At 73.6% G+C, this 56,110-nt stretch carries 52 protein-coding genes, 1 tRNA gene and 1 pseudogene; 26 read left to right on the forward strand and 28 right to left on the reverse strand.

Annotated elements, in window-relative coordinates:
* From HNP84_RS30985 to HNP84_RS31000, 4 genes and pseudogenes are all read left to right on the forward strand, one after another.
* A pseudogene (locus HNP84_RS30985) lies at positions 1-198 on the forward strand (ATP-binding cassette domain-containing protein); the annotation flags it as partial.
* Positions 199-418: 220 nt separating this feature from the next.
* Positions 419-727 (forward strand): VOC family protein, encoded by a 309-nt coding sequence (locus HNP84_RS30990; protein ID WP_185053496.1) that lies wholly within the window; start codon positions 419-421, stop codon positions 725-727.
* A gap of 79 nt (positions 728-806) precedes the next feature.
* The gene (locus HNP84_RS30995) at positions 807-2,063 is read left to right on the forward strand and encodes a cytochrome P450 (RefSeq protein WP_185053497.1); all 1,257 of its coding nucleotides are present in this window, start codon (positions 807-809) and stop codon (positions 2,061-2,063) included.
* Positions 2,064-2,085: 22 nt separating this feature from the next.
* Positions 2,086-2,685, forward strand: a complete 600-nt coding sequence (locus tag HNP84_RS31000; RefSeq protein WP_185053498.1) for a TetR/AcrR family transcriptional regulator — start codon at positions 2,086-2,088, stop codon at positions 2,683-2,685.
* Positions 2,686-2,691: 6 nt separating this feature from the next.
* Here HNP84_RS31000 and HNP84_RS31005 read toward each other — a convergent pair whose 3' ends face one another.
* Complete coding sequence (locus HNP84_RS31005; protein WP_185053499.1) at positions 2,692-3,426, reverse strand: hypothetical protein; 735 nt, start codon at positions 3,424-3,426, stop codon at positions 2,692-2,694.
* A 265-nt stretch (positions 3,427-3,691) separates the two neighbouring features.
* A complete protein-coding gene (locus HNP84_RS31010; protein WP_185053500.1) occupies positions 3,692-5,107 on the reverse strand; it encodes an amidase in 1,416 nt (471 codons plus the stop codon).
* 278 nt (positions 5,108-5,385) lie between these two features.
* Between HNP84_RS31010 and HNP84_RS31015 the strand changes: the two genes are divergently transcribed.
* The 5 genes from HNP84_RS31015 (at position 5,386) to HNP84_RS31035 (ending at position 9,224) form a co-directional block, all read left to right on the forward strand.
* Positions 5,386-5,919, forward strand: a complete 534-nt coding sequence (locus HNP84_RS31015; protein ID WP_185053501.1) for a permease-like cell division protein FtsX — start codon at positions 5,386-5,388, stop codon at positions 5,917-5,919.
* A gap of 28 nt (positions 5,920-5,947) precedes the next feature.
* Positions 5,948-6,550 carry a hypothetical protein gene (locus HNP84_RS31020; protein ID WP_185053502.1) on the forward strand — a complete coding sequence of 201 codons (603 nt, stop codon included), beginning with the start codon at positions 5,948-5,950 and terminating at the stop codon, positions 6,548-6,550.
* 201 nt (positions 6,551-6,751) lie between these two features.
* On the forward strand, positions 6,752-7,714 hold the full coding sequence (locus tag HNP84_RS31025) for a methionine ABC transporter ATP-binding protein (protein WP_185053503.1): 963 nt from the start codon (positions 6,752-6,754) through the stop codon (positions 7,712-7,714).
* 53 nt (positions 7,715-7,767) lie between these two features.
* Positions 7,768-8,367, forward strand: a complete 600-nt coding sequence (locus HNP84_RS31030; protein ID WP_185053736.1) for a methionine ABC transporter permease — start codon at positions 7,768-7,770, stop codon at positions 8,365-8,367.
* 11 nt (positions 8,368-8,378) lie between these two features.
* Positions 8,379-9,224, forward strand: coding sequence for a MetQ/NlpA family ABC transporter substrate-binding protein (locus HNP84_RS31035; RefSeq protein WP_185053504.1), 846 nt, complete (start codon positions 8,379-8,381; stop codon positions 9,222-9,224).
* Between the two features lie 78 nt (positions 9,225-9,302).
* Here HNP84_RS31035 and HNP84_RS31040 read toward each other — a convergent pair whose 3' ends face one another.
* From HNP84_RS31040 to HNP84_RS31065, 6 genes are all read right to left on the reverse strand, one after another.
* Complete coding sequence (locus HNP84_RS31040) at positions 9,303-9,752, reverse strand: 50S ribosomal protein L7/L12 (protein WP_185053505.1); 450 nt, start codon at positions 9,750-9,752, stop codon at positions 9,303-9,305.
* Between the two features lie 76 nt (positions 9,753-9,828).
* Positions 9,829-10,497, reverse strand: a complete 669-nt coding sequence (locus HNP84_RS31045; RefSeq protein WP_185053506.1) for a GntR family transcriptional regulator — start codon at positions 10,495-10,497, stop codon at positions 9,829-9,831.
* Between the two features lie 127 nt (positions 10,498-10,624).
* Positions 10,625-11,719, reverse strand: coding sequence for a 4-oxalomesaconate tautomerase (locus HNP84_RS31050; protein WP_312926114.1), 1,095 nt, complete (start codon positions 11,717-11,719; stop codon positions 10,625-10,627).
* Positions 11,720-11,724: 5 nt separating this feature from the next.
* Entirely contained in the window at positions 11,725-12,519 is a 795-nt protein-coding gene (locus tag HNP84_RS31055; protein WP_185053507.1) for a DUF1932 domain-containing protein, read from the reverse strand.
* Positions 12,516-13,217, reverse strand: coding sequence for a 4-carboxy-4-hydroxy-2-oxoadipate aldolase/oxaloacetate decarboxylase (locus HNP84_RS31060; RefSeq protein WP_185053508.1), 702 nt, complete (start codon positions 13,215-13,217; stop codon positions 12,516-12,518). Before HNP84_RS31060 ends, HNP84_RS31055 begins: the two co-directional genes overlap by 4 nt.
* Positions 13,218-13,227: 10 nt before the next feature.
* The gene (locus HNP84_RS31065; protein WP_185053509.1) at positions 13,228-13,959 is read right to left on the reverse strand and encodes a PIG-L deacetylase family protein; all 732 of its coding nucleotides are present in this window, start codon (positions 13,957-13,959) and stop codon (positions 13,228-13,230) included.
* A gap of 299 nt (positions 13,960-14,258) precedes the next feature.
* On the opposite strand from HNP84_RS31065, the gene HNP84_RS31070 reads away from it, so the two are divergent.
* Together HNP84_RS31070 and HNP84_RS31075 are read left to right on the forward strand one after the other, a co-directional pair.
* Positions 14,259-14,351 (forward strand) — tRNA-Sec (locus tag HNP84_RS31070).
* A 107-nt stretch (positions 14,352-14,458) separates the two neighbouring features.
* Positions 14,459-14,920, forward strand: coding sequence for a hypothetical protein (locus tag HNP84_RS31075; protein WP_185053510.1), 462 nt, complete (start codon positions 14,459-14,461; stop codon positions 14,918-14,920).
* A gap of 57 nt (positions 14,921-14,977) precedes the next feature.
* On the opposite strand, the gene HNP84_RS53700 is transcribed toward HNP84_RS31075, so the two are convergent.
* Positions 14,978-15,541 carry a hypothetical protein gene (locus tag HNP84_RS53700; RefSeq protein WP_185053511.1) on the reverse strand — a complete coding sequence of 188 codons (564 nt, stop codon included), beginning with the start codon at positions 15,539-15,541 and terminating at the stop codon, positions 14,978-14,980.
* Positions 15,542-15,719: 178 nt separating this feature from the next.
* Positions 15,720-16,043: a DUF418 domain-containing protein gene (locus HNP84_RS56825; protein WP_185053512.1), complete on the reverse strand. Its 324-nt coding sequence runs from the start codon at positions 16,041-16,043 to the stop codon at positions 15,720-15,722.
* 165 nt (positions 16,044-16,208) lie between these two features.
* Here HNP84_RS56825 and HNP84_RS31090 point away from each other — a divergent pair, with 165 nt between their 5' ends.
* Positions 16,209-17,174 carry a DUF2332 domain-containing protein gene (locus HNP84_RS31090; RefSeq protein ID WP_185053513.1) on the forward strand — a complete coding sequence of 322 codons (966 nt, stop codon included), beginning with the start codon at positions 16,209-16,211 and terminating at the stop codon, positions 17,172-17,174.
* Here the strand turns inward: HNP84_RS31090 and HNP84_RS31095 are convergent.
* Complete coding sequence (locus HNP84_RS31095; protein ID WP_185053514.1) at positions 17,157-17,798, reverse strand: TetR/AcrR family transcriptional regulator; 642 nt, start codon at positions 17,796-17,798, stop codon at positions 17,157-17,159. The genes HNP84_RS31090 and HNP84_RS31095 overlap by 18 nt on opposite strands.
* An 80-nt stretch (positions 17,799-17,878) precedes the next feature.
* Between HNP84_RS31095 and HNP84_RS31100 the strand changes: the two genes are divergently transcribed.
* From HNP84_RS31100 to HNP84_RS31110, 3 genes are all read left to right on the forward strand, one after another.
* Positions 17,879-19,060 carry an acyl-CoA dehydrogenase family protein gene (locus HNP84_RS31100; RefSeq protein ID WP_185053515.1) on the forward strand — a complete coding sequence of 394 codons (1,182 nt, stop codon included), beginning with the start codon at positions 17,879-17,881 and terminating at the stop codon, positions 19,058-19,060.
* A gap of 125 nt (positions 19,061-19,185) precedes the next feature.
* Positions 19,186-22,407 (forward strand): fused isobutyryl-CoA mutase/GTPase IcmF, encoded by a 3,222-nt coding sequence (gene icmF / locus HNP84_RS31105; RefSeq protein ID WP_185053516.1) that lies wholly within the window; start codon positions 19,186-19,188, stop codon positions 22,405-22,407.
* A 15-nt stretch (positions 22,408-22,422) separates the two neighbouring features.
* Positions 22,423-23,199: a helical backbone metal receptor gene (locus HNP84_RS31110; RefSeq protein ID WP_185053517.1), complete on the forward strand. Its 777-nt coding sequence runs from the start codon at positions 22,423-22,425 to the stop codon at positions 23,197-23,199.
* Here HNP84_RS31110 and HNP84_RS31115 read toward each other — a convergent pair.
* Together HNP84_RS31115 and HNP84_RS31120 are read right to left on the reverse strand one after the other, a co-directional pair.
* Positions 23,124-24,428 carry a sensor histidine kinase gene (locus HNP84_RS31115; protein WP_185053518.1) on the reverse strand — a complete coding sequence of 435 codons (1,305 nt, stop codon included), beginning with the start codon at positions 24,426-24,428 and terminating at the stop codon, positions 23,124-23,126. The two genes, HNP84_RS31110 and HNP84_RS31115, sit on opposite strands and share 76 nt — an antisense overlap.
* Before the next feature lie 17 nt (positions 24,429-24,445).
* Positions 24,446-25,102, reverse strand: coding sequence for a response regulator transcription factor (locus HNP84_RS31120; protein ID WP_185053519.1), 657 nt, complete (start codon positions 25,100-25,102; stop codon positions 24,446-24,448).
* 174 nt (positions 25,103-25,276) lie between these two features.
* Here HNP84_RS31120 and HNP84_RS31125 point away from each other — a divergent pair, with 174 nt between their 5' ends.
* From HNP84_RS31125 to HNP84_RS31155, 7 genes are all read left to right on the forward strand, one after another.
* Complete coding sequence (locus tag HNP84_RS31125) at positions 25,277-25,747, forward strand: hypothetical protein (RefSeq protein ID WP_185053520.1); 471 nt, start codon at positions 25,277-25,279, stop codon at positions 25,745-25,747.
* Positions 25,744-26,820 (forward strand): efflux RND transporter periplasmic adaptor subunit, encoded by a 1,077-nt coding sequence (locus HNP84_RS53710; protein ID WP_185053521.1) that lies wholly within the window; start codon positions 25,744-25,746, stop codon positions 26,818-26,820. Before HNP84_RS31125 ends, HNP84_RS53710 begins: the two co-directional genes overlap by 4 nt.
* 2 nt (positions 26,821-26,822) lie before the next feature.
* Positions 26,823-27,563 carry an ABC transporter ATP-binding protein gene (locus HNP84_RS31135; protein WP_185053738.1) on the forward strand — a complete coding sequence of 247 codons (741 nt, stop codon included), beginning with the start codon at positions 26,823-26,825 and terminating at the stop codon, positions 27,561-27,563.
* Complete coding sequence (locus tag HNP84_RS31140) at positions 27,560-28,783, forward strand: ABC transporter permease (protein WP_185053522.1); 1,224 nt, start codon at positions 27,560-27,562, stop codon at positions 28,781-28,783. Before HNP84_RS31135 ends, HNP84_RS31140 begins: the two co-directional genes overlap by 4 nt.
* Before the next feature lie 117 nt (positions 28,784-28,900).
* Positions 28,901-29,347: an Rrf2 family transcriptional regulator gene (locus HNP84_RS31145; protein ID WP_185053523.1), complete on the forward strand. Its 447-nt coding sequence runs from the start codon at positions 28,901-28,903 to the stop codon at positions 29,345-29,347.
* A 95-nt stretch (positions 29,348-29,442) separates the two neighbouring features.
* Positions 29,443-30,897: an MFS transporter gene (locus HNP84_RS31150; protein ID WP_185053524.1), complete on the forward strand. Its 1,455-nt coding sequence runs from the start codon at positions 29,443-29,445 to the stop codon at positions 30,895-30,897.
* A 146-nt stretch (positions 30,898-31,043) separates the two neighbouring features.
* Entirely contained in the window at positions 31,044-32,348 is a 1,305-nt protein-coding gene (locus HNP84_RS31155) for an aspartate aminotransferase family protein (protein ID WP_185053525.1), read from the forward strand.
* Here HNP84_RS31155 and HNP84_RS31160 read toward each other — a convergent pair.
* Together HNP84_RS31160 and HNP84_RS31165 are read right to left on the reverse strand one after the other, a co-directional pair.
* Positions 32,323-35,175, reverse strand: a complete 2,853-nt coding sequence (locus HNP84_RS31160; RefSeq protein WP_185053526.1) for a SpoIIE family protein phosphatase — start codon at positions 35,173-35,175, stop codon at positions 32,323-32,325. The two genes, HNP84_RS31155 and HNP84_RS31160, sit on opposite strands and share 26 nt — an antisense overlap.
* 110 nt (positions 35,176-35,285) lie before the next feature.
* On the reverse strand, positions 35,286-35,906 hold the full coding sequence (locus HNP84_RS31165; protein WP_185053527.1) for a TetR/AcrR family transcriptional regulator: 621 nt from the start codon (positions 35,904-35,906) through the stop codon (positions 35,286-35,288).
* Positions 35,907-35,990: 84 nt separating this feature from the next.
* Here HNP84_RS31165 and HNP84_RS31170 point away from each other — a divergent pair, with 84 nt between their 5' ends.
* Positions 35,991-36,746 carry a glucose 1-dehydrogenase gene (locus tag HNP84_RS31170; RefSeq protein WP_185053528.1) on the forward strand — a complete coding sequence of 252 codons (756 nt, stop codon included), beginning with the start codon at positions 35,991-35,993 and terminating at the stop codon, positions 36,744-36,746.
* A gap of 69 nt (positions 36,747-36,815) precedes the next feature.
* Here the strand turns inward: HNP84_RS31170 and HNP84_RS31175 are convergent, their stop codons facing one another.
* Genes HNP84_RS31175 through HNP84_RS31190 form a run of 4 tightly spaced genes read right to left on the reverse strand, consistent with a single transcriptional unit; the run spans position 36,816 to position 41,678 of the window.
* Entirely contained in the window at positions 36,816-38,318 is a 1,503-nt protein-coding gene (locus tag HNP84_RS31175; protein WP_185053529.1) for an ABC transporter ATP-binding protein, read from the reverse strand.
* Complete coding sequence (locus HNP84_RS31180; RefSeq protein WP_185053530.1) at positions 38,315-39,136, reverse strand: ABC transporter permease subunit; 822 nt, start codon at positions 39,134-39,136, stop codon at positions 38,315-38,317. Before HNP84_RS31180 ends, HNP84_RS31175 begins: the two co-directional genes overlap by 4 nt.
* A complete protein-coding gene (locus HNP84_RS31185) occupies positions 39,133-40,104 on the reverse strand; it encodes an ABC transporter permease (RefSeq protein ID WP_185053531.1) in 972 nt (323 codons plus the stop codon). Before HNP84_RS31185 ends, HNP84_RS31180 begins: the two co-directional genes overlap by 4 nt.
* Positions 40,101-41,678 carry an ABC transporter substrate-binding protein gene (locus HNP84_RS31190; RefSeq protein WP_185053532.1) on the reverse strand — a complete coding sequence of 526 codons (1,578 nt, stop codon included), beginning with the start codon at positions 41,676-41,678 and terminating at the stop codon, positions 40,101-40,103. Before HNP84_RS31190 ends, HNP84_RS31185 begins: the two co-directional genes overlap by 4 nt.
* A 142-nt stretch (positions 41,679-41,820) precedes the next feature.
* Here HNP84_RS31190 and HNP84_RS31195 point away from each other — a divergent pair, with 142 nt between their 5' ends.
* The 3 genes from HNP84_RS31195 to HNP84_RS31205 are packed head-to-tail and all read left to right on the forward strand — an operon-like array spanning position 41,821 to position 46,155.
* Positions 41,821-43,686, forward strand: a complete 1,866-nt coding sequence (locus HNP84_RS31195) for an ABC transporter ATP-binding protein (RefSeq protein ID WP_221336980.1) — start codon at positions 41,821-41,823, stop codon at positions 43,684-43,686.
* Positions 43,683-45,428: an ABC transporter ATP-binding protein gene (locus tag HNP84_RS31200; protein WP_185053533.1), complete on the forward strand. Its 1,746-nt coding sequence runs from the start codon at positions 43,683-43,685 to the stop codon at positions 45,426-45,428. The genes HNP84_RS31195 and HNP84_RS31200 overlap by 4 nt, the downstream gene beginning before the upstream one ends.
* A gap of 40 nt (positions 45,429-45,468) precedes the next feature.
* The gene (locus HNP84_RS31205) at positions 45,469-46,155 is read left to right on the forward strand and encodes a TetR/AcrR family transcriptional regulator (RefSeq protein ID WP_185053534.1); all 687 of its coding nucleotides are present in this window, start codon (positions 45,469-45,471) and stop codon (positions 46,153-46,155) included.
* Positions 46,156-46,165: 10 nt separating this feature from the next.
* Here HNP84_RS31205 and HNP84_RS31210 read toward each other — a convergent pair whose 3' ends face one another.
* The 9 genes from HNP84_RS31210 to HNP84_RS31250 are packed head-to-tail and all read right to left on the reverse strand — an operon-like array spanning position 46,166 to position 56,098.
* Positions 46,166-47,803, reverse strand: coding sequence for a thiamine pyrophosphate-binding protein (locus HNP84_RS31210; RefSeq protein ID WP_185053535.1), 1,638 nt, complete (start codon positions 47,801-47,803; stop codon positions 46,166-46,168).
* On the reverse strand, positions 47,800-49,185 hold the full coding sequence (locus HNP84_RS31215) for an aldehyde dehydrogenase family protein (protein WP_185053536.1): 1,386 nt from the start codon (positions 49,183-49,185) through the stop codon (positions 47,800-47,802). The genes HNP84_RS31210 and HNP84_RS31215 overlap by 4 nt, the downstream gene beginning before the upstream one ends.
* On the reverse strand, positions 49,173-50,285 hold the full coding sequence (locus HNP84_RS31220) for an ABC transporter substrate-binding protein (RefSeq protein ID WP_185053537.1): 1,113 nt from the start codon (positions 50,283-50,285) through the stop codon (positions 49,173-49,175). Before HNP84_RS31220 ends, HNP84_RS31215 begins: the two co-directional genes overlap by 13 nt.
* 19 nt (positions 50,286-50,304) lie before the next feature.
* Positions 50,305-51,156 (reverse strand): ABC transporter permease, encoded by an 852-nt coding sequence (locus HNP84_RS31225; RefSeq protein ID WP_185053538.1) that lies wholly within the window; start codon positions 51,154-51,156, stop codon positions 50,305-50,307.
* Between the two features lie 34 nt (positions 51,157-51,190).
* Positions 51,191-52,009: an ABC transporter ATP-binding protein gene (locus HNP84_RS31230; protein WP_185053539.1), complete on the reverse strand. Its 819-nt coding sequence runs from the start codon at positions 52,007-52,009 to the stop codon at positions 51,191-51,193.
* A gap of 3 nt (positions 52,010-52,012) precedes the next feature.
* Entirely contained in the window at positions 52,013-53,002 is a 990-nt protein-coding gene (locus tag HNP84_RS31235; protein ID WP_312926138.1) for a dipeptidase, read from the reverse strand.
* A complete protein-coding gene (locus HNP84_RS31240) occupies positions 52,999-53,679 on the reverse strand; it encodes a hypothetical protein (RefSeq protein ID WP_185053540.1) in 681 nt (226 codons plus the stop codon). The genes HNP84_RS31235 and HNP84_RS31240 overlap by 4 nt, the downstream gene beginning before the upstream one ends.
* Entirely contained in the window at positions 53,676-54,434 is a 759-nt protein-coding gene (locus tag HNP84_RS31245; protein WP_185053541.1) for an IclR family transcriptional regulator, read from the reverse strand. The genes HNP84_RS31240 and HNP84_RS31245 overlap by 4 nt, the downstream gene beginning before the upstream one ends.
* On the reverse strand, positions 54,431-56,098 hold the full coding sequence (locus tag HNP84_RS31250; RefSeq protein WP_185053542.1) for a hypothetical protein: 1,668 nt from the start codon (positions 56,096-56,098) through the stop codon (positions 54,431-54,433). Before HNP84_RS31250 ends, HNP84_RS31245 begins: the two co-directional genes overlap by 4 nt.
* Between the last annotated feature and the right edge of the window lie 12 nt (positions 56,099-56,110).

Consider the following 56,110-nt stretch of genomic DNA (forward strand, 5'->3'; position numbering starts at 1 on the left):
CTGGTCGATTCCGGCAGGTCGGTGATCGTGATCGAGCATCACCAGGCGGTGATGGCGCACGCGGACTGGATCATCGATCTGGGTCCGGGTGCGGGTCATGACGGTGGCCGGATCGTGTTCGAGGGCACCCCGGCCGATCTGGTCGCCGCGCGTTCCACCCTTACCGGGCAGCACCTCGCGGCCTACGTCGGCGCCTGAGACCGCCTGACCGAGGCCCCGCCGGATCGGGGCCCGCCGGGTCGCGACCTGGCAGGGGCTTGCGGCTCGCATTCGGCGACCAGCGTCACGAACCGGCGCCGTCCGCCCCGGGCACGGGGGAACGAGGACACAGGGGCAAGAGGCACGAGTGCGCGGTGACGACCGGCGCGCACGACCGCGAGAACCGTCCCACCGCCCCCGGACCAGCGGAACAGGAGCCATGCAGACCACGCTCATCGTCATCTACACCGACCACCTGCGGGAGTGCGCCGCCTTCTACAGCGGCCTCGGGCTCCCTCTCCAGGCGGAGCAGCACGGCAACGGCCCCGAGCACCACGCCGCCGAGCTCGGCACGATGGTCGTCGAACTGTACCCGGCCACCGAGCACCGGCCCGCCACCGGAAGCCTCCGCCTGGGCTTCCGGCTGCCCCACCACGCGGCCCCTCGCGACCTGCCGCCCGGACGGCACCTGCTCACCGACCCGGACGGCCGCACGATCGACCTGGAGATCACCGAGAACCCGGCCTGAACGACGCGCGTTGACATATTGACCTGAGGTCACTAATACTGACCTCAGGTCAATAGTTGTCATGCGAGGGAGAGCGACGATGCCTGCGGCGACGGACTCCGAGACGGCCGGCCTCCATTTGATCGGCAGGCTGCTCGATCCGGCCTCAAGGGCCGATCCGTACCCGATCTACGCTCAGCTCCGCGGTCTCGGCCCGGTGTGGATCGAGCAGATGCCGGCCGTGGTCGTGACCGGATACCGCGACTGCGAGACGCTGCTGCGCGACCCGCGGCTCAGCGCCGAGCGCTGGCGGCACGGCGGTTCCGAGCCCGAGGACCCGTATCCTCCGGACGCGCCGCCCTCGGTCCGGCAGCCGTGGTTCCTGTCCCAGGACCCTCCGGACCACACGCGGCTGCGGCGCCTGGTCAGCCGCGCCTTCACCGCCCGTGCGGTCGCCCGGATGGAGTCGTCCATCGGCCGACTCGTGGACCACTTCCTCGATCGCGCGGCCGGCCGGGACACCTTCGATGTGCTGTCCGGCTTCGCCCACCCCCTGCCGGTGACGGTGATCTGCCGGATGCTCGGCGTTCCGCCGGCCGACGAGCACCTGTTCCGCGAGTGGTCCTCTCAGCTCACCCGGCTGGTGGACGGGTTCTTGACCGCCGCCGCCGGGGCCGGGGAGACGCCGGCGTGGGTCCCCGGCATGGTGGAGATGCATCGGTACGTCAACGACCTCGTCGCCGACCGGCGCGCGACCCCTCGCCGCGAGGACCTGATCTCCGAGCTGATCGCCGCCGAGGACGACGGTGACCAGCTCGGTCACGACGAGCTCGTGGCCACCATCGTGCTGCTGCTGGTGGCCGGGCACGAGACCACCGTCAATCTGATCGCCAACGGCGTGCTCGCCCTGCTGCGTCACCCCGAGTGGCTGGCCGCCCTGCGCGCCGACCCCGGCCTGGCCCCCGCGGTCGTGGAGGAGATCCTGCGCTACGACCCGCCGGTCCACCTCACCGCCCGGATCGCCGATCAGGACATGACGATCGGCGAGGTGCGCGTGCCGGCCCGCAGCCTGGTCATCCTCCTGCTGGCCGCGGCCCACCGGGACCCGGAGGCGAACCCGGACCCTGACCGGTTCGACCCGAGTCGCGCCCAGGTGCGGCATCTGGGCTTCGGCTTCGGCCCGCACTTCTGCCTCGGCGCGCCGCTGGCCAGGCTCGAAGGCCGGCTGGCACTCGCCGCGTTCGCGCGACGCGTCCAGGACCCCAGGCTCATCGCCGACCCGCCGCCGTACCGTGAGCACATCAACCTCCGCGGGGTCGGCGAGCTCCTCATCGCCCACGCCGGGGTGAAGGGGTGAGGCGGTCGGCTAACCTGGTGCCGTGGTCGCTTCCCGGACTCGCCGCCGACTCTCCCCCGAGGCCAGGCGCGGCGAACTGATCGAAGCGGCCATCCGGCTCCTGGAGTCCGGGCAACCGGTGACCAACTGGGTCCAGGCCGTCACCGCCGAAGCGGGCGCCGCCAAAGGAACCTTCTACGTCTACTTCTCCTCGTGGGAAGAGATGCTGGTCGCCATCCGAGACCGGTTCCTGCAGAATTACGTGGACCGGTTCCAGAAACTCGCCGAGACCACCGAGCCGATCGACTGGTGGGCCACGCTCGACGCCGAATGCGGCATGGCCATCGACATCATCGCTCAGCCCGGCGGGCTCCACCACGCGGTCTTCCACTCCAGCGCCGCCCTCGCGCCCGTCGAGGCCGATCGCGACATCACCGCAGCCATCGCCAAGGTGCTGCAGCGGGGCATGGCCGAGGGCGCGTTCCGCGCCATCGACCCCGAGACCACCGCCTCCCTCCTGTTCACCGTCCTGCACAGCGCCGGCGACGCCATCGCCGCCGGCGCCGAACCGGAGCGCTGGCGGCAGGCCGTCCGCGACCTCACCCACCACTGGCTCGCACCGTCGTCCCCAGCGCACCCGTGACCTCGGTCACGCTGTGCCTCGGCCCGGGGGACGCGGTGGGGCTTCGTGGTCGTGGTGCAGGCTGAACACGGTGAGCCAGTGGGCGTCCTGGACGCGGTAGCCCAGAGCCCACAGCCCCTTGATCAACCCCGGCATGTGGCCGGCGCCCCACACGACGGCGACCACGAGGTCGTCGGCCCCGCGTTCCCGGTGCAGCTCCGTGGCGGCGCGGAGCAGAACCTCGTCGCGCCGGGTCACGATCAGGTCGTACACCGCGTCCGGGTCTTGCGGCGGCCGGCTCGGGTCGTCGTCGGTCGTCAGAGCACGTGCGATGAGGCGCCTGCTGCCGAACAGCCGCATTCCCGTCGAGTAGAACAGGAACAGGACGAGAGAGAGGATGCGTGAGACCAGCGGGATCTTCCGCCACAGAGCCGTGAACTCGCGCCCGGTCATGTCGGCCCTGATGACGGCGGCGTCCAGACCGGCGTAGTCGATGTGCTGCGGCACCAGCGCGAAGCGATCGTTCTTCGTGACGAGGCGATAGGACGCGATCCGGGCGCGCATGGAGAGCGACAGCCCGTTGACGCCCTCGGCGAGCACGATGTCGCAGCCTCGAAGTTCCTCCTGCACCTGCGCGTAGAACTCCGGCTCGCCGACGTGGATCATCGGGTACAGGACGAACCGCAGCCGCGCGGCCGGGTGCCGGAAGGTCATGACCGCCGAGCGCACGCCCGCGAGTTCGGTGACCTCGATGATCTGCATGCGCCACCTCCAGTGCTGGAGGGCCCGCATCCGGCGGGCGCGCCGCCGGATGGCTTCGTACCGGCAACGCGCCGCCGCCGGGCCGGGTTCCGCGCAGCGGGAGGCGACCGGCCGGGACGCCGGCGGCGCTAGGCGCTCAGCACCTTGCGGAGCCCGGCCTGGGCCTGTAGGCCGGCCCCTCGACGCCGCGCGATCCATCACGGCCGTACGCGCGGCCCCCGATGCCGTCGCCGCCGGCCCCTCCGGGCCGGCGGCGCGTGGGGCGTCACCGGAAGAGGGTGTCGGCGTGACGCCTCCATGGGGCGGCCTGCTCCAGCCGGCCGGCGATGCCGAGCAGCAGGTCCTCCCGGCCGTAGGCGGCCACGAGCTGCACCCCGATGGGCAGCCCGCCGGTGCTGCGGCCGAGCGGGAGGCTGATGGCCGGCTGCCCGGTGACGTTGAACGGCGGCGTGAAGGGCGCGTAGTCGAACATCGATCGGACGAACGTCTCCAGGGTGTGGCTCGGATCGTCGTAGCGGATGGTGCCGTGCGGCGCGGGAAGCTGCGCCATGGTCGGGGAGACCAGCAGGTCGTAGCGGGTGAAGAAGGCGGCGACGGATCGGGTGACCCGGTTCTGGGCGTCGAAGGCGGCCAGCAGGTCCAGGGCGCTCAGCCTCGCGGCCTGTTCCAGCACCCGCCGGGAGACGCCCTCCAGCAGCGCCGGGTCGGGTGGCCGGGGCGCCCGTTGGAAGATCGCGCCGAGGAAGGCGGTCTGCGTCACCACCAGGGCGTGGATGACGGCGTCCCAGTCCACGACGGGGCTCGCCTCCTCGACGTGGTGTCCCTGCTGCTGGAGCAGGCGGGCCGCGTGCTCGGCGGCGGCGGCCACCTCGGGGTTGACGGGCGCGTCCGACCAGGGCTTGGTCGTGATCGCGACACGCAGCCGCCGGGGTTCGCGGGTCGGTTCCTCGGCGTAGGGACGGGCGGGCGGCGGCGCGGTGTACTTCTCGCCCACGCCCGGCCCCTGGACGGCGTCCAGCAGGTGGGCGGTGTCGCGGACGGTGCGGGTCAGGGCGAAGGCGTCGGCCATGCCCAGGGCCGATTCGCCCAGGTCGGGCCCGCAGGGCAGGCGTCCCCTGCTGGGTTTGAGCCCGACCAGCCCGCAGCAGGCGGCCGGGATGCGGATCGAGCCGGCTCCGTCGCTGGCATGGGCGAGCGGTACGGCGCCGGCCGCCACCAGGGCCGCGGCGCCGCCACTCGACCCGCCGGCGCCGCGGTCGAGGTCCCAGGGGTTGCGCGCGGGCCCGAACCGTACCGGCTCGGTGGCGAAGCAGAGCCCCAGCTCCGGCATGGTGGTCAGACCGAGGGTGACCAGCCCGGCGGCCCGGAAGCGGCGCATGAGGTCGCTGTCGTGAGCTGCCGGCACACCGGGGCCGAGGGCGCGGCTGCCCATGAAGAACGGCACGCCGGCGGCCATCGGGCCGATGTCCTTGATCAGGAACGGCACGCCGGCGAAGGGGCCGTCCTCGGCGTGGCCGAGGGCCGGCGTGAAGAGGGGCAGCGCCAGCCCGTTCACCCGCTCGTCGGCGGCGGCCAGCGCCTCGCGGGCGGCGGTCTCGACCTCGGCGGCGGTGACCTCGCCCGACTTGATCAGGTTCCGCAGGCCGACGGCGTCGTACCGGGTGTATTCGTGGATGTGCATGGGATGTCCTTCCGGGGCGCGCCGGACGCGCCCCGCACGTCGATCGTTCGCTGATGGCGGGCGGCGTCTGCCGCCGCAAGGGGGAGCAGCCTGAACGGGGCGACGGTCTCGGGGGACCCTCGCCTGAATCGACGTGTTCCTACGCTCGGTACATCGCCAGCATCATCACGCCCGCCGCCCGCCGCCGTCGAGCGATTTGCTGGCCGGCGCCCGGTGCGCCACCATGCGCCGTGCGGTACCGTGCATGATCGAATCGATGCCGCGGGGGAAGGCGAGGGATGATCGCGCTGTTACGGAGCGGGCAGGTGGCCGCGGCCCTTCTCCTCGCCGTTGTGCCGGGCGTGACCGGGTGCTCGGCCGGGCCGCCGGGGGCGACGTCCGTCTCGGTGACCGCGAGCGCCCCCCAAACGCCTTCCACTCCGGCGGCCACCGGGCCGGCCGGCGCCGACCACATCGACATCTCCGTCTTCCTCTGCCAGAAGGACGACCCCTTCGAGTCCTGCGAGGGCAAGCCGGCGACCGCGAGGCAGAAGCGGGAGATCGAGGCTCTGCTGCGGCGCCACCCGGACGTGGTGGAGGCCACCTTCGAGGACAAGCGGGCGGCGTACGAGAACTTCCGCGAGCAGTACGGCGAGGACAGCGTGCTGGTCTCCGCGATGAAAGTGGACGACATGCCGGAGTCGTGGAGGGTCTCACTGCCGCCGGGCACCGACGCCACGGAGCTGGTCGAAACCGTGCGCCGATTGCCTGGGGTATCCGATGTCATCGGACGTGAATGCGTCAGTGGTAAGTGTCGGCGCGTGGGCGGCTAGGCGGCGGCTCGCCGAGGGGCTCGCCGAGATGGTGACGGATCTCAACCATCTTCCCGTGGCCGCGCCGCCCTGGCGTGCGTGCACCCTGAGAGCTTCCGCGCCGACGAGTTACCTCATCCGCCTGCGCTATGGCGATGCCAGGGTGTCATGGATCGGGACGGCGGATGACGCCAACCAGTGCGTGCCAACCACGAACGGTACATTGCGGACGTGGTCCTATATCGGGGACACGGTCGGCTCGGCCTACCAGGAGGGCCGCTGGCCGTCACTCACCCCGCCGGATGAGTGCGAGCCGGGGCCCGGGAGAATCGGGCAGGATCGGCAGCTCGTGCCGGAGGGTTCGATCGGGCTCACCGTGTGCGGGCTGAGCGTCAAGGCGCCGCAGCGCAAGAGCCACGGCGCGGACACCGCGAAGAAGGTCGCCGCCGAGATCGATTCGCTGCGGGCGGAGAGGTTCGACGGTGCCTGCCGGCCCGGACGAGGGTCCGCCATACGTCTCGTCTTCCGCTACGCCCAGGGCCCTCCTGCCGCCGTAACGGTCTGGGGCACGGAATGCGGCATGGAGAACACCTTTCTCCGTGGTGCGCTCTCGGCCGAGTTGATGGACGAGCTGTCCGGCCTTCTTGACTGACGGCGCCCGCCCGGGACCGCGATCGCTATTTCCCATAGTGGGCGATATCACAACGCGCCGGAGGAATCGGTGAAGGGGGCGTCGCGTTGACCAACGAGGTCGGGAACGCCTGGTGAACCGGCATTTCCCGGTCTGATCCCGGCCGGGCCCACATCGGGCCCCGCCTGCGCGCACGGTCAGGGTTTCAGGTATAACCTACCTGTGATCCATGTTTCTGCCTTGCGCAAGGTGTACGACACCGGCGTGGTGGCGCTCGACGGTGTCGACCTCGACGTACGCGAGGGCGAGATCTTCGGCGTGCTCGGGCAGAGCGGCGCCGGCAAGAGCACGCTGCTGCGCTGCGTCAACCTGCTGGAACGGCCAACCAGCGGCACGGTCACCGTGGACGGGCAGGATCTGACCGTCCTCGGCGACGCCGAGCTGCGGCGGGCCCGCAGGCGGATCGGGATGATCCACCAGCACTTCGCGCTGCTGTCCTCCCGCACGGTCGCCGCGAACGTGGCCTTCCCGCTGGAGGTGGCCAAGGTGCCGCGCGCGGAACGCCGGGCGCGTGTGGCCGAACTGCTGGAACTCGTCGGCCTGGACGGCAAGGCCAAGTCCTATCCCGCCCAGCTCTCGGGCGGCCAGAAGCAGCGGGTCGGCATCGCCCGCGCGCTCGCCGCGCGCCCGAAGGTGCTGCTGTCGGACGAGGCGACCAGCGCGCTGGACCCGGGTACCACGCAGTCCATCCTGGCCCTGCTGCGGCGCCTCAACGCCGAGCTCGGGCTGACGATCCTGCTCATCACGCACGAGATGCACGTGATCAAGAGCATCTGCGACTCCGCCGCCATCATGCGCGAGGGCAGGGTCCTGGAGTCGGGCCGCGTCCACGATCTCATCGCCCGGCCCGGCTCCCAGCTCACCCGGGAGCTGTTCCCGCTGCCCGAGCCCGCGCCGCCCGGCAGCCTCACGGTGACGTTCCCGGCCGGGCAGGCCGAGGAGCCGGTGCTGTCGGGCCTGGTGCGCAAGTTCGGCGTGGACGTCAACATCCTCGGCGGCTCGCTGGAGGAACTGCGCGGCGTCTCGGTGGGGCGGCTGCGCATCCGGATGGAAGGCGAGGACACCGCCGCCGCGCTGGCGTACCTGCGCGGACGCGGCCTGCTGGTGGAGGAGGAGACGCCGTGAGCCCGGAGGAACTGGTGCCCGTGCTGTGGGAGGCCACGGCCGAGACCGCGCAGATGGTGCTGTGGTCCACGCTGCTGACGGCGGTGTTCGGGCTGCCGATCGGCGTGCTCCTGGTCACCACCGGCCGCGGCGGCCTCACCCCGCTGCCCGCACTCAACGCCGTGCTGGGCGCGGTGGTCAACATCGGGCGCTCGCTGCCGTTCATCGTGCTGATGGTGGCCATCCTGCCGTTCACCCGCCTGATCACCGGAACCACGATCGGCACCGTGGCCGCCATCGTCCCGCTGACGCTCGGGGCGGTGCCGTTCTACGCGCGGCTGGTGGAGTCCGCGGTGCGCGGCGTGAGCCGCGAGGTCGTGGAGGCCGCGCAGGCGATGGGCGCGCGGCGCGTCACCGTGGTGCTGAAGGTCCTGCTGCCCGAGACGCTGCCGGCGCTGGTCGCGGGGCTGACCGTGACCGTCGTCGCCCTGATCGGCTACTCGGCGATGGCGGGCGCCATCGGCGGCGGCGGCCTCGGCGACCTGGCCATCCGGTACGGCTACCAGCGCTTCGACACCACGGTCATGGTCATCACCGTGGTGCTGCTCATCGTCATCGTCCAGCTTGTCCAGAGCCTCGGCGACCTCCTCGCCCGCAGGCTCTCTCACAGATAGGAGATATCGGGGTGCGTAGATTGTTCGGGCTGGCCGCTGCCGCGGTGCTGGCGCTCTCGCTGGCCGCGTGCGGCTCCGACGCCACCACGAGCGCCGGCCCGTCGGGGGACGCGACGGCTTCGCAGGCCGCGCCGCTGAAGGTCGGCGTGAGCCCGGTGCCGCACGCGCAGATCCTCAAGTACGTCGCCGACAACCTGGCCGCCAAGGCCGGCCTGAAGCTGGACATCGTCGAGTTCTCCGACTACGTGCAGCCCAACGTCCAGCTCCAGGAGGGCCAGCTCGACGCCAACTACTTCCAGCACCAGCCGTACCTGACGGACTTCCTGAAGTCCAAGGGCGGCGAGGAGCTGACGTTCGTACAGGCCGTGCACCTGGAGCCGCTCGGGCTGTACTCCAAGAAGGTGACGGCGGTGAGCGCGCTGGCCGACGGGGCGAAGGTCGCGGTGCCCAACGACGCCACCAACCTCGGCCGGGCGCTGAAGCTGCTCCAGGACAACGGCCTGATCACGCTGAAGGAGGGGGTCGGCACCGACGCCACCGAGCGCGACGTCGCGCAGAACCCCAAGAACCTGACGTTCGAGCCCCTGGAGGCGGCCCAGCTCCCCCGCTCCCTGGAGGACGTGGACGCCGCGGTCATCAACGGCAACTACGCGCTGGAGGCCGGCCTGAAGCCCGCCGGCGACGCGCTGGTGCTGGAGAAGGCCGAGGGCAACCCGTACGCCAACGGCCTGGTCGTGCGCAAGGGCCAGGAGGGCGACGCGCGGCTGAAGAAGCTCGCCGAGCTGCTCGCGGGCCCGGAGGTGAAGAAGTACATCCAGGACACCTACCAGGGTTCGGTGATCTCCTCCACGCCCTGACGGCCGTCCGCGCGGGGCCGGGCCGGTGACACCGGCCCCGCGGCCCGCGGGCACCCGCCGCCCATCAGGGGGCGTCGATCAGGGGGCGTCGGCCTCCACGGCCGCGACGAACGCCGACGCCTCGCCCTCGTTCATGCCGGTCTCGCCGCGTACCAGGAACACGGCCTGCTCGGTCCGCCCGGCCGCCTTCAGGGCCCGCACCCGCTCGGCGAGGTCGCCCGTCGCGGCCGGCCGGAGCACGGGGCGGCCTATGCGCGGCGGCAACGGCGAGGGGCGGCCCGCCGCGATGGCGTCCACGGCGTCCTTGGCCTCCTTGAGGCCGATCCCGGGGATCTCCTCGCGGACCAGCTTGATCGCGTGGATCTGACGCCCCCGCTCGCACAGCCAGCGTACGCGCTCGGTCAGGTCGGCCCCGACGGGCGGCCGCTCCAGCGGGGCCGCGCCGGCGCGCGCCCTGACCATGACGACGGCGGCCAGGACGAGGATCGCCCCGGCCGCCAGCAGGATGTACAGCACCTCATCGGACACGCCGCGATCTTACGCCGCCGGCTCAGCCCAGGTCGCCTGGCCCGGCCATCCGCATCCGCAACCGCGGGAAGCGGAGTCAGGCTCTCGCCAGGGTCGCGACCTCGACCTCGGGGGTCCTGGTCCGCGAGATCTGGACGATCACGTCGCGCAGGTGCTCGCGCATCGCGGCCTCGGCCGCCTCCGGGTCGCGGGCGACGATCGCATCGACGATCTTCTCGTGCTGGACCAGCGAGACGCCGGAGCGGCCCGGCTGGAGGGACAGGCGGAACTGGTGGCGTACGAGCTGGCCCTGGAGCCGGACCAGAATGGTGCGGGCGGTGCCCTGGCCGGCGATCTCCTGGATGAGGGAGTGGAGGGCCGCGTTGAGCTCGGAGTAGGCCAGGGGGTCGCCCGCCTCGACCTTCTCCCGCATCGCGCGCCGGATCTCCAGCAGGCGCTCGGCCTGCTCGGGGGTCACGCGCTCGGCGGCCTTCGCCGCCAGCAGGCCCTCCAGCGCCATCCGCACTTCGGTGATCTCGACCGCCTCGTCGGTGGAGACCGCGCGGACCCGGGCTCCCTTGTTGCGCTGCACCTCGACGAGGCCGTCGGCGACGAGCTCGCGCAGCGCCTGGCGCACGGCCGACCTGCTGGCCTGGTACAGCTCGCACAGCTCGGCCTCGATGAGGCGCTGGCCGGGGGCGAAGCGCCCGTCGAGCACCGCGCGGCGGATCTTCGCGACCAGATCCTGAGTGTCGGGCCCTTCCATGATCGTCCTCCTGTGTCCGGCGCCGCACGATGCCGTATGATTTGTCAACATTCTAGGTGACGAAATCGTCATCCCCGTCCAATGCGGCGGCCACCGGGTGCCCTCCTGCGAGGCTCGAACGGGGAGATCAGGGCCGGCGCGGCCAGACCACCCCGTCGAAGAGCTTGCGCGCGGTGCGGACCACGCCGGAGCGGCGCACGCGCAGGCCGGCGCCGGTGCCCGAGACCTCGATCAAGGCGTCGAAGTAGCCGGTGGGGTGCTCGATCCGCAGCGGCCCGCCCGGCGCCGTACGCCCGGCCGCCTCCGCGGCCACCGAGCCGTCCAGGAGCACGGCGGTGGCGACCGACACGGCGCCCAGCACGCCGATGGAGGTGTGGACCCGGTGCGGGATGAAGGTCCGGGCCGAGATCGTGCCCCCGTCCCTGGGGGCGGCGACCAGGGCCACTTTCGGCACGGTGGTCGTACGCACGTCGCCCAGCCCCATCAGCGCGCCCGCCCGCAGGCGTATCTCCTCGACCCTGGCCGTCAGCGCGGCGTCGGCCTCCAGCTCCGTGGGGGACTCGTAGCCGGTCGCGCCCAGCGCCCCGGCCGCGACCACGACCACGGGCATGCCGTTGTCCACGCAGGTCGCCGCCACGCCGGCGATCTCGTCGCGCACCGAGCCGGTGGGCAGGAGGCTGCCGCAGGTGGCCCCCTCCGTCCCCTCGAAGCACAGGGTGACGGGCGCCGCCGGGAACGGCACGCCCGAGATGTACGTGCCGCCCGCGTACCTCACCCGGCCGCCGCGGGTGTCCACGTACGCGGTGGCCACCCCGTCGCCGTTCAGGATCCGGATGCGCACCCGCGTCTCGTCGCCCTCGGCCGGGACCAGCCCGCGCTCGATGGCGAACGGGGCGACGCCGGCCAGGATGTTGCCGCACGTCTGACCCGCCGACACCAGGGCCTCGGCCACGTGCACCTGCAAGAACAGGTAGTCGACGTCCGCGCGCGGCTCGGGCGAGCGGGAGACGACGGCCACCTTGCTCGTCAGCGGGTGACCGCCGCCGATCCCGTCGAGCTGCGCGGTGTCCGGCGAGCCCATCAGCCGCAGCAGCAGGTCGTCGCGGCGGGCGGGGTCGGCGGGCAGGTCGCCGGCGAGGAAGTAGGCCCCCTTCGAGGTGCCGCCGCGCATCAGCATGCAGGCGACCCCGGCCTCTTCGTCGTCTTCGTCGAAGGTGTCCACGCCACTCATGGTGCCGTGCCGGGGCGGGGGATGCCCCGGCCGGGCACCGACCGCAGGACCTCCGCCGTGGCCCGGGTCATCAACGGCATCTCGCCGGACGACTCGGCCATCTCGGCGGCGGCCTCCATCTCGGCCACCCGGCGGACGCTGTGGCGTACGGTGCCGTCGAGCAGCCTGCGGATCACGTCGCCGTCGAGCTCGGTCAGGGTCTCGACCAGGTGGTCGTGGCACCACCGCCCCAGCCCCTGCGCCTCCGCCACCCGCAGCGACTCGACCATCAGGGCGGTCAGGCCCTTCACCACGATGCTGCGCAGCAGCTTGCGCGCCGCCGCCTCGCCGACCCTGCCGCCGAGCGGGGTGACGTCCATGCCGCAGGCGGTGAGCAGACGGGCCGCCCGGACCACCCCGGGGCCCGACATCAGGATCGGGGTGCGCATCCCGAGCCGGAGCACGGGCGCCATCAGCACTCCCTCGGCGAACGACAGCCCGTGCGCGGCGGCGGTGGCCGCCAGTTCGCGCTTCAGCTCGGGACTCGCGGTCGCGAGGTCGAGGTAGACGGCGTCGGGCGCGGTGTGCCCGAGCACCGACGCGAGCGCGGCGGGCGCGTCGGCGGCGGCCGTCAGACCGATCACCAGGTCCGCGCCGGCCACGGCCTCGGCGGGGCCGCCCATGGCGGTGAAGCCGGCCGGGCGCCCGGTCCAGGCCGGGTCGAAGCCCGTGACGTGCGCGTACGCGCTGAGGTCCGAGGCGATGGCGTAGCCCGCCTCGCCGAGCCCGAGGAAGGCGACATGGGGTCTCATCCCGCGTCCTCCGGCAGGTCGTCCACGTACTGGACGCCCAGCTCGGCCAGCAGGTCGCGCAGGCCGTACATGTCCACGCCGAGGACGCCGGAGCGCAGGGCCTCGCGCTTGTCCTCCTCGGCCGCGAGCCTGGCCCGCGACCGCTCCAGCACGCCGGCGGCCGAGCGGCGGGGGACGCACATCACGCCGTCGTCGTCGGCGATCACGACGTCGCCGGGGCGCACGAGCTGCCCGCCGCACACCACCGGGACGTTGACGGAGCCGGGGCTCGCCTTCACGGTGCCCTGCGCCGAGACGGCGCGCGCCCAGACCGGGAACCCCATCGCGCGGAGGGTGGCGATGTCGCGCACCCCGGCGTCCGTCACCAGGCCGATCACACCGCGGGCGGCCAGCGAGGTCGCGAGCAGCTCGCCGAACATGCCGTCCGTGGACGGGGAGGTGACGGTCACGACGAGGACGTCGCCCTCGCGGCACATCTCCACCGCCGCGTGGATCATCAGGTTGTCGCCGGGGTGGCACGACACCGTCACCGCGGGCCCGGCGATCACCGCGCCGTCCTGCCGTGGGCGCACCGCGGGGTCCACCAGCCCGGTCCGCCCGGCCGCCTCGTGGGCGGTGGCGACACCGGCGTCACGCAGCCCCCGTACGACGTCGGGGTCGGGACGCGTCACATTGCGCACGACATAGTGCCCGGCCATTGCGATCCTCCTAGTCGAGCTCGGTCGTGACCTGCGGGTAGATCCGCTGGTAGGCCTCGGCGTACGCGTCCACGGGCAGGCCCAGGTTCGGCCCGCTGTTGCGCTTGGCCTGCACCCCGCGGCGGCGTCCGAGGTCGGTGTAGTACTCCACCAGGTGACCCTGCGCGCCCAGGCTGTGCATCGCCGCCAGCTTCCGCTCCCACACCGGCGTGATGTCGAGCAGCACGTCGGGGTGGAAGCCGCACATCTCGGGCTGGTGCGGCTCGAAGCAGAAGACCGGAGGAGCGCCGATCACCTCCCCCTCCCCCGGCACACCGGGCGCCTGCGCGAGAATCCGCGCCTTCAGGGCGATCTCCCGCGCCGCAGGGTGGTCGATGTTGTACGGGTCCTGCGCCGCGTGCGTCAGCACGACCGACGGCTGCAGGCGGCGGTACAGGTCGATCAGCGCCCGCATCAGCTCCGGCGTCTCGGTCAGCGGGTAGTCGCCGGCGTCGAAGAACACCACCTCCGCCCCGAGCGCGTTCGCCGCCTTCTCCCCCTCTTCCCGCCGGATCGCCTTGACCTCGTCCAGGCTGAGCCCCTTCCGCCACAGGCTGGCGGACTCACCGCGCTCCCCGAAGCTGAGACAGGCGATCACGGCTCGCCGCCCCCGCTGGGTCGCCAGCGCGATGGCCCCGCCGGCCCGCCAGACGAAGTCCCCCGGATGCGCGGTGACGACCAGCAGCGGGTCCTCGCTCGGCATGCTGTTCCTCCTCAAGTCCCGGACGGCAGCGCACTGTCGCCAAGATTGTCAACAAAAGGACGCCCAGAAGAAGCCGCCCTGATTTGCGCCGATATTGTTGACAATATCCTCCTCAACCGCCCGGCCACAACAGGGGGATGGCCCCGTCTTGGAGCCGACGCCAGGGAAGGCGCGGTTCGCAGGCGGGGACGAACGTGGGCCGGATGAGCGCAGGGCGCGCATCGGCGACGCGCCGCTCGCCCACGCCGTACCCAGGTGAATCGCGGCCGAGGCCGCGGCTAGTATGGCTGGCGGTTCGAGGAGGTGTACGCGTCCTGGTGGGCGCCGCGGTCTTCAAAACCGACGAGGCCGAGGATCTCGGCCTGGCGGGTTCGATTCCCGTCCACCTCCGCGCATATGGGCTCACGACCCGTTTCCGGCATCGGCGAGCGGCCGCCCGTTCTCCCCGCGGAGCCGGGAAGCGGGGAACGGAGCCCCCGGACCGGCTATGGTCTGGATCATGAAGCGGATGTACCTGCCGCTGTCCGCGCTGGGGCTCGCGTTCCTCACGCTGTCCGGCATCGCGGTGCTCGCTCCCCTTTGGGCCCAGACGGGCAGGTGCGGCGAGGAGTACGACCGCATCAACCGGGCCCTGGCGGGTTTCGACATCCTGGCGGTGGCCCCGCCCGGGGCCGTCCCGCGCGGGGAGCGCACGGCCAGTTGCGACACCGACGACTATTTCGCGTCCATCGGCCTCTCCTACCGCCCGGACCGGCGCCATGACTCACTGCAGGAAGTGGAGACCTTCTACCGATCCGCCGCCCTCCGGCACGGCTGGAAGATCGTCCCGGCCGAGGACTCCCCGAACGGCGAGGAATGCGTGATCAAAGAGGTCGCGGGCGACCCGGTCAACCTCTCGGTCTGGTTCCCTCCGGACGCCGCCGGCGACTACGACGTGAGCGTGTCCACCTGGCCCTGCTGACGGTTCGCAGGCCGTAGAGGGAGCCACACACACCGGCGCAGGGGTGTGCCCGCCGGGTCAGGCGGAGACGAGCCGGAGGATCGCCGTGCCCTCCGCTCCCGCCACCACCTGCAGCACGACCGCGCCCTTCCGCTCGCGCGGCGGCTTCCCCGCCCTGCCGCACGAACTGCTGCTGCCGCCGCTGTAGAAGACGACGACGCAGCCGCTGCCGTCGCCGCTCGCCTCGCCGCTGGCCCTGCTGTTCGCCGAGGTCACCTTGTAGCCGACCTCGTTCTCGCCGACCTTGGTCAGGGTCAGCTTCGCGGGACCGTCGGGGATCTCGAAGCGGATCGTCACCGGCTCCGACACCGCGATCTCGCAGTTCCCGTCGGTGCACGCCTCGGGGTCGCTCCCGTCGGCCGCCGTCACCGCCGGGGACGGGGTGGGCGTGGGAGACGGGCTCTGCGAGGCTTGGGAGGGCGAGGGCGAGGGCGAGGGCGCGGCAGGCCGGGCGCTCTGCGCATTTTGGGCGCTCTGGGCGCCTTCGCCGACGCCACCGCATCCGGCCAGGGCCAGCGCGGTCAGCATGGCCGGCAGAACCAAGCCGGCCGTACGTCGCGTGCCCGTGGTCGGGTCCGACATCAGCCCTCCATACCTCGTCCGGGGTCGAGTGGCGAACCGGCAGCCGGTACCGGCAGCCACGAGAGAGCGACGGCATCGTCACTCGCGATCGTCACTCGCGCCGACGACAACATCCTGCCACCGGACGCGGTGCGACACACGCGAGCGGCACCATGAGTATCCGGCCGTGTCGAACACGTCAGGCGCGGTAGGCGAGCCGGCGCAGCAGGACCTCCGCCGGGCCGCGGTGCCCGCGCCGCCGCATCACCTCGGCGATCAGGACGGACACCAGCCAGGTCGCCGTGGCCAGGGCGTTCGGGCGCCGGGTGACCGGGATGGCGACCAGCCCGACGATCGCGGCCGTGCCGATGCCGCCGAAGTAGCCCGTGAGCGGAACAGCGGCGCGTGCGCGAACGCGATGGCCAGCAAGCATGAACCCCCGCGCCAGGTCGGGCGCCGGCACCCGCCCCGCTCCGCCGGCCGCCTCACCCGGGACCGCCGGCACCGTGCTCGGCACTGTCATCACTCGCCCCCTCGCCACTCGCGTCCCCGACGCCTCCTGCTCCAGGACCGTGATGAGCGCCCGGCCGGCCCGGAATGCGCCTGGGCACACGATCGGGGTGCACCTGCCCCCACCCGGGCGTGGTTCGATGGGCGGCGGTGGTCCGGTGAAGGAGAGGCGCGGCGCGTGGAGACGGCGGAGTGGTATCGGCGGTTCGCGGAGTCGGAGGTGCGGGGGCACAGCGCGGTGTACGAGGCCGTGGCGCTCGGTGTGGCCGGGGACGACACGCTGCTCGGGCTGATCGACACCCTGCCTCCGGCGAAACGGCAGCCGAACCTGCTGCTGGCCGCGGTGCGGTTCCTCGGCGGGCCGTACGACGACGAGGCGCGGTTCCGGTCCTGGACGGTGCGCAACTGGGACACCGTACGCGCGACCGTGCTGGCCCGCAGGACGCAGACCAACGAGGCCGGGCGGTGCGCGAGCCTGATGCCGATGCTCGCCGCCCTTCCCGGGCCGCTGGCGCTGATCGAGGTGGGCGCGTCGGCGGGGTTGTGCCTGTACCCGGATCGCTACCGCTACCGGTACGACGACCGTCCCGCGGTCGGGCCGGCCGACAGTCCGGTCGTGCTGGACTGCCGGACGAACGGGCGGGTTCCGGTGCCGGATCGGCTGCCGGAGGTGGTCTGGCGCGCCGGGATCGACCTCGACCCCGTGGACGTGCGCGACGACGAGGCGGTGCGCTGGCTGGAGTCGCTGATCTGGCCCGGCCAGGACGAGCGGCTGGCGCGCCTACGCAGCGCCGTACGGCCGGCCCGCGAGGACCCGCCACGGATCGTACGCGGGGACGCCGAGGCCGTCCTGCCCGAGCTGGTCCGCTCGGCCCCGGCCGGCGCCACGGTCGTGGTGTTCCACAGCGCGCTCATGCCCTATCTCGACGAGCCCGCCCGCGACCGCTTCGTCGCCCTGGTACGCGGCCTCCCGGTGCAGTGGATCTCCAACGAGGGCTCTCCCCGGCTCCCGTCGGTCCTGGCGAAACTGACCGAGCCCCTCCCGGCCGGCCGCCTGACCTTCCTCCCCGCCCTGAACGGCACGCCCTTCGCGATGGCCGACCCGCACGGCGCGTGGCTGCACTGGCTACAGCGGCTCGGCTGAGCCGCGCCCCTGGCGCCGGGGAGGCGTGATCTGGTCCTGATCCGCCGGTCCCCCGGCCAGGCTGGTCAGGACCAGGTCGGCGAGGTGCCGGTACGCCTGCGCGGCGTCCAGCCCGGTGGCCGCCTGGATCGCGCCGCGCTGGATGGAGCCCATCACCTCGGCCACCGCGGCGCCCACGAAGGAGGCGTGCACCGGGCGCAGCACCCCGGCCCGGACTCCCTTGGCCACCAGTTCCTGGACCCGCCGCGCCGCGTACTGGGTGTTCTCGCGGTACACCTCGCCGGCCGGGGCGAAGCCGGCCACGTCCGCGAAGAACGCGGCCGAAGCCGCCTGGAGCTCCGCCGCCACGGCCTCCAGGTAGATCGCGAGTTGCCGCGCCGGATCGTCGGCGGCCGCGACCCGGGCCTCGATGCGCTCGGCCGCGGACTTGAAGAACGAGCGTACGGCCGCCACCACGATCTGCTCCTTGCTGGGCGCCACGGAATACAGCGTGGTCCTGGAGCACCGCAGGCGTTCGGCCAGGTCGCCGATCCCGAACGACGCGAACCCCTCGGCCAGGAACAACTCACGGAGCTGAACCAGCATCTCCTCGCGGCGGGCGCGCGACCTGTCAGGCGACGGCATGGCACCGACTCTAGGCGGACGGCCGCGCGAGTACTAGATTCCATACCAAAGTACTCTGCCTAGTACTCAGAGGATCTTCGATGCCCGCATCACGCGTCATGCCCACCCGCGAGAGCGCCGACCTGATCGAGGTCGTCCGGGACCTCGCCGCCAGGGAGCTGGCCCCCCGCGTCGCCAAGGCCGAGGAGGACGAGGACTTCCCGCGCGACGTGTTCACCACTCTCGGCGCGATGGGCGTCCTCGGCCTGCCCTACCCCGAGGAGTACGGCGGCGGGGGCCAGCCCTACGAGGTGTACCTTCAGGTGCTGGAGGAGATCGCCCGGGTCTGGTCCAGCGTCGCCGTGGGCACGAGCGTGCACGTCCTGTCCTGCTTCGGGCTGGTCGGCTTCGGCACCGAGGAGCAGCGGCGGGCCTGGCTGCCGGACATGCTCGGCGGCGGCCTCCTCGGCGCCTACTGCCTCAGCGAGCCGCACGCGGGGTCCGATCCGGCCGCCATGACGACGCGCGCCGTCCGCGAGGGCGACGAGTACGTCCTCAACGGCGCGAAGGCGTGGACCACGCACGGCGGACGCGCCGACTTCTACCAGGTGATGGCGCGCACCTCCGACGAGCGCACGGGCATCTCCTGCTTCCTCGTCCCGGCCGGCGCCGAGGGCCTGAGCGCCGACCCGCCCGAGCGCAAGATGGGGCTCACCGGATCGCCGACCGCCACGATGCGCCTGGACAACGTGCGGATTCCGGCGGACCGCAGAATCGGCGAGGAGGGCGGCGGCCTGAGGATCGCACTGGCCGCCCTCGACTCCGGCCGGCTCGGAATCGCCGCCGCCGCCACGGGCCTGGCCCAGGGGGCGCTCGACGTGGCCGTGGACTACGCCAGGCAGCGCACCACGTTCGGAAGACCGATCATCGAGCACCAGGGCCTGGCGTTCCTGCTCGCCGACATGGAGGCGGCCGTCCAGAGCGCCCGCGCGATGACGCTGCACGCCGCACGCCTGAAGGACCTGGGCCGGCCGTTCGGCCGTGAGGCGTCCATCGCCAAGATGGTCGCCACCGACAACGCGATGAAGGTCACCACCGACGCCGTGCAGGTCCTCGGCGGCTACGGCTACACCCGCGACTTCCCGGTCGAGCGCCACATGCGCGAGGCGAAGGTCATGCAGATCTTCGAGGGCACCAACCAGATCCAGCGGCTGGTCATCAGCCGCGCGCTCGCGAGGGACGCCGGGGCGCCGATCGGCGTCGCCGGCGCCGGGCAGGACTGACGCGGGTCGCCGGTCGCGCTCTTGCCCGCCCCCGGCGTGACCAAGATACTTGGACGTCCTACTATTTACTGGGACGTCCGAGTACTCCCCCCGGTGCATCATCCGCCCTCTCAGGAGGAACCCCCATGCACGTTCCCCTCCACCCCGTCCGCGTGGTCACGGCGGCGGCGCTGTTCGACGGCCATGACGCGGCGATCAACATCATGCGGCGCATCCTGCAGTCACAGGGCGCCGAGGTCATCCACCTGGGGCACAACCGCTCGGTGGAGGAGATCGTCACCGCGGCCGTCCAGGAGGACGTGCAGGGGGTGGCGATCAGCTCCTACCAGGGCGGGCACGTCGAGTTCTTCACCTACCTGGTGGACCTGCTGCGCGAGCGCGGCGCCGGGCACATCAAGGTGTACGGCGGAGGCGGCGGGGTCATCATCCCCGAGGAGATCGAACGCCTGCACGCCCACGGCGTCGCCGGCATCTTCTCCCCCGAGGACGGCCAGCGGCTGGGCCTGGCCGGAATGATCAACACGATCGTCGAAGCGTGTGACGTGCCCCTGGCCGAAGGAGAGCCGCCGTCCGTCGAGGCGGTGGCCGCCGGCGACCAGCGGGCGCTGGCGCGGGCGATCACGTTCGTGGAGTCCGGCGCCGCGGACGCGGCGTGGCTGGAGAAGCTGCGCGGCACGGCGGCGGCCCGCCGGGTCCCGGTGCTGGGCATCACCGGGACGGGCGGATCGGGCAAGTCCTCCCTCACCGACGAGCTGCTGCGCCGGATCAGGATCGACTACGAGGACAAGCTGCGCGTCGCCGTGGTGGCGGTGGACCCGACCCGGCGCCGGGGCGGAGGAGCGCTGCTGGGCGACCGGATCAGGATGAACAGCCTCTCGGGTGGCGGCATCTACTTCCGCTCCCTGGCCACCAGGGGCGCCCAGGAGCTGCCCGCGCACCTGGACGACGTGCTCGCCGCCTGCCGCGCGGCCGGGTACGACCTGGTGATCGTGGAGACACCGGGCATCGGTCAGGGCGATGCCGCGATCGTCCCGTACGCCGACGTGTCGCTGTATGTGATGACCCCGGAGTTCGGCGCGGCCTCGCAGTTGGAGAAGATCGACATGCTCGACTTCGCCGACGTGGTGGCGATCAACAAGTTCGAACGCCGCGGCGCGGAGGACGCGCTGCGCGACGTGCGCCGCCAGCTCGTGCGCAACCGCGAGGCGTTCGGGGTCCCGCCGGAGGAGATGCCGGTGTTCGGCACGATCGCCTCGCGGTTCAACGACGAGGGCGTGACCGCCCTCTACCAGCACCTGCGCGACCTGCTCGGCGAGCACGGGCTGCCCGCCGGGCCCCGGCTGCTGCCGGAGGTGGCGGGGACCGTCTCGCGGGCCTCGGCGGGCATCGTGCCGCCGTCCCGGACCCGCTACCTGGCCGAGATCGCCGAGGTGGTCCGCGACTACCACGCGCACACCGACACCCAGGCCGAGGCGGTGCGCCGCCGCCGGCACCTCGCCGCCGTCCGCGAGATGATGACGGCGCAGGGCCTGGACACCACCGACGTGGACCGGCTCCTCGTCCAGGCCGAGGCCGCCGTAGACGCCACCACCCGGGCGCTGCTGGAGGGCTGGGCCGCCACCAGAGAGGCGTACGAGGCCGACGAGCTGGTGGTCAAGGTCCGCGACCGGGAGCTGCGCACGCCGCTGTGGCGGCAGACGCTGTCGGGCAACCGGATCCCCCGCATCGCCCTGCCCCGCTACACCGACCACGGCGACCTGCTGCGGTTCCTGCGCAACGAGAACCTGCCGGGCCACTTCCCGTTCACGGCCGGGGTCTTCCCGTTCAAGCGGGACGATGAGGAGCCCACCCGGATGTTCGCCGGAGAGGGCGACCCGTTCCGCACCAACCGGCGCTTCAAGCTGCTGTCGCAGGGCAGCCCGGCGACCCGCCTGTCCACGGCGTTCGACTCGGTGACGCTGTACGGCCACGACCCGGACGAGCGTCCCGACATCTACGGCAAGGTCGGCACCTCGGGCGTGTCGATCGCCACCCTGGAGGACATGAAGGCCCTCTACGACGGTTTCGACCTCTCGGCGCCGAACACCTCGGTGTCCATGACCATCAACGGCCCCGCCCCCACCATCCTGGCCTTCTTCCTCAACACCGCCATCGACCAGGCGCTGGACCGCTTCTACGACGAGCACGGCCGCGACCCCTCCCCCGAGGAGGCCGCCGAGCTGCGCGCACGCACCCTGGCCACCGTACGGGGGACCGTCCAGGCCGACATCCTCAAGGAGGACCAGGGCCAGAACACCTGCATCTTCTCCACCGAGTTCTCGCTGCGGATGATGGCCGACATCCAGGAGTGGTTCATCGCCAACGGGGTGCGCAACTTCTACTCGGTGTCGATCTCGGGCTACCACATCGCCGAGGCGGGCGCGAACCCGATCAGCCAGCTCGCCTTCACCCTCGCCAACGGCTTCACCTACGTGGAGGCGTACCTGGCCCGCGGCATGAAGGTGGACGACTTCGCGCCGAACCTGTCGTTCTTCTTCTCCAACGGCATGGACCCCGAGTACAGCGTGCTCGGCCGGGTCGCCCGCCGCATCTGGGCCGTCGCGATGCGCGAGCGCTACGGCGCCAACGAGCGCAGCCAGAAGCTGAAGTACCACATCCAGACCTCGGGCCGGTCGCTGCACGCGCAGGAGATGGACTTCAACGACATCCGCACCACGCTCCAGGCGCTGATCGCGATCTACGACAACTGCAACAGCCTGCACACCAACGCCTACGACGAGGCCGTCACCACGCCCTCGGCCGAGTCGGTGCGGCGGGCCATGGCGATCCAGCTCATCATCAACCGCGAGTGGGGCCTGGCCAGGAACGAGAACCCGCTGCAGGGGTCGTTCATCATCGAGGAGCTGACCGACCTGGTGGAGGAGGCGGTGCTGGCCGAGTTCGAGCGCATCTCCGACCGGGGCGGCGTGCTGGGCGCGATGGAGACCGGCTACCAGCGCGGCAAGATCCAGGACGAGTCGATGCTGTACGAGCAGCGCAAGCACGACGGCAGCCTGCCGATCATCGGGGTCAACACCTTCCGCAACCCCAGCGGGGAGGCCGGCCACGGCCCGCTGGAGCTGGCCCGCGGCACCGAGGAGGAGAAGCGCTCGCAACTGGAGCGGCTGCGCGCCTTCCACCGGGCCCACGCCGAGGAGGCCCCGGCGGCCCTGGCCCGCCTCCGCCGGGCGGCCATGTCGCAGGAGAACGCGTTCGCGGCGCTGATGGACGCCGCCCGCGTCTGCTCGCTCGGCCAGATCACCAACGCCCTGTTCGAGATCGGCGGCCAGTACCGCCGCAACGTCTGACGAGGACGGCCCGGCATGACGGACGCTCCGGTGGAACGCGACGACCTCGGCCGGCTCGTCGCCGTCCCCGCGCGGGTGCGCCGCGTGGTCTCCCTCGTCCCGTCCCTGACCGAGGCCGTCGCGGCGACCCGGCGCGAGATCCTCGCCGGCGCCACCGACTGGTGCGCCCATCCGGCCGATCTCGCCGTGACGAGGGTGCGCGGCACCAAGAACCCCGACCTCGACGCGATCGGATCGCTGCGGCCCGATGTGGTGCTGGCCAACTTCGAGGAGAACCGCGAGGTCGACCTGGAGACGCTCCGCGCCGCGGGCGTCCCGGTCTGGACGACGGTCGTCCGCACCGTGGAGGAGGCGCTGACCTCCCTGGACCGCATGCTCACCCGCGCGTGCCGGCTGCCCCGCCCGGCCTGGCTGGACGAGGCGGCCCGCGCGTGGCGGCTGCCCGCGCCCGTACGCCGGCGCCGCGCGGTCATCCCCGTGTGGCGCCGCCCGTGGATGGTCGTCGGCCGCGACACCTTCACCGGCGACGTGCTGGCCCGGTTAGGAGTGGACAACGTCTACGCCGGCCATCCCGAGCGCTACCCCAGGCTCCCCCTGGACCAGATCCTGGCCGCCCGGCCCGACCTCGTGGTGCTGCCCGACGAGCCCTACCGCTTCAGCGCCGGCGACGGGCCGGAGAGCTTCCCCGGCATCGAGGCGGCACTGGTCAACGGGCGCTACCTGACCTGGTACGGCCCCTCACTGGTCGAGGCGCCCCGGGTCCTGGCCGCCCAGCTGGGATCACCGCGGTGAGGACGGCTCACGGCGGGGCCGGGGAGGAAGATCGTGACAGTCAGCCCGCCCTCGGGGCGGGGCACCGCGGCGGCGGTGCCGCCGTGGGCGCCGGCGATCGCGCGGACGATCGACAGGCCCAGCCCGCTCCCGCCGTCGCCCGACAGCCGCTGCCCGTTGCCCCGGTGGAAGGGCACGAACAGGCGGGCCGCCTGCTCCTCAGGCACCACGGGCCCGGTGTTGGTCACCACGATCTCGGCGCCGCCGGCGGCTGGGCGGGCGGTGACCTCGGCCGTGCCGCCGGGCACGTTGTAGCGCACGGCGTTGTCCAGCACGTTGCGGACCAGATGCTCCAGCAGCACCGGGTCGCCCTCCACGACGGCGGGGCGCAACTCCAGGCGCACCTCCAGGTCCTCGCGGCCGTCCGCGGCGACCGTACGGGCGGCACGGCGCGCCACCCGGGCGAGGTCAACCGGCTGTTTCTCCACCGGCCCGCGCTCCCCTGAGGCGAGCAGCAGCAGCCCGTCGATCAGGCGCTCGCTGCGGCGGCACGCGTCCAGGACCCGCCGCATCGCGGGGACCAGGTGGGCGGGCACCCGGCCGGTCGCGAGCGGCACCTCCACCGCGGCCCGCTGGATGGCCAGCGGGGTGCGCAGCTCGTGGGAGGCGTTGGCGGCGAAGCGGCGCTGGCTGTCGAAGGCGGCCTGGAGGCGGGCCAGCATGCCGTCGAAGGTGTCGCCCAGCTCCTTCAGCTCGTCCTGCGGGCCCTCCAGGGCCAGGCGCCGGTTGAGGTCGCGCTCGGACAGCTCGCGGGCGGTCTCGGTGATGCGGTGCAGCCGCGCCAGCGTACGCCCGGCGATCATCCGCCCGGCGAGCGCCGCGACGCCGATCGCGCCCACCAGGACGGCCGAGCAGCGCAGCAGCAGGTCCGACAGCACGCCGGCGCGGTAGTCGTCGAGCACGCTCTGCGGGGCGAAGTAGGCGATGGTCCCGTTCCTGTGGGCCACGGCGGTGGGGCCGGGGGCCGAGGGGGCGGGTGTCGCGCTCGTCCCTCCGGCCTCCGCGGCCGGCGTCGTCGAGCCGGCGCCCACCGGGCCGGGCCCGGCCGTCACGGCCGCGGGCCGCGTGCTGCGGGTGATCAGGCTGTCGGCCACGATGGCGTAGTTCAGGCCGAGTAGCAGCAGCCCTCCCGCCGCGAACACGGCGGCGTACACCAGGGTGAGCCGGCCCCGTACGGTGAGCCTGGGCATCTCGGATCCAGGCCGGGTCAGATGCGGTACCCGAACTTGGGCACCGTCTCGATGAGGGGCGGGTCGCCGAGCTTGCGGCGCAGGCCGTGCACGACGACCTTGAGCACCCCGCTGAACGGGTCGAGCCGGGCGTCCCACACCTTCTCCAGCAGGTGGACGGTGGACACCGGCGCGCCCCCGGCGCGTACCAGCTCCTCCAGGACCCCCAGCTCCTTGGGGGTCAGCGCCAGCTCCCGCCCGTCGCGGGTCGCGGTGCGGCGCCGCACATCGACGACCACGCCGTTGCGGGCCAGCACCGGCGGCGCGGCGGGCCGGGCGCGCCGGGCCAGGGCGTGCACCCGGGCCAGCAGCTCGGGGTAGGAGAACGGCTTGGACAGGTAGTCGTCGGCGCCGAGCGCCAGGCCGCCGACCAGGTCCTCCAGCGATCCGGCCGCGGTGAGCATCAGGACGCGTGCGGCGATGTCCTCCCGGGCGGCCAGGGCGCGGCAGATGTCGTCGCCGTGCACGCCCGGCAGGTCGCGATCCAGGATGATCACGTCGTAGTCGTGCACGGTGGCCATCTCCAGGCCGCGGTCACCGTCGCCGGCGAGATCCACGGCCATGCCCTCGGCCCGCAGCCCCTCGGCGAGGATGTCGGCGAGCTCGGGCTCGTCCTCGATGATCAGCAACCGCAACGGGTCTCCTTCTGTCTCACGGCCGTCCGGCGCGACCCCATTAAGCCAGGGAACGGGTTAGGCCGCGGTTAAATCCGCCCTTCGCGGTCCCGGCCGGAGGCGCCTAACCGGCGCATAACCGCGGTGCTGCTGTCCTACTGGCCGTCCGGACGGATCGATCCCATGGAGGACGCGATGAGACGTGCCCTGTTCCTGATTCCGGCGGCCGCGCTGCTGGTGCTCACGGCGTGCGGCCAGGGAGGGGAGGACAGGACCGCGGGCACCGCGGTGCCCGCGGAAGGGGCGGACGGCGGTTCCCGGCAGGGGGACGCCGCCTTCCAGGAGGGCCTGCTGAAGTACGCCAGGTGCATGCGCGAGAACGGCGTGGACATGCCCGACCCGCAGGGCGGCGTGGCCCAGATGCCCAAGGCTCCGGCCGACGTGCTGGAGAAGGCGCAGAAGGCGTGCGAGAAGCTGCGGCCGGTCGCCCCGGGGGCGCCCGATGCGGAAGCCCGGCACCAGCGGAACGTGGCCCTGGCCAGGTGCCTGCGCGAGAAGGGCATCGACGTCCCCGACCCCCGGCCGGGCGAGGGGTTCCCGGTCCCCCAGGGCGGGGAGAAGGTGCTCCAGGCCATGCGCGAGTGCTCGGCCAAGGTCCGGCCGTGACCGGATCGCGCCGAGGCGGCCGCCCGCTCGTCTGGGCGGCGGCCGTCCTGGCCGGATGCGGCGGGGTCGCCGCCGCCGTGCTCGTCACCGGGGCGGGCCCGGAGCCCGAGGCGCCGCGGCCGGCGCCGCCCGGTCCCGCGCGTGCGACCGTGGAGCGTACGACCCTGACGGAGCGCAAGACGGTGCGGGGCACCCTGGGCTACGCCGGGCGCGCGGAGGTCACCGCCGCGGCGCCCGGCCGCCTCACCTGGCGGCCCCGCGCGGGGCGGGTCGTCCGGCAGGGGCAGCGCCTCTACCAGGTGGACGGCAGGGACGTCCTGCTGCTGTACGGCGAGCAGCCGGCGTACCGGCGGCTGAAGGCGGGCGACGAGGGCCGCGACGTCCGTCAGTTCGAGAAGGCCCTGGCCGCGCTGGGATACACCGGCTTCACCGTGGACGACGACTACACCGCGGCCACGGCCGCCGCCGTACGCCGCTGGCAGGAGGACCGCGGCCTGAAGGAGACGGGCGAGGTCGATCCGGCCACCGTGTGGTACGCCCCGGGGCCCGTGCGCGTGGACGCGCGCAAGGCCGCCCTGGGGCAGACGCTGGCGCCGGGGGCGCCGGTGCTCACCCTCACCTCGCCCCGGCGCGTGGTCACCGTGCCGATCAGCATCGGCGACCACCGGCTCGTGCGGGTGGGAGGCGCGGTCACGGTGACCCTGCCCGGCGGCAAGACGGTCAGGGGCACGGTGGCGTCCATCGGCTCGGAGGTCAAGAAGCGCGAGGGGACGGGGGGCGTGCCCGAGGACACCATCGACGTCACCGTGGACATCCCGGCCTCCCGCGCCGCGCTGCGGTTCGACCGCGCGCCGGTGGAGGTCTCGCTGGTCGGCTCCCGCAGGCGGGACGTGCTGGTGGTGCCGGTGTCGGCGCTCATCGCGCTGCCCGGCGGCGGCTACGGGGTCACCCTGCTCGGTCCCGGCGGCGCGGCGCGCGACATCGAGGTGAAGACCGGCATGTTCGCCGACGGCAAGGTCGAGGTGAGCGCCCCCGGCCTGACGGCCGGAGCCCAGGTGGAGGTGGCCCGGTGAGCATTCGGCGCGACACCGCGCTCAGCCCTCCGCCGCTCGGGGCCGGGCCGCGGACGCCCGCGGCCGAGCTGGTCGGCGTCTCCAAGGTCTACCCGGGCGGGGTCGCCGCGCTGCGCGAGGTCACCTTCTCCATCGAGCGGGGCGAGTTCGTCGCCATCGTGGGCCCCTCGGGGTCGGGCAAGTCCACCATGCTCAACCTCCTCGGCACGCTGGACGTGCCGACCAGCGGCACCGTGCGCGTGGACGGCCACGACGCCGGCGGGCTCGGCGACCGGCGCACCTCCGAACTGCGGGCCCGCGCGATCGGGTTCGTCTTCCAGCGCTTCCACCTCTCCCAGGGGGTCAGCGCGCTGGACAACGTCGCCGACGGCCTGCTGTACGCCGGGGTGCCGCTGCGGGAGCGGCGGCGCAGGGCGGAGGAGGCCCTGGCCAGGGTGGGCCTGGCCGACCGGGCGCACCACCGGCCGCACGAGCTGTCCGGCGGGCAGATGCAGCGGGTTGCCATCGCAAGGGCGGTGGTCGGCGAGCCGGTGCTGCTGCTGGCGGACGAGCCCACGGGCGCGCTCGACTCGGCCTCGGGCGAGGCGGTGCTCGGGCTGCTGCGCGAGCTGAACGCGGCCGGCTCGACGGTGGTCGTGATCACCCACCACCACGAGGTCGCCGCCGCGCCGCCACGCCGTATCGAGGTGCGCGACGGCCGGGTGGTGGCCGACGTACGGCAGGACGGGAGGGCACGGCCGTGACCGGAGCACCGCGCGAGAGGACGGCGGCCGGGAGGCGGGCGCGGCTCTCGCCCGCGGACCTGCTGCGGGTCGGCGCGAGCGGCCTTCGGGCCCGGCCGGCCCGGGTGTTCCTGTCGGCGCTGGGCATCGCGATCGGGATCGCCGCCATGGTCTCGGTCGTCGGCATCTCCGCCTCCAGCAGGGCGGACCTCGACGCGCAGATCGGGCGCCTGGGCACCAACCTGCTGACCGTCGGCCCCGGGGACACGTTCCTGGGCGGCAGGGCCGAGCTCCCGCCCGAGGCGACCGCGATGATCCGCAGGGTGGACGGCGTGCTGGCGGCCACGTCCACGGCCCGGATCGAGCACCTGCGCGCCTACCGCAACGACCGCATTCCCAAGGGCGAGAGCGGCGGCATCAGCGTGCACGCCGCCGACCTGGAGCTGCCCGCCGTGCTCCGGGCCCGGATGGCGGTGGGCACCTGGCTGAACGCGGCCACCGCCAGATACCCGGTCGTCGTCCTCGGCCACACGGCCGCGGCGCGGCTGGGCGTCACCAGGGCGGGCCCCGGCGTACAGGTGCTGGTCGGCGAGGTCTACCACACGGTGGCCGGCATCCTCGCCCCGGTGGAGCTCGCCCCCGAGATCGACACCGCCGCGCTGGTCGGCGGGCCGTCGGCACGGCGGCTGTGGGACCACCCGGGCCATCCCACCCGGGTCTACGTGCGGGCCGACGAGGAGCGGATCGAGAAGGTCCGCGACCTGCTCGCCCCCACCGCGTACCCGCAGAGCCCCGCCGACGTGGAGGTCTCGCGCCCCTCGGACGCGCTGGCCGCCAAACGCCTGGCCGAGCAGGCGTTCACCGGGCTGCTGCTGGGCCTGGGCGCCGTCGCCCTGCTGGTCGGCGGTGTGGGCGTGGCCAACACGATGGTGATCTCGGTGCTGGAGCGGCGGGGCGAGATCGGGCTGCGCCGGGCCCTGGGCGCGAGCCGGGGACAGATCCTGGCCCAGTTCCTGGTGGAGGCGGTGGTGCTGTCCGCGCTGGGCGGCCTGGCCGGGGCGGTGCTCGGGACCCTGCTCACCGCGGCGTACGCGGTGGTGCAGGGGTGGGCGATCGTCGTCCCCGCCGCCGCGCTGGGAGGCGGCGTGGCCGCCACCGCCGCGATCGGCGCCGCGGCCGGGCTGTGGCCCGCCGTACGCGCCGCCCGCCTGTCACCGACCGAGGCACTGGCCACCCCCTGACCCGCCGGTCACAGCAGCTCAGGGCCGCGCCGGAACGGTGGCATTGACGGCGGAACGAACTGCAACTAGCCTCGTTGCAGTTTCGTCGGCGTCACGGCGGCACACGGAGGGGGCACGGTGAGTCTCAGCAGCAGGACCGCGGTCGCGATCCACGCGCTCACGATGCTGGCACGCCGCGACGACCACTCGCTGACGTCGGCGGAGATCGCGGACAGCCTGTCGAGCAACCCGGTTCTGGTGCGGCGCATCCTCGGCAGCCTGCGTGACGCCGGTCTGGTGTGGTCGGCCGAGGGGCGCGGCGGCGGCTGGTCCCTCGCCCGCGACCCGCGCGAGATCACACTCCACGACGCGTACGCCGCCGTCGAGGCGGGGCCGATCCTGTCGCGGCATCCCCATCCCCCCAGCCGCGACTGCGAGGTCGGGCGGCACATCCAGTCGCTGCTGGAGGTGGAGTTCCAGGAGGCGGAACGGGCCATGGAAGAACGGCTCGGCCGCACGACCATCGCCCACCTGCGCCGGCAGGTGGTGGAACGGGAGCGGGATCTCGGGCTGACGAATCGCTAGCCGAGCGACGGCGGAGGCGGGTCCTCCGCCGTTCTTTTCGCCCTAACTGCAACCCAAATGGTGGCAGTAAAGACTGCGCACGAAGGGGTCTTCGTATGACATCCACGGCGGCCACGACCGGACGAGCCCGTTCAGGGCCGGCCCTGCTGGCGGTGCTGCTGCCGGCGATGCTCGCCACGGTCATCGCCAGCGACATGGTCAATCTCGTGCTCCCGGCGATCGGGGCGGAGTTCGGGGCCACCGAGGCGGAACTCGCGTGGGTCGTCACCGGCTTCCTGCTGATGTTCTCCATCGGCATCCCCTTCTACGGCCGCGTCTCCGACCGGGTGAGCCTGCGGCGGCTGTTCGCCCTCGCCCTGCTGGCCTACGCCGCCGGGAGCCTCATCTGCGCGCTCGCCCCGGATCTTCTCGTGCTCGTACTCGGGCGGATCGTGATGGGGGCGGGCGCGGCCGCGATACCGGTGCTCTCGATCATCGCCGTCACCAGGCTGATGCCGGAGGACAGGCGAGGGATGGGCATCGGCGTCCTGTCCGCGGCCACGGGCGTCGGCACCGCCGCCGGACCGGCCGTCGGCGGCGGGATCGGCCAGTTCCTCGGCTGGCCCGCGCTGTTCTGGATCATGCTCGTGGTCGCGCTGGCACTGCTTCCCGCGGCGTGGCGCGTGCTGCCGGGCGAGCCCCCGGCGAGTACGGGCCGGTTCGACCTTCCCGGCGGCATCCTCCTGGGCCTGGGCGCCGGGCTGGTGCTGTTCGGCATCACCCAGGCGCAGGTGGCCGGCTTCGCCGCACCCGCGTCCTGGGTCAGCCTCGTCGTGGCGGCCGTGGCCATCGCGCTGTTCGCGTGGCGCACCGCCCGCGTCGCGCAGCCGTTCGTCCCGCCCGCGCTGTTCACCAACCGGGTCTACCGGGCCGCGGTCATCGTCGCGTTCCTGGCCATGATCGTCAATCTCGGCGGCCTGGTGCTCGTCCCCCTGCTGGTGATCGACGTCAACGGCCTCGAACCGGGGGCGGGCGCCCTGGTCATGATCCCGGCCGGGGTCGCCGTCGCCGCCCTCTCACCGTTGATCGGCCGCCTCGCCGACCGCGTCGGCACCCGGCCCCTGGTGCTGGCCGGCCTCGCGGCCATGGGACTGTTCGCCCTGTTCCTGTCGGCCTTCACGGGAGGCACGTCGGTGGTCCCCGCGGGGGTCGGGATGTTCGGGCTCAGCGTCGGCTTCATCCTCGTGATAACCCCGATCATCGGCGCCGCGGCGAGCGCGTTGCCGTCCGCTCAGGTCGGCGTCGGCCTCGGGATCCTCCAGGGAGCCCAGTTCCTCGGCGCCGGCACCGGCCCGGCCCTGTTCGGCGTGCTGGTGACCGCACGGCAGGAAGGCGGCGCCGGCGCCGTCAACCCGCTGTATCCCGGCCACGAGGGCGCCGCCTTCTCCGACGCCTTCCTGGCCATGGCCGTGGTCGTCGTCCTCGCGCTGGCCGTGGCGTTCCGGATGCGTCCCGCGCCGGCCCCGGTGGGACCGTCCCGGGATGTCCGGGAGAGGGAGGCCGCGGGCTGAGGGACCCGGCTGAGGGAGCCGGCTGAGGGAGATCGTCAGACCGGGCCCCCTCCTGGCCGCTGCGGGCGGCGCGTGATTACATCGAGGCGGTCGAGCGGTGGCTGAGCACGCCGCCCCGAGGCACGTACGAAAGGCAGGCACAGCTCGTGGAAGACCGTGGCTTCTGGCACGAGGTACAGCGCCATCTCGTCCGTTACGGCGCGGCCTTCACGCCGCGGGTCATCGAGCACGCGAAGGGCTCCTACGTCTACGACGACCAGGGCAACGCGATCCTCGATTTCACCTCCGGGCAGATGAGCGCCGTGCTCGGGCACGCGCACCCCGACATCGTCGCGGCGGTGACGCAGGCCGTGTCGAGCCTCGGCCATCTCTACAGCGGCATGCTCAGCCGCCCGGTGGTGGATTTCGCCGAGCGGCTGTCCGCCACGCTGCCGCCCGCCCTGTCGAAGGTGTTCCTGCTGACCACGGGCGCCGAGTCGAACGAGGCCGCGATCAAGATGGCCAAGCTGTTCACCGGCGGGTACGAGATCGTCTCCTTCGACCGGTCGTGGCACGGCATGACCTCGGGCGCCGCCGCGGCGACGTACTCCGCGGGCAGGCGCGGCTACGGCCCGCCCGCCCCGGGCAACATGACGTTGCCGACGCCCAACGCCTACCGCTCGCCGTTCCGCCGCCCCGACGGCTCCCACGACTGGGAGACCGAGCTCGACTACGGGTTCGAGCTGATCGACCGGCAGTCGTCGGGCAGCCTGGCGGCCGTCATCGTCGAGCCGATCCTGTCCTCCGGCGGCATCATCGACCCGCCGCCCGGATACCTCGCCTCGTTGAAGCGCAAATGCGCCGAGCGGGGCATGCTCCTCATCGTCGATGAGGCCCAGACCGGCCTCGGCCGGACCGGCGCCATGTACGCCTTCGAACGGGACGGCGTCGTCCCGGACATCCTCACCCTGTCCAAGACGCTCGGGGCGGGCCTCCCGGTCGCGGCCGTGGTCACCACGGAGGAGATCGAGGACGTCTGCCACTCCCGGGGGTTCCTGTTCTTCACCACGCACGCGTCCGACCCGCTCGCCGCCGCTGTCGGCTCGGCGGTCCTGGCCGTCATCGAACGGGACAAGCTCGTGGAGCGCGCGGGCACGCTCGGCGAACAGCTCCGGGAACGGCTCCTGGACCTGCAGCGACGTCACGAGGTCGTCGGCGACGTACGCGGCCGGGGGCTGTTGCAGGGGATCGAGCTGGTGACAGACCGCACGACCAAGGAGCCCGCCGAGCGGCTGGGCCAGGACGTCACCGCGGCATGCCTGCGCCTGGGCCTGCACATGAACATCGTGCAGCTCCCCGGCATGGGCGGGATCTTCCGCATCGCGCCCCCGCTGACGCTCAGCGAGGGCGAGCTCGACCAGGCGATGACCATCCTGGACCGCGCGCTCACCGAGTCGGCGACGCCACGCTGAGGCCGTCGCGGTCCCCGTCCGGCGACGCGGTCCCGCGCACTTTCTGCTCCGCCCAGATGACCTTGCCGCTCTTCGTGTACCGGGTGCCCCAGCGTGTGGCGAGCTGGGCGATCAGGAACAGCCCGCGTCCGCCTTCGTCCGTGTTGGCGGCGCGGCGCATCCGGGGCGAGGTGCTGCTGCCGTCGGACACCTCGCAGATCAGGGTGTCGTGGTCACGGAGCAGGCGTACCTGGATGGGCTCCTTGGCGTACCGGATCGCGTTGGTGGCCAGCTCGCTGACCATGAGCTCGGTGGTGAACGCCAGGTCCTCCAAGCCCCAGCGGGCGAGCTGCGAGGTCACCGCCTCGCGTGCCGGGCCGACGTTCGCCGGGTCGGCGCCCACGTCCCAGACGGCCACCTTGTCCGGCTCCAGCGCGTGCATGCGGGCGACGAGCAGGGCGACGTCGTCACTGGGACGTCCGGGCAGCAGGGCGTGGAGCACCGCCTCGCAGGTGTCCTCGGGCGAGCGGCCGGAACGCGCGAGGGCGTCGCGGAGCAGCCTCAGCCCCACGTCGATGTCGCGGCGGCGCTGCTCGATGAGGCCGTCGGTGTAGAGGACCAGCCGGCTGCCGTCGGGAATGTCCAGCTCGACCGGCTCGAACGGCAGCCCGCCGAGCCCCAGCGGCGGTCCCGCCGGCACGTCGGGGAACTCCACCGTCCCGTCGGGAAGCACCAGCGCGGGCAGCGGATGACCGGCGCGGGCCACGGTGCAGCGCATGGACACCGGGTCGTACACCGCGTACAGGCAACTGGCCCCCACGATCCCGTTGCCGCCGCCCAGCCCCGGCTCCGCCGGGCCCTGGTCGGCGTCGAGCCGGTCCACGAGATCGTCCAGGCGGCTGAGCACGTCCTCCACGGGCAGGTCGAGCGCCGCGAAGTTCTGCACGGCCGTACGCAGGCGTCCCATGGTGACCGCGGCGTGCATGCCGTGCCCGACCACATCGCCGACCGCCAGCGCCACCCGGGAACCCGACAGCGGGATGACGTCGTACCAGTCGCCGCTCACCCCCGCCTGTGCGGGCAGGTAACGATGCGCGACCTCGACCGCGCCGTGCTCGGGCAGGCCGCGCGGGAGCAGACTGCGCTGCAGGGCGAGCGCCATCGTACGCTCGCGGGTGAAGCGGCGGGCGTTGTCGATGCACAATCCCGCGCGGCCGACCAGTTCCTCGGCGATGTAGAGGTCGTCGTCCTCGAAGGCGTCGCGCGTCTCCGAACGGAAGAAGCTGACCACGCCCAGGGTCGTGCCGCGCGCACGCATGGGCGCCGCGATGAGCGAGCGGATCCCGCATCCGAGGATCTTCTCCGCGCGCGGGGGATCCACGGCCCTCCAGCCGATGGCCTCCGTCAGATCCGCCTCCAGCACCGCCTGGCGGGCGGCCAGGCACCTGGCCTGCGGGGTGGAGGGGACGAAGTCCACCGTGTCCCCCGCCTGGAACAGCGGGGAGTCGTGGACGCCGCCGAACGCCACCCGGCGGAGCACGCTGGCGTCGGGCGCCGGCTCCTCCCCCAGCAGCACGGCCTCCGGCAGGTCGATGGCGACGAAGTCCGCGAACCGCGGCACGACCACCTCGGCCAGTTCCTCGGCCGTCCGGGTCACGTCGAGGGTGGTCCCGATCCGCACGCTGGCGTCGTAGAGGAGCTCCAGGCGCTGGCGCGCCTGAAGGGCGAGCCGTCCCACGCCCAGCTCACCGACGAGGAGCAGCCATCCCTCGGTGCCGCCCGCCGGGGCGGTGCCGCTCTCGGAGTCGGTGCCACTCGCGGGGGCGGTTTCGTGAGAAGCATCGGTCGGCGTCCCGGGCGCGCGCACCGGAACGGCCTGACCGGGCGGTCCGGAGACGAAGGGCGGCAGCGGGCGCGGCGGCACGGTTTCCCCGGACAGGCGGGCCTCCACCGCGATGCCGGTCTCTCCCGAGGGGCCGGCGACCGGCCGGCGGATGAGGGCGGCGACCTGGCCGTTGCGCAGTTCCACGCGGGCCATGGGCAGGTGCGGCGAGGAGATCAGCTCTGCGGCCTTCTCCCGGAGCAGGGCCTGGTCGGCACGCCCGAGAACCTCATCGGCCGAGGAGAGCTCACCGAGACCGCCCTCGGCCGGCGGATGGACGAGCAGCCGAGCCCCGTGGTTGGTGCGCAGGAACGCGTCGAGGAACTCCCGCTCCCGCGCCGTGGTCTGTTCCAGCAGACGCTGCTCGATGGTGTGGGCGGCGTCGCGGACGACCCTCATCATCGTGGGGTCAGCGTCGTCCCGCCAGCAGGTGAGGTCGAGCACCCCTTCCACCCGCCCGCTCAGGGGGTCGCGGATCGGCGCGCCGGCACAGGCCAGGGGGTACAGGCACTCGGCGAAGTGCTCGGCGCCGACGACGAAGCAGGGGCGCCTGTCCGTGAGGGCCGTGCCGATCCCGTTGGTGCCGGCGGTCTGCTCGGCGAAGGCGAATCCGACGGCGAGACGGATCGCGTCGAGGCGCCGGTTGAGCTCCGGCTCGCCGCCCCTGCGCTGGATCACCCTGCCCTTGCCGTCGGTGAGGATCATGCTCACGCCCGTTCCGGCGAGAGCGGACTCCACCTTGGCGAGCACGGGAGCGGCGGCCCGGCACAGGCGGCTCTCCAGGTCCAGGTCCTCTAGGTACGGCACCTCCAGCCGGTCCGGGACCAGGCCCAGCGACCGGCAGCGCTGCCAGGATGTCAGGATGGACGGCCTGACGATCCGCCCGGCGGCCCGACCTTCGTGAAACCTCTCGTGGGCGGCGGCGATACTCTCCGCGTCGTCCCAGGCGAACGCCACTTGGACCATCACTCCCCTCGCTACCGAAAGGGGGGAGGACATCACGCGAATGCTACCAACTTTGGGGAAGATGTTCGAATCCTTGGCATCTGCCGTATTTCAGGAGGCCGTGGTCCGCGTCAGCGGCCTTCCGGCGGCGGCGCGGGCCAGGCCGCGAGGGCGAGCTCGGCCACCGGACGCAGCTCGGCGGCGCTCACGCCGTCGGCCGCCCGCTGTGAGAAGCCCTGGATGACGGTCGCCAGGTACTGGGCCAGGGCCCGGGTGTCGGTCGAGCCGGGCAGTTCGCCGGCGCGGACGGCCTCGTCGAGACGGGCGGCGAAGGCATCGACGTTGGCGTTGCGGATGTCGCGGAGGAACGCCTCGACGCCGGCGTCCTTCGGGCTGACGTTGACGGCCGAGCGGATGATCAGGCAGCCCGCCGGATGGGACGGGTCGGTGTAGATCTCGGCGGCCTCGCGCAGAATGCGGGCGAAGGCGCCGTAGGCGGTCGGCTCCTCGCGCAGGGCGGAGCGGGCGAAGCCCGCGGGCTCCGACTCCTGGTAGGCGGCGACGACCTCCTTGAACAGGGCCTCCTTGTCACCGAAGGCCGCGTACAGGCTCGCGGGCCGGATGCCCATCGCCGCCGTCAGGTCGCCGACGGAGGTGGCCTCGTAGCCGCGCTCCCAGAACAGGCGGACGGCCGTGGCGAGCGCCCGGTCGCGGTCGAAGGTGCGAGGACGGCCACGGCGGCTCTCGGTCATACGCCGAATTATAGAACCTTCACTCAAGAATCCGTGCTACCGTATTTCTTGAACGATCACTCAACAAATGAGCGGAGCGTCGTCATGGGACGTCTTGCGGGCAGGATCGCGCTGGTCACCGGGGGCAGCCGGGGCATCGGACGGGCCATCGCGCGGCGGCTGGCGGCCGACGGGGCCACCGTCGCGCTGACCTACGCGCGCGAATCGGCGGCGGCGGACGAGGTCGTCCGGAGCATCGCGAAGGACGGCGGGCGGGCGTTCGCCCTGCACGCCGAGCTGGGCCGGCACGGTGACGCGACGGCCCTGTGGGAGGCGTTCGACGCGGCGACCGGGAACGCCCGGGTCGACATCGTGGTCAACAACGCCGGCATCGGCCGCAGCTCCGACCTCGCCGGGCTGACAGAGGCGGAGTTCGACAAGGTGTTCGCGGTGAACGTCCGCGCGCCGTTCTTCATCGTCCGGCACGCGCTGGCCCGCCTCAACGACGGCGGACGGATCATCAACATCTCCAGCGGCGTGTCGCGGGTGGCGATGCCCGAGATCATCGCCTACGGCTCGACCAAGGGCGCCCTGGACACCTTCACCCTCAACCTCGCCAAAGCGCTCGGCCCGCGCGGGATCACGGTCAACTCGGTCGCGCCGGGGATCATCGACACCGACCTCAACGCCGGCTGGCTGCGCGCCGACCCCCAGGCGTGGGAGCAGGCGTCGGCCATCTCGGCGCTCGGCCGGGTCGGCACGCCCGAGGACGTCGCGGACGTCGTGGCCTTCCTCGCCTCCGACGACGCCCGCTGGGTGACCGGGCGGGTCGTGGACGCCACGGGCGGCTCGGCCCTGTGAACGACAGGCGGTCCCGGCCGCCGCGCCCCGCCCTGCGCGCCGCCCCCTGCACAGGCGGTTCGGCGCGGGTCAGGGCAAGGGCTGCCGGCGGTCTCCGTGTGCGGCGAGGGGCGGCACCGCGGTCGCGGTGAGCCGGCCGTCGTCCAGGGTGAGGACGTCGTCGGCCAGGTGGGCGACGACCTGCGGGCTGTGCGTGATGACGACGAGGGCGAGGTCGTGTTCGGTGCGCAGCGCGGCGAGCAGGTCCAGGACGGCGGCCCGGGTGACGGTGTCCAGGGCGGCGGTGATCTCGTCGCAGACCAGGACGCGGGGCCGGGCCGCCAGGGCGCGGGCGAGGGCGACGCGCTGGCGCTGGCCGCCCGACAGCTCGCCGGGCAGCCGCCGGGCGTACTCGGCGGGCAGCCGGACGGCGTCGAGGAGCCGGGCGACCTCGGCGTCCACGGCGCCGCGCTCGCGCAGCCCGTGGAACAGGCGCAACGGCCGGGCCAGCGCGGTGCGCACGTCCTGCCGGGGGTGCAGCGCGCCGGCCGGGTCCTGCGCCACGAACTGGACGGCGGCGCGCTGCTCGCGGGTCCTGGCGCGTACGCCGGGCGCGAGCGGGACGCCGTCGAGCCGCACGGTCCCGGCGGCCGGCGGGTGCAGCCCCGCCAGGCACCTGGCGAGGGTGCTCTTACCGGCGCCGGAGACGCCCAGCACGGCCAGGCACCGGCCCGCGTACGCCTCCAGCGACACGCCGTCGAGCACGGCCGGCCTGCCGGGATACCCCGCCACGAGGTCCCGCGCGGTGAGGACGGCCTCCCGCCGCGGAACCGTCCTCGGGGGCGCCTGTCCCGGCTCCGCCGCACCCACGAGCGCGCGGCCGGCGGGCGAGGCGGGGGCCGAGACGAACCGCCGATAGGGCGCGTCCTCGGCAAGGCCGCCCGCGTCGAGCACCAGCACCCGGTCCACGGCGTCCCGTACGGCGTGCACGTCATGGGTGATCCACAGCAGCGACACCCCCTGCCTGCGGACGGCCACCAGCTCGCGGCGGACCTCCTGCGCCGAGACCACGTCCAGGGCGCTGGCCGGCTCGTCCAGGATGAGCAGGCGCGGGCGGCGGGCCAGCGCGACGGCCAGCGCCACCCGCTGCTGCTGTCCTCCGGAGAGCTGGTGCGGGTAGCGGGCCGCCAGGTCCGGCGTCAGGCCCACCCGGGCGAGGAGCGCGGCGACGGCTCCGGCGCGCCCGGCCCGGGGCGTCCTCCCGAGCGCGGTCAGGAGCAGCGAGGACACCCGCTGGTAGGGGTTGAGGGTGGCGCCGGGGTCCTGGCCCAGGTAGGCCGCGGCTCCCCCGCGCAGGCCCGGCGCCGGCCCCGGCAGGGCGCCGAGCCCGGCGACGCGTACGGTGCCGCCGGTGTGGCGGACGCCGTCGCGCAGGTGACCGAGCAGGGCCAGCGCGGTGGTGGTCTTGCCCGAGCCCGACGGGCCCACCATCGCGACGCACTCGCCCGGGTCGATGGTGAACCGCAGGCCGTCCACCACGGCGGTGGCACCGGCGCTGAGCCGCAGCCCGTCCACCTCCACCAGCGGGCTCACGCGAGCACCGCCCGGCCGCGCCGCAGCATCTCATCGGCCAGCACGTTGACGCTCACGCCCAGCGCGGCCACCAGCAGCACGGGCGCGGCCAGCGCCGCCGGCTGCAGCCCGGCGCCCGGCAACGCCTCGGCGATCAGCACGCCCCAGTCGGTGCCGCCGGTCCCCATCCCGAGGAACCCGGCCGCGGTGACCAGGTAGACGGCCATGACGAAGCGCAGGCCGGCGTCGGCCAGCACCGGGCCGGCGACGAGGGGAAGCAGCTCGCGTCCCAGCAGCCAGCCCAGGCTCTCGCCGCGGGCCACGGCCGCCTCGACATGGCCGCGGCTCACCATCGGCGCCGCCGCGGCGCGGATCACCCGGGCCGACAGCGGCGCGCCGGCGACCGCGACCGCCAGGACGATCCCGGCCCGTCCCGGCAACGCGGTCAGCGCGAGCAGCAGGACGACCAGCGGCGGCAGCGCGGCGACGGCGTCGAGCGGGCGCAGCAGCGCGCCTTCCGCCCAGGCCCGGCGGGCGCCGAGCAGGGCCGCGCCCAGGCCCGCCGTGACGCCCAGCGCCGAACCCGCGAGCGCGCCGGCGGCACTGGTCGCGAGCACCGGCAGCCCGCCGAGGAGCACCCGGGACAGCACGTCCCGTCCCAGGTGATCGGTGCCGAGCAGCCCGGCGGCGCCCGGCGGCGCGTACGGGAGGCCGACCGGCCGGGTCGCGGTGTGCGGCGCGAGCAGCGGTCCCAGCAGGGCGGCCGCGGCCACGGCGAGCAGGACCGCCGCCGCGGCGAACGCGGGCCAGGAGCCGGCGGGGAAGCGCGACGACCTCATCGGGGCGCCGTCCGCAGGGACGGGACCATCGCCCGGGTGCCCAGGTCGGCGAGCAGCAGCGCGACCAGCATCGCGGCGCCGAGGATCATGGCCAGGGCCTGCACCACGGGCAGGTCGCCGGTCTGCACCGCCGTGATGAGCACCTCGCCGATCCCCGGGTAGGCGAAGACCTTCTCCACCAGGACGGCGCCGCCGACCAGGCCGACGGCGGTGGTCAGCCACACCTGGAACGCCACCGGCAGGACCGCCGGCAGGACGGCGCGGGCCAGGACCGCGCGCGGAGGGATGCCGTTGAGCCGGAGGAACTCCACATGCGGTGCGCGCAGGGCCGCAGCGGTCGCGGCCCTGATGATCCGCCCGGCGTACCCGAGGGCGAGCAGCAGCAGGGCGGTCACGGGCAGGACCAGCACGGCCGGGGTGTCCAGCGGGTTCCCGCCGGCCGGGACCAGCGACACGGCGGGCAGCCACCTCAGGCCGGCCGCGAAGACCAGCACCAGCCCTCCGGCCAGCACGAACTCCGGGACGGACACCACCAGCAGCAGCGCCGTGGACAGGATGCGGTCGGCCGGGCGCCCCCGGAACAGCCCGGCGGTGACGCCGAGCGCCAGCGACGACGGGACCATCAGGACGACGGTGATGGCCGCCGGCAGCATCGAGTTGCCCAGGCGGGCCGACAGCATCTCGGCGACCGGCCGCCCCGTCGCCGAGGTGCCCAGGTCGCCGCGCAGGAGGCCGGCGGCCCAGTCCAGGTAGCGCGTGGCGAGCGGCCGGTCCAGGCCGAGGCCGGCGCGGACCTCGGCGACGCGCGCCGGCCCGGCCTGCCCCAGCCGCGCGGTCACCGGGTCTCCGGGCAGCAGGTCCACGCCCACGTACACGACCAGGGACAGCAGCACGAGCAGGAAGACGGCGACGATCAGCCGGTTGGCGAGCGCGCGGACCTGCCGGGCCGTGGGCGCCGGTCGTCTCATGCCGCGAAGCCCGCCTTGCCGAGGTAGGGGTACTTCGCCGAGTCGCGGGCCTCGATGCCGGTGACGTCCGCGCGGGTCAGGCTCAGCGTGTCGCCGAGCCCCCACACGATCCAGTTGCCCCGTTCGGTCATGACGCGCTGGGCGGCCCGCCACGCCTGCTCGCGCCGCCGCGGGTCGGTGGTGGACACCGCGGTCGCCGTCTGCCGCTCCAACTCCGGGTCGGCGAACGCGAGCGAGGGGTAGGCGGCCGAGCGGGTGAAGATCACGCTCAGCGGGTGCGGGCCGAGCGGGAGGACGACCGCGTCGGCCCCGGCCAGTCCGTCGGGGTCGAAGTACGCGGCCGGCGGGACGATCTGCGGCCGGGCGTCCAGCCCGAGCGCGCGCAGTTGCTCGGCGAACAGCTCGGTGGAGGCGTTGAGCCCGGTCTCGTAGTCGGCGCTGCGGATGGTGACGCGGGCCCCTTCGGCGCCGGCCGCCTTGATCAGCTCGCGGGCCCTGGCGACGTCGCGGGTGAGGACGGGGACGTCGGAGGCGAAGTACTGGGCCCCGTGGCCGTACAGGTCGTTGGCGGGGCCGCCGTACCCGAGGAACACCGCGTCGACCAGGGCTTGCCGGTCCACGGCCAGCCGCAGCGCCATGCGCACGCCGGGGTCGGACATCGGCGCGCGGGTGGTGTTGAGCACGAAGCCGTAGCCGGTACGGCGGCGCTCCCCGGCGGAGCGGATCTCCAGTCCGGCCGCGCCCGCCCCGGCCTTGGCGAGCGCGTACGGGATGTCGGAGGCGTAGTCGGCCTGCCCGTCGCGTACAGCGTTCACTCTGGCCTGCGGGTCGTCGATGCTGAGCACCACCAGTTCGTCGGCGGGCGGGGCGCCGCCCCAGTGCCGCTCGTAGCGGGTCAGCCGGGCCTCCCGGCCCGCCTCGAACGCGGTGACCCTGAAGGCGCCGGTGCCGGCCAACTCACCGGGACGGAACGACTTCGTGCCCTCCTTGATCACCGGCAGCCCGGCGCCCGCGAGCAGCGTGGCGGGGTCGCCGACCGGCCGCAGCGTGGGCACCCGCAGCGTCCGCTCGCCGGTCACCGACACCTTCGCGACGTCCAGATAGGCGGTCAGCTCGGCGGCGGCGCCGCTGGTGGGCGCGGTCAGCGCCGCCAGGGTGTAGGCGACGTCCGCCGCCCGCAACGGCGAGCCGTCGTGCCAGGTCACCCCTTCCCTCAGCGTCAGGACGAACGAGCGGGCGTCGGCGGCCGGCTCCGCGCCGACGGCCAGCGCGGGCGCCGCCGCGCCGTCGGTGACGGTGAACAGCCGGTCGAACACCACCATGGAGCGGACGAGGTCGGCCGGGCTGTAGGCGGCCAGCGGATCGAGGGTCTCGCTCGCGCCGCCTCCGGCGAAGGCCAGGCGCAGCGTCCCGCCGCGCCGCGCCGGAGCCGTGCCGCCACCGCGAACCGGGCCGGGCGACGCGCCCGCCGGCCCGCCGGGCGGCGAGCCGCACGCCGCCAGCAGGCAACCCCCGGCCGACAGCCCGGCGGTGATCCCGGCCAGACGCAACAGCTCGCGCCGCGAGACGGACATCGGCCGCCCCTTCCCTTGTTAACGCTGTACGCATAGTATTAGGGTCCCCTAAGCTAGGCGAAAAGGATAATCGTCGTCAACTCGGGGCGATGCGTACGCCAGTTCGCCGCATCCCCCGGCACGGCCGGACAAGGAGTCAGTGATGTCGGCCACGATCTCGTCAACCTCCACCGCGGAGAAGCGGGAGCCCGCCCCACCCGAAGGACCGCCGGTCACCGGCCCGAGCCCCGGACGGGCGCTGATCGGCGTGATGGAGCCGGTCCACGGCCGGCTGCTCACCTCGATCGCGGTCGCGGCCACGGCCGCGGTCCTGGGCGTCGCCGGGTTCGCACTGGTCGCGCTGGCGCTGCGGGAGCTGCTGGAGCCCGTCCCGGACCCGGCCACGGTCTTCCGGCTGCTGGGCGGGGCCCTGGCCGGGCTGCTGGCCAGGTTCGGGCTGCGGGCGCTGTCGTTCCACCTGTCCCACCTGGCCTCCTTCGAGCTGGAGGTGGAGCTGCGCACCCGGCTGGCCGAGCATCTGGCCCGCATCCCGCTCGGCGAGGCGCAGCGGCTCGGCTCGGGAGCCGTCAAGAAGGTGGTCCAGGACGATGTGCGCGCGCTGCACATCGCCGTCGCCGACTCGGTGCCGCTGGCCGGGTTCACCCTCGCCCAACCGGTGGCCGCGCTGGTCGCCCTCGGGCTGCTGGACTGGCGGCTGCTGCTCGCCGTGCTGGCCCTCGGGCCGATCGTGATGATCGGCATGCGGCTGGCGACGCGGGACTACGCCGACACCCGCCGCGCCTACGACGAGGCCAACGAGGCGATCAACGCGGCGGTGGTGGAGTTCGTGCAGGGCATGCCGGTGGTGCGCACCTTCGACGACGGCACGTCCTCATTCCGCCGGTTCGCCACCCGGGTGCACGCCTTCACCAGGGCGACCGCCGCATGGCAGGAGAGCAGCCGGTCCTCGATGATCTTCTCCCGGGCGATGATGGCCCCGCTGCCCGCCCTGGTGATCATCCTGGCGGCCGGCGTCTGGCTGACCGCGTCCGGCTCGATGTCGCCGGCGACGCTCGTCGTGGCGCTGGTCATCGGCACCCTGCCGATCGAGTCGATCATGCCGTTGATGTGGCTGGCCCATCACATCAACGAGTCCAAGGCGGGGGCCGCCCGGATCTCCGCGCTGCTGGCCATCCCGCCCCTGCCCGAGCCCGAGCGGCCCGAGCAGCCCGCCGACGGGTCGATCCGGTTCCGCGACGTCCGCTTCTCCTACGGCCCCGACGGAGCGGGCCGCCCGGCGCTGGACGGCGTGGACCTGGACATCCCCTCCGGAACGGTGTGCGCGCTGGTCGGGCCGTCCGGGTCGGGCAAGTCCACCGTGGCGCGGCTGATCCCCCGATTCTGGGACGTCACCGGCGGGGAGATCCTGGTCGGCGGCGTGGACGTGCGGCGGATCCCCGCCGAGGTGCTGCTGCGGCACGTCTCGATGGTCTTCCAGGACCCGTTCCTGCTGGAGGACACCATCGCCGCCAACATCCGGCTCGCCCGCCCCGAGGCGAGCGACGCCGAGGTGGAGGCGGCCGCTCGGGCGGCGCAGGCGCACGACTTCATCGTCTCGGAACTGCCGCACGGCTACCAGACGCGCGTGGGCGAGCGCGGCGCCCGGCTGTCGGGAGGGCAGCGCCAGCGGATCACCATCGCCCGCGCCATGCTCGCCGAGGCGCCGATCGTCATCCTGGACGAGGCGACCGCGTTCGCCGACCCGGAGAACGAGGCCGCCATCCAGGACGCCATCGCCGAGCTCACCCGGGGCCGCACCGTGGTGGTGATCGCGCACCGGCTGTCCACCGTGGCAGACGCCGACCAGATCGTCGTCCTGGACTCCGGCCGCGTGGCCGAACGCGGCACCCACCGGCAGTTGCTCGACGCCGGCGGCAGGTACGCGCGGCTGTGGGCGCACCATCAGCGCGCCCGGACCTGGGCGCTGGGCTCGGCCGCCCGCGCGGAAGACCCGGCGGTGACGCGATGAGAAGAATCCTGCGCCTGATGATGCTCGCCGCGGGGAGTTACCGCCGCGAATACGTGCGGTGCCTGCAGTCCTCGCTGGCGGCCTCGGTCGTCCAGGCCGCCGCGTACGCGACGCTGATCCCGCTGCTGTACGAGCTGACCCGCCCCCAGGTGGACGAGGCGGCGGCATGGGGCTGGTTCGGCGCGTTCGCGGCCTGCTACGTGGCCGAGACCGTGCTGCGCCTGTACGAGCTGCGCTTCCAGTACTCCAAGTGGGCCGACGTGCTCGCCGAGGCCCGGCTGCGGCTCGGAGAGAAGCTGCGCACCATGCCGCAGCCCGAGCTGGAACGGCGTGCCGCCGGAGACCTGAGCACCGTGGTGGGGGGCAACGTCGCCAACGCCACGACGGGCGTGTCCACCCTCGGCCTGCTGTTCACGCAACTGGTCACGGTGCCCGCCGTGCTCGGCGTGATCATCGCGGTGGTGGACTGGCGGCTCGGGCTGGTCCTGGCCGTGTCCGTCCCGTTCGCGGTGTTCTTCGTCCGCCGGATCCAGCGCCTTTCCGGCAGCGGCTTCCGCGGGATCGACGCCGCCGACGCCCGCGCCGCGGACCGCATCGTGGAGTACGTCCAGGGGCTGCCGCTGCTGAAGGCCACCGGCCAGGTGGGCCGGCAGTCGCGCCGGCTGGCCGACGCGCTGCACGCGCAGGGCGAGGCGATGACCTCGATGCAGAAGCGGGTGACCTGGCCGGGGCTGCTGGCCTCCAGCGTGGTGCAACTGTGCCTGGTGGCCATGGTGGCGGTGGGCGCGGCGCTGGTGCTCGGCCTCGACCTGTCCCCGGCCCTGCTGCTGGCGGTCGCGGCGGGGGCGGTGCGCTTCGCCGAGCCGCTGGCCACCGCCTCGGCGATGTCGCAGGTGTTCGAGTTGACCGACGCGGCGCTGGAACGCGTGGGCGACGTGCTCGCCTGCCGCCCGCTGCCCGTCGGCGCGCCCGAGGCCCGGATCGGCCGTTTCGACCTGGCCTTCGAGGAGGTCTCCTTCTCCTACGACGAGACGCCCGTGCTGCGCGGGGTGTCGTTCACCGCGCCCGAGCGCAGCCTGACCGCTCTGGTCGGCCCGTCCGGATCGGGCAAGACCACGATCACCCGGCTCCTCACCCGCTACGCCGACCCCGCCTCGGGGACCGTCCGGATCGGCGGGCTGGACCTGCGCGACCTGGACCCCGCCGAGATCTACCGGCACGTCTCGGTGGTGTTCCAGGACGTCTACCTGTTCGACGACACCATTCGCGCCAACATCGCCATGGCCCGTCCGGACGCGACCGACGAGGAGGTGGAGGCGGCGGCGCGCGCGGCCAACGTCCACGAGTTCGTCTCGCGCCTGCCGGACGGCTACGACACCCGGGTCGGCGAGATCGGCGGAGCGCTGTCCGGCGGCGAGCGCCAGCGCATCTCCATCGCCCGCGCGATCCTCAAGGACGCCCCCATCGTGCTGCTGGACGAGCCGACCGCGGCCCTGGACACCGAGAGCGAGGTCGCCGTCCAGAACGCCATCGACGCGCTGGTCGCGGACAAGACCGTGCTGGTCATCGCGCATCGCCTGACCACGGTGGCCGGCGCGGACCAGATCCTGGTCCTGGAGGACGGCCGGATCACCGAACGCGGCACGCACGCGGAGCTGATCGCGGCGGGCGGCCGGTACGCCACGATGTGGGCCGCCCAGACCCGCGCGCGGCACTGGCGCGTCCCGTCCACCGCCACCTGACAGGACCGATAGGGTCGCCGGAGGAGGAGCAACACCGGCCATGAAGGACCCCGCCATCGTCACCCGCCGACCGCGCCGCCGGCTCACCGCGCGAATGATCGTCGAGCACGCCATGCGGCTGGTGCGCGACGACGGCCTCCAGGCGGTGACGATGCGGCGCCTGGCGGACGAGCTCGGCACCGCGCCGATGTCGCTGTACCGCCACATCCCCGACCGCCAGGCGCTGATGGTGGCCATGCTGGACCAGGTCGCCCGCGACATCCGGTTCCCACCGCCCGCGGGCGACCCGAGGGCCGAGATCACCGCCGTGCTCACCGCCATCCACGACGCCCTGCGCCGCGACTCCTGGGCGATCGGCCTGATCGTCACCGACAAGCTCGCCGGTCCCTCGATCATCCCCGCCCTGGAGCGGCTGTTCGCCGCGTTGCGCCGTGCCGGCCTCACCCTGCGCGACACCCGCGTCGCGTTCGCGCTGCTGTGGCACTACACCGTCGGCGAGCTGCTGGACACCCACCTCGACATCCCCGACGACACCTACGCCCGCCGGATGGTCCACGACGTGGACCCCGAGAGCTACCCCACCCTCGCCGCCATCGCGCAGGCCGCGCCCGGCGGCCCGCCCGGCGACTGGTTCGCCGAGAACCTCCAGCGCCTCCTCGACGGGCTGCTGCCGCGGTCCCCCGCCGCCGATCGCCCGGCGGCCCCGGGCGAGGTGACGGCTCGGTGACGGCCGGCGGTCACCGGGTGATGGGCGACAGGGCCGACATGTCGATCTCCAGCAGGGTGGGCCCGCCCCGCCGCACGGCGGCGGCGAACTCCGGCTCGAAGGCCGCGGCGGAGGTCACGCGGCTCGACGGCACGCCGAAGGCGGCCGCCAGGGCGGCGAAGTCCGGCGTCGCCAGGTCCACGTCATGGGCGGGACCCCCGTAGGAGTCGCGGATGATCTCGCGCAGCACGCCGTACCCTCCGTCGTTGAACAGGCACACGATCACGTGCGCGCCCTCCTGGACGGCGGCGGCCAGCTCGCCGGCGCTGAGCATGAAGCCGCCGTCGCCCTGGATCAGCACGGCCGGGCGGCCGGCGCCCACGGCGGCGCCGATCGCGAGCGGCAGGCCGGGGCCGATGCCGGCCGCGGCGGGGCGCATCGAGGTGCGCGGGGCGAGGATCGGCAGCACCCGGTCGCCCCAGACGTAGGCGGGCACGGTCGCGTCGCGCACCACGACGCCGTCGCGCGGGAGGTGGCGGCGGATGGCGGCGCAGATCGCCTCGTGGTCCGGCCCCATCTCGGCGCCGACCGCCGCCCGTGCCTCCGCCAGGGCCGCGCGGCCCTCCGCCAGGTACGCGGCCCGGTGCGCCGGCTCCGGGGCGCCGGCCGGGAGGTGGGCCCGGATCTGGGTCAGGCCGAGCGCGGCGTCCCCGACCAGAGGGAGGCTCGCCGGGTAGCTGCGGCCGATCACCGACGGGTCGGCGTCCAGGTGGATCAGGTTCTCCGGCAGGCGCAGCCGCCAGGAGTCGGTCGGATACATCTGGAACCGGGTGCCGACGGCCAGCAGCAGGTCCGCCGACTCCACGTAGTCCCGCAACGGGGCCACGGCCGGGTAGCAGCCCAGGCACAGCGGATGGTCCTCCGGCAGGGCGCCGCGGCCCTCGCGGGAGGTCACGACGGGCACGCGGGCGGTCTCGGCCAGCGCGGCCAGCGCCGGGGCCGCGCCCGACGAGGGCACGCCTCCCCCGGCCCAGATCAGGGGCCGGCGGGCCTCGGCGAGCAGCCGGGCCGCCTCGGCCGCGCCCTTCTCGTCCACGGGGTCGCGCGGCACGGACGGGGCCACGGGGTGTACGGCCGGGGCGGGCGCGCGCTGCAGGTCGATGGGGATCTCCAGCGCCGCGGGCGCCGGACGGCCGGTGAGCACCTCCCTGGCCAGCCTGAGCACGTCCTCCGCCAGGTCGCCCGCGCGGCGTGCGGTGATCACGGCCCGGCAGGCCGTGCGCAGCATGTCGTGCTGGCGCTCGGCCTCGTGGATGTAGCCCCGGCCCCGGCCGAGGTACGCGGTCTCCACCTGCCCGGTGATCAACAGCACCCGGGAGGATGCGAACGCGGCCTCGTACAGCCCGCCCATGGCGTTGGCGGTGCCGGGCCCGGTGCTGACCAGGGCGACGCCCAGCTCGCCGGTGGCGCGGGCGTAGCCGTCGGCGGCGTGCACCGCGGCCTGCTCGTGCCGCATGCCGACGATGCGGACGGCTCCCCCGGCGCGCAGCGCGCGCAGGATCGGCAGGTTGTGGATGCTGGCGATGGCGAACACGTGCCGTACGCCGAGGGCCGCCAGGGCCGCGGCGACCTGGCCGGCCCCGGTCGCGGCGGGACTGTCCGGCGTCATGAGCCGCCTCCGGTCAGGGGGAGCTGGATCGCCTTGTACTCGGTGAACTCCTCGATCCCGTAGCGGCCCTTCTCGCGTCCGGTGCCGGAGTGCTTGACCCCGCCGAACGGCGCGAGCGGGTTGAACGGCCCGCCGTTCACGCTCACCTGCCCGGTGCGCAGCCGCCGCGCCACCGCCAGCGCCCGCTCCGGGTCCGCCGACCACACCGCGCCCGACAGCCCGTACGGCGTGTCGTCGGCGATCCGCACCGCCTCCTCCTCGCCCTCGTACGGGATCACGCACAGCACCGGCCCGAAGATCTCCTCCCGCGCTATCGCCATGCCCGGATCGACGCCGCCGAAGACGGTCGGGCGCACGTAGAAGCCCCGGTCGAGGCCGGGCGGCGCATCGGGGCCGCCGGTCAGCAGCCGGGCCCCGGCGGCGGCGCCGCGGCGGATGTGGCCGGTGACCCGCTCGCGCTGCCGCGCGCTGATCACCGGGCCGAGGTCGGCGCCGGGGTCGTCGCGGTGACCGGGCCGGGCCGCGCCGACCAGGGCGGCGGCGCACTCCTCGGCCTCGGCCAGCCGGGACCGCGGCACCAGCAGCCGGGTCAGCGCGGTGCAGGTCTGCCCGCTGTTGCCGACCACCGTGCGGGCGCAGTGCGCGACCGCGGCGGGCACGTCGGCGTCGTCGAGCAGGATCGAGGCGGACTTGCCGCCGAGTTCGAGCAGCGACCTGGCGACGTTCCCGGCGGCCAGGGCCGCGACCCGCCGCCCGACGGCGGTCGAGCCGGTGAAGGAGACCACGTCCACGGCGGGGTGGCCGGCCAGGGCCTCGCCGGCCTCCGGCCCGGTGCCCGCGACCACCTGGAGCACGCCGCCGGGCAGTCCGGCGGCGGCCAGGGCGTCGGCCAGGACGAAGGAGTCGAGCGGGGTCAGCTCGCTGGGCTTGAGCACGACCGCGCAGCCCGCCGCCAGCGCCGGGGCGACCTTGTTCACGCTCTGCATCAGCGGGTAGTTCCACGGCGCGATGGCGGCGGCCACGCCGGCGGGCTCCCGGCGTACCAGGGAGTTGCCCACGCGTTCCTCCCAGGCCAGCTCCTCGGCGGCGTCGGCCGTGGTGCGCAGCGTGGTCAGCGCCGAGGCGATCTGCGTCGCCCGCACCAGGTGGCGGGGCAGGCCGAGCGGCATGGTGATCGCCTCGGCCAGCTCCGCGGTGCGCGCCTCCAGCTCGTCGGCGGCGCGGCGGAGCACCGCCGCGCGCTCGGCGACCGGCACCATGCTCCACGACTCGCGGGCCCGGCAGGCGCCGGCGACGGCGTCCTCCACCTCGGCCGCCGTCGCGGCGGGCACCTCGGCGAAGGGCTCGCCGGTGCACGGGTCGATCAGGGTCAGCCCTTCCACTGGCGCGCTTCCTGCTCCACGGCCTTCTCGTCGAAGGCGTTGTACTTGCCGGCGAGGGAGTAGTCGAACAGGCCGCTGGACTTCACGTCGATCGCGGCGGGGATCATGCCGTGCTCGGCGAAGGCCGCGATGGTCTTCTGCACCGCGGCGTCGTCGATCACGCCGTACCGGCCGGAGGTGCCCTTGCCACCGGTGATGTCCAGCCGCAGCTTCAAGATCCGCACCGCCTGGGCGAGTGCGGTCTCCTCGGGCACGTCGGAGGCCGGGCGGGACTGCGGGAACTGCTTCCAGTGCAGCTTGATCGCGGCCTCCGGATTGGTCTGGGAGAACACCATCGCCTTGTAGAACGCGCGCACCATGCCGGCCACCCGCTCCGGCTCCTGCTTGATCGACTCCTTGCGCACCACCAGGGCCGAGGTGCCGGTCATGTCGTTCAGCGGGGTCGGGATGTCGCGCATGGTGGTGCCGAGCAGGTCGCCGATGACCACGTTGGGCCCGTCCCAGCCGGCGTACGCGGCGATCTGCTTCTTGCGCAGCGCGTCGGCGGCCTGCGCGCCGAGACCGACGGGCAGGTACTGGGCGTCCTTGTCCGGGTCCAGGCCCGCCTCCTTCAGCACCCCCTTGGCGAACAGGGTGGACACCCCGGCCAGCGAGTTGGACCCGATCGTGGCGCCCTTCAGGTCGGCCGCGGTCGTGATCGGGCTGTCCTGCGGGACCACGACCCGGAAGATGCTGCCGTTGGTGAGCCCGACGACCGCGATGCCCGGGTCCTTCTGGTAGGCGGCGATGGCCGCGTTGAGCGAGGCGTACGTCATGAACGCCTGTCCCGTGGCCACCGACTGGATGGCCGTCGGCGCGCTGTCCACCGGCTGGATCGTGACGTCGAGCTTCTCGGCCGAGAAGTAGCCGAGCTGCAGGGGCACGGAGGTGTACGACGCGGTGGTCGCGGTCAGCGCCTTGTCGGGCGCGGTGAAGACCACGGGCTCGGCGCCCGGGGTGGCGCTGTCGGCGCCGCCACCGCAGGCGGTGAGGGCCGCGCCGAGGGCGGTCAGGAGGGCGACGGCCGCGAGCCGCCGTGTGCCGAAGGAGAACGTGCTCATGAAATCTCCCGGTGGGGGGTTACTGCGCCCGGCGTACCAGGCGTTCTGCGAGGGACAGGACGCCGTAGACGGCCAGTCCGAAGATCGACAGTGCGATGAGCATCGCGTACGTCGCCGCGACCTCACCGGTCACGGTGTACTGCGCGATCGCGTAGCCCACGCCCTCGCGCGCGGCCACGAACTCGCCGACGATCGCGCCGATGAGCGCGAGCACGGCGGCGCTGTTCAGCGCGGGGAAGATGAACGCCAGCGCGTTCGGGATGCGCAGGTAGCGCAGTTCCTGCCAGCGGCTGGCCCGCAGGGCGCGGAACAGGTTGACCTCGTCCTCGCTCACCTCGGTGAGGCCCGCGATCGTGTTGGTCAGCACGGGGAAGAAGGCCAGCAGCGCGGCCAGCGTCACCTTGGGCGCCAGGCCGTACCCCATGGCGGCCACGATGAGCGGCGCGATGGCGACCTTGGGGAAGGTCTGCGAGGCCAGGATGTAGGGGTAGACGGCGTTGCGCAGGATCGGCGAGAACGCGAACACCGAGCCGAGCACCACCGCCGCGGCCACCGCCAGCGCGAAGCCGAGCAGGGTCTCCTGCACGGTGGCCAGCAGGTTGGGCCACAGCGTGCCGTCGATGACCGCGAGCCGGACCAGCACCTCGATCACCTCACCGGGCGGGGCCAGGATCAGCGGCGAGACCAGCTCCGCGCTCGCCGCGCCCTGCCAGGCGGCGACGAGCACCACGAAGATCAGCACGGCGAGCACGGCGGACTTCAGCCCCGGTCCCTCCGCGCGCCGGCGCGGCGCCGCGCCGCCCTGGTCCAGCGCGCCGAGCGAGGCCAGGTCCGCCCGTGTCCCGCCGGACGGTGCGGTTCTCGTCTTCATCGCCATCCTCCTTCCGGCGGGCCCGGCCGCCCGGTCACCGCCCGGCTCCCTTGGCCTCGTCGAGCACCGCGCGCACGTCCCGGATCGCCTCGTAGAACGCGGGGTCGTCGCGCAGCTCCCGCCCGCGCGGGCGCGGCAGCGGCACGGGCAGGCTCGCGTGGATGCGGCCGGGCCTGGCGCTCATCACCACGATCCGGTCGGACAGGAACACCGCCTCGGAGATGCTGTGCGTGACGAACACCACGGTCTTGGGCTCGCGCTGCCACACGCCGAGCAGCTCGTCGTTGAGGTCCTCGCGGGTGAACTCGTCCAGCGCGCCGAAGGGCTCGTCCATCAGCAGCAGCGAGGGCCGGTTGACCAGCGAGCGCGCGATGGCCACCCGCTGCTCCATGCCGCCGGACATCTCACGCGGGTAGTGCTTCTCGAAGCCGGCCAGCCCCATCATCTCCAGCAGCCGCCTGGCGTGCTCGCGGCTCTCCGGACGCCGGTCGCCGTCGATGACCAGGGGCAGGCACACGTTGTCCAGCACGGTGCGCCAGCGCAGCAGGGTGGGCTTCTGGAACGCCACGCCCACCTGCGGCAGCGGTCCGGTGACGGGGGCGCCGTCCACGGTCACCGTGCCGGCGCTCGGCTCCAGCAGGCCCGCGATCAGCTTGAGCAGGGTGGACTTGCCGCAGCCGCTGGGGCCGATGAGCGAGACGAACTCGCCCGGCGCGATGTCCAGCGAGGCGTGCTCCAGCGCGCGCACCGTGGCGCCGCGCCGGGTGAAGACCTTGGACACGTCCCTGATCCCGATGGCCGCCGGGCGCGGCGGCGCCTGCGCGGCGGCGCGGTCGCCGGTCGTGATCGCCATGTCTCACTCCTCGCCTGCCGGCCGGCCCGCGGGCAGGACCTCGTGGTAGAACCGCATCCAGTTGCCGCCCATGACTGCCGCCACCTCGCCGGGCGCGAAGCCGCGCCCGGCCAGCGCCTCGGCCAGGTCGGGGAAGGAGCGGGTGTCGGGGAACCAGGGCAGCGGCGGCTGCTTGCCGGGGTTGGCCGCCGAGCCCGCGCCGTACTGGACGGTCCGGGTCCAGCGGCCCTGTCGCATCCACCGCAGGTCCGCCTCGCCGATCTTGCGGCCCAGGTCTGAGCCGATGCCGACGTGCTCGACGCCGATCAGGTCGGCGGTGCGCGCGACCAGCTCGGCCCAGGTGGCGGCGGTCGCGGCGTACTCGCCGCTGATGTTGCGGTAGCCCGACACCCCCAGGACGCCGCCGCGCGCCGCCAGGGCCTTGAGCAGGTCGTCGGACTTGTTGCGGGCGTGCGGCACCAGGGAGGCCGGGTTGGCGTGGGTGACCGCGACCGGCACCGCGGAGTGCTCGATCGCCTCCATGCTCGTACGCTCGCCGACGTGCGACAGGTCGATCGCCATGCCGCACCGGTTCATCTCGGCCACGACCTCGCGGCCGAAGCGGGTCAGCCCGCCGTCCACCGGGTCGTAGCAGCTCGCGCCCACGTCGTTCTGGATGTTGTAGGTGAGCTGGGCCACGCGGACGCCGAGGTCGGCGAAGACCTCCACGTAGCCGATCCGGCCGGACAGGAACGAGCTGTTCTGGAAGCCCAGCAGCAGCGCCGTGCGCCCCTGGGCGTGGATCGCCTCGATCTCGGCCGCCGTCGTCGCGACGCCGACCAGGTCGGCGTTGGCCCGCACCAGGTCGCGCCAGCGCACCAGCGCGTCCAGCGACTCGGTCGTGTCCTCCCAGAAGCCGCAGGTCACGGTCACGCAGCCGAGCCCGCCGCCGCGCAGCTCCTCGAAGACCTCGCGGTCGAACGCGCTGCACTCCAGGCCGTCAACGAAGATCACAGCGTCACCGCCAGGTAGTCGAGGTCGGTATCGGGGTCGGCGGCGTCCGGGTCGAGCGTGGCGCCCGCGTGCCGCCGCGAGAGCGGGGTGTCCTCGGTGAGCGCGCCGGTCGAGCGGTGGTACAGCCGCCACCACAGCGACGCCTCAACCTCCAGGCCCTCGTGCACCGTGCGCTCGATGTGCGGGCAGGCGGGCGGGCCGTGCCGCTCGGCGACCTCGATCCGGGGCGCGCCCGTGCCGAGGGTGACCGTGACGGCGCCGCCGTACGGCTGCGCGGCGTACGGGAGCGCGAGCAGCAGGTGCGGGACGGCGACGTCGCGCACCTCGATCCGCGCGCCGCCGCGCTCGCGCAGCAACGCCATGCCCAGGTCGAGCAGCGCCGGCGCGACGTACGGCGCGGGGACGCCGTGCGCCTCCACCACCACCGGCGAGGACGCCTCGTCCAGGGCCGGTGGCCGCCATCCGGGCAGGTCGCGGGCCGCGTCCAGGAACGCCAGGCCGCCCAGCCCGAGCGCCTCGGCCTCCACCACCAGGTCCCGCACCGCGGGGACCGCCCCCTTGGGCACCCCCAGCAGCAGCAGGTTCCGCTCGGCCAGCACGCGGGTCTCCCGCAGGCTCACGGTGAGCCGGGGCGCCGCGGCGGCGTCCGTCGCCTGAGTGGTACTCGGCGGGGTCACTGTCGCCTCCCTTCCGTCGCGGGGTGCCCGGAGAGCACCCGGTTGATCTCCCGCACCGCGTCCAGCAGCGCGTGGATGCCCTTGTCCCGGTCGAAGCGGCCGCTCGGCCCGGCGACACTGAGCGCGCCGACGCACCTGCCCTGCAGGTCGAACACCGGGGCCGCGATGCCGAGCACCCCTTCCAGCCACCGGCCGTGCGAGGTCGCGTAGCCCAGCTCGCGCACCTGCGCCAGCTCCTCCTCCGGCGGCGTGTCCACGCCCAGCTCGCGCAGCTCGGCGAGCTGGCGCGGGCTCGCGTACGCCATCAGCACCCGGCCCGAGGCACTGCGGCTGAGGGGCATCTGGGCCTCGGCCCGCAGGTCCACCTGGAGCGGGCGGCCCGGCTCGATGCGCTGGATGATCGTGGCGGTGCCGCGTTCGAGTATCGCCAGCGACACGGCCTCCCTGATCTCGTCCACCAGCCGCTCCATCATGGGCAGCACCCGCTCGCCGAGCCCGGCCTGACGCAGCGCCGACTGGCCGATGCGGGCCGGGCGCAGCGTCAGCCGGTAGGAGCCGTCGCCGGTCTGCTCCATCCATCCGGCCGCCACCAGCGTGACGAGCTGCTGGTGCACGGCCGCACGCGGGATGCCCAGGCTGCGCGACAGCTCCGAGATCCGCACCGAGCTCTCGGCCTCGGCGACGACCTCCAGCATCTTCAGGCACTTGATCGCGGTGCTGAGCGGCTGGGTCCGCGGTCCCGCCTGCTCGCTCACTTCTCGCTCCCGGACAGGGCCGGCTCGGCCGGGTGCCACCAGCCGCGCGGGTCGGCGCCGGCCAGCTCCTCGCGCGAGGGCGCGCCCTGGAAGATCAGGCCGCGCAGGGTGCGGTTCAGGAAGTCCTTGGTACGGTCCAGCCCGTAGAAGGCGGCGTTGGCCAGCCTGATGATGTGCACCGGGACGAAGTCGAGGTCCAGCATGTCCATCCGCGGCAGCGCGTACGGCTGCTCGCGCAGCGCCTGGAGGCGCTCCACCGCGGCCCGCTCCTCCGGATGGTCGAACAGGACCCGGCCGACCCGCGTGCCCGGAGGGTAGCCGGCCAGCAGCCGGGTGAGCCGCCGTACGTCGCCGGGGATGTCGCAGGACAGGTCGAACCCGCCCGGGAACTGCTCGCGGGGCCCCGAGCGGGGCTCCTCGGCCGCGCGCGACTTGTACCAGACGCGGGTGCGCCTGGACCGGTCGGCGAGCGGCATGTCGTGCGCCCAGGCGTAGGTGCCGCGCAGCAGCGCCGACAGCTCCCCGGTGGTCATGCCCGGGTCGCCGACCAGCCGCTCGTCCACGATCAGGCGCTCCAGCGCGTCCTCGGCGCCGTCGGGCAGCAGCTCCAGCAGCAGCGAGCCGAGGGTCTCCTCCGTCTCCGGCGTCACCGTGCCGGCGACCGCGGTGCGCAGCTCCTCGAACGGCGTCGCGGACGCCCGGCCGCGCACGGTGCCCCGGTCGCGCAGCTCGGCGGCGAGGTCGCGCACCTCGCGCAGCTCGGCGGCCACCCGGCGGCCGTCGGGGAAGACGTTGTAGCGCATGGGGTCCTGCTCGCGGTAGACGATCTCCCGCTCCAGCAGGTCCACCAGCGTGCCGTACGCCGGGTCGCCGGGCGCGGGCGCGAGGCGGCGGGCCTCGGCCAGCGCGTCCTCACGCAGGCGCAGCCACTGGTGCACCATGCGCGGATGGTTGGCGATGAACAGCACCAGCCCGAGCGCCGACCCGTTGCCCAGCCCGAGGTGCCTGCGGATCGCCGGGTCCAGCCGGGCGGCTCGCGGCGACGCGGCCCGCGCCAGGTGCTCGCACAGGTCCGCGGCGAACTCCCGCATCAGGTACGCCGTGAGCATCTGCGCGTGATAGGGCGCGGCCAGCGGGTGCGCGGACCCATAGGAGAGGAAGGTGCGGGTGCCGAACGTGCCGTTGGCGTCCAGCCCGGTGTTGCGCATGAGGTAGCCCGCCTGGCGCAGCACGCCCAGGTCGGGGGCGCGCCCCGCGGCCAGCGCCTCGACGGTGTGGCCGAAGGCCCGCAGGCTCCGGTTGGACCGGCACCACACCAGCGTGCCCGGGGCCGCGCGGCCGGCGTACAGCTTGGGCAGCTCGGCGCCGGTCAGCTCGACGCGCGCGGCGTCCGCCTCGCCCTCCAGCAGCGCGCCGACCATGTCCCAGCTCTGGCCGATGATCCGCGGCGTGCGCTCGACGAAGCGCGGCTCGGAGCTGTAGGCCACGAACGAGAGCGTGCCGGCGTGCGTCGCGACCCGGTAGACCGCGACGCCGTTGCCGCGCTCGTCCAGGTCGAACCGCTCCCGGGTGATCGTCCACCGGTTCCGTACCATGTGCCGGACCAGCGACCGGCTCGCGCTGAACCGCGAGGGCTGCAACGCCGCCAGGCGCTCCGGCCTCATCAGGAAATCAGG

The sequence above is a fragment of the Thermocatellispora tengchongensis genome (assembly GCF_014202315.1).
Classification (GTDB): domain Bacteria; phylum Actinomycetota; class Actinomycetes; order Streptosporangiales; family Streptosporangiaceae; genus Thermocatellispora; species Thermocatellispora tengchongensis.

Excerpts from the sequence above, each read along its gene's own strand:
- HNP84_RS31150 (WP_185053524.1), top strand. The coding sequence starts at position 29,443 with ATGACATCCACGGCGGCCACGACCGGACGAGCCCGTTCAGGGCCGGCC.
- HNP84_RS31005 (WP_185053499.1), bottom strand. The coding sequence starts at position 3,426 with ATGCAGATCATCGAGGTCACCGAACTCGCGGGCGTGCGCTCGGCGGTC.
- HNP84_RS31230 (WP_185053539.1), bottom strand. The coding sequence starts at position 52,009 with ATGGCGATCACGACCGGCGACCGCGCCGCCGCGCAGGCGCCGCCGCGC.
- HNP84_RS31125 (WP_185053520.1), top strand. The coding sequence starts at position 25,277 with ATGAGACGTGCCCTGTTCCTGATTCCGGCGGCCGCGCTGCTGGTGCTC.
- HNP84_RS31075 (WP_185053510.1), top strand. The coding sequence starts at position 14,459 with ATGAAGCGGATGTACCTGCCGCTGTCCGCGCTGGGGCTCGCGTTCCTC.
- HNP84_RS31185 (WP_185053531.1), bottom strand. The coding sequence starts at position 40,104 with ATGAGACGACCGGCGCCCACGGCCCGGCAGGTCCGCGCGCTCGCCAAC.
- HNP84_RS31170 (WP_185053528.1), top strand. The coding sequence starts at position 35,991 with ATGGGACGTCTTGCGGGCAGGATCGCGCTGGTCACCGGGGGCAGCCGG.
- HNP84_RS53700 (WP_185053511.1), bottom strand. The coding sequence starts at position 15,541 with ATGTCGGACCCGACCACGGGCACGCGACGTACGGCCGGCTTGGTTCTG.
- HNP84_RS31010 (WP_185053500.1), bottom strand. The coding sequence starts at position 5,107 with ATGCACATCCACGAATACACCCGGTACGACGCCGTCGGCCTGCGGAAC.
- HNP84_RS31180 (WP_185053530.1), bottom strand. The coding sequence starts at position 39,136 with ATGAGGTCGTCGCGCTTCCCCGCCGGCTCCTGGCCCGCGTTCGCCGCG.
- HNP84_RS31100 (WP_185053515.1), top strand. The coding sequence starts at position 17,879 with ATGCCCGCATCACGCGTCATGCCCACCCGCGAGAGCGCCGACCTGATC.
- HNP84_RS31250 (WP_185053542.1), bottom strand. The coding sequence starts at position 56,098 with ATGAGGCCGGAGCGCCTGGCGGCGTTGCAGCCCTCGCGGTTCAGCGCG.
- HNP84_RS31190 (WP_185053532.1), bottom strand. The coding sequence starts at position 41,678 with ATGTCCGTCTCGCGGCGCGAGCTGTTGCGTCTGGCCGGGATCACCGCC.
- HNP84_RS31220 (WP_185053537.1), bottom strand. The coding sequence starts at position 50,285 with ATGAGCACGTTCTCCTTCGGCACACGGCGGCTCGCGGCCGTCGCCCTC.
- HNP84_RS31030 (WP_185053736.1), top strand. The coding sequence starts at position 7,768 with ATGGTGCTGTGGTCCACGCTGCTGACGGCGGTGTTCGGGCTGCCGATC.
- HNP84_RS31060 (WP_185053508.1), bottom strand. The coding sequence starts at position 13,217 with ATGGCCGGGCACTATGTCGTGCGCAATGTGACGCGTCCCGACCCCGAC.
- icmF (WP_185053516.1), top strand. The coding sequence starts at position 19,186 with ATGCACGTTCCCCTCCACCCCGTCCGCGTGGTCACGGCGGCGGCGCTG.
- HNP84_RS31095 (WP_185053514.1), bottom strand. The coding sequence starts at position 17,798 with ATGCCGTCGCCTGACAGGTCGCGCGCCCGCCGCGAGGAGATGCTGGTT.
- HNP84_RS56825 (WP_185053512.1), bottom strand. The coding sequence starts at position 16,043 with ATGACAGTGCCGAGCACGGTGCCGGCGGTCCCGGGTGAGGCGGCCGGC.
- HNP84_RS31065 (WP_185053509.1), bottom strand. The coding sequence starts at position 13,959 with ATGCCGAGCGAGGACCCGCTGCTGGTCGTCACCGCGCATCCGGGGGAC.
- HNP84_RS30995 (WP_185053497.1), top strand. The coding sequence starts at position 807 with ATGCCTGCGGCGACGGACTCCGAGACGGCCGGCCTCCATTTGATCGGC.
- HNP84_RS31195 (WP_221336980.1), top strand. The coding sequence starts at position 41,821 with ATGTCGGCCACGATCTCGTCAACCTCCACCGCGGAGAAGCGGGAGCCC.
- HNP84_RS31210 (WP_185053535.1), bottom strand. The coding sequence starts at position 47,803 with ATGACGCCGGACAGTCCCGCCGCGACCGGGGCCGGCCAGGTCGCCGCG.
- HNP84_RS31160 (WP_185053526.1), bottom strand. The coding sequence starts at position 35,175 with ATGGTCCAAGTGGCGTTCGCCTGGGACGACGCGGAGAGTATCGCCGCC.
- HNP84_RS31045 (WP_185053506.1), bottom strand. The coding sequence starts at position 10,497 with ATGGAAGGGCCCGACACTCAGGATCTGGTCGCGAAGATCCGCCGCGCG.
- HNP84_RS31165 (WP_185053527.1), bottom strand. The coding sequence starts at position 35,906 with ATGACCGAGAGCCGCCGTGGCCGTCCTCGCACCTTCGACCGCGACCGG.
- HNP84_RS31200 (WP_185053533.1), top strand. The coding sequence starts at position 43,683 with ATGAGAAGAATCCTGCGCCTGATGATGCTCGCCGCGGGGAGTTACCGC.
- HNP84_RS31055 (WP_185053507.1), bottom strand. The coding sequence starts at position 12,519 with ATGAGACCCCATGTCGCCTTCCTCGGGCTCGGCGAGGCGGGCTACGCC.
- HNP84_RS31015 (WP_185053501.1), top strand. The coding sequence starts at position 5,386 with ATGATCGCGCTGTTACGGAGCGGGCAGGTGGCCGCGGCCCTTCTCCTC.
- HNP84_RS30990 (WP_185053496.1), top strand. The coding sequence starts at position 419 with ATGCAGACCACGCTCATCGTCATCTACACCGACCACCTGCGGGAGTGC.
- HNP84_RS31205 (WP_185053534.1), top strand. The coding sequence starts at position 45,469 with ATGAAGGACCCCGCCATCGTCACCCGCCGACCGCGCCGCCGGCTCACC.
- HNP84_RS31110 (WP_185053517.1), top strand. The coding sequence starts at position 22,423 with ATGACGGACGCTCCGGTGGAACGCGACGACCTCGGCCGGCTCGTCGCC.
- HNP84_RS31020 (WP_185053502.1), top strand. The coding sequence starts at position 5,948 with ATGGTGACGGATCTCAACCATCTTCCCGTGGCCGCGCCGCCCTGGCGT.
- HNP84_RS31225 (WP_185053538.1), bottom strand. The coding sequence starts at position 51,156 with ATGAAGACGAGAACCGCACCGTCCGGCGGGACACGGGCGGACCTGGCC.
- HNP84_RS31115 (WP_185053518.1), bottom strand. The coding sequence starts at position 24,428 with ATGCCCAGGCTCACCGTACGGGGCCGGCTCACCCTGGTGTACGCCGCC.